The organism is Bacterioplanoides sp. SCSIO 12839 (assembly GCF_024397975.1).
Taxonomy (GTDB): domain Bacteria; phylum Pseudomonadota; class Gammaproteobacteria; order Pseudomonadales; family Oceanobacteraceae; genus Bacterioplanoides.
In genome coordinates this window covers 57,672-115,342 of record NZ_CP073745.1, presented here as the reverse complement: position 1 = coordinate 115,342, position 57,671 = coordinate 57,672, and the positions used below count along the sequence as shown (strand labels likewise).

The 57,671-nt window shown below is 48.6% G+C and carries 58 protein-coding genes and 1 riboswitch (2 of these 59 cut by a window edge); of the genes, 29 read left to right on the top strand and 29 right to left on the bottom strand.

From position 1 onward, the window contains the following. Positions 1-1,111, bottom strand: the 5' portion of a protein-coding gene (gene ftsY / locus KFF03_RS00540) for a signal recognition particle-docking protein FtsY (protein ID WP_255858344.1). 185 nt of this gene lie to the left of the window's left edge; 1,111 of the gene's 1,296 nt are visible here — the first part of the coding sequence; its start codon is at positions 1,109-1,111; its stop codon lies off the left edge, out of view. Between the two features lie 108 nt (positions 1,112-1,219). On the opposite strand from ftsY, the gene KFF03_RS00535 reads away from it, so the two are divergent. After that, positions 1,220-1,948, top strand: a complete 729-nt coding sequence (locus tag KFF03_RS00535; RefSeq protein WP_255858343.1) for a hypothetical protein — start codon at positions 1,220-1,222, stop codon at positions 1,946-1,948. Between the two features lie 50 nt (positions 1,949-1,998). Then, positions 1,999-2,550, top strand: a complete 552-nt coding sequence (gene rsmD / locus KFF03_RS00530) for a 16S rRNA (guanine(966)-N(2))-methyltransferase RsmD (protein WP_255858342.1) — start codon at positions 1,999-2,001, stop codon at positions 2,548-2,550. Here rsmD and KFF03_RS00525 read toward each other — a convergent pair. After that, entirely contained in the window at positions 2,547-3,377 is an 831-nt protein-coding gene (locus tag KFF03_RS00525; protein ID WP_255858341.1) for an alpha/beta fold hydrolase, read from the bottom strand. The two genes, rsmD and KFF03_RS00525, sit on opposite strands and share 4 nt — an antisense overlap. Positions 3,378-3,458: 81 nt before the next feature. Next, the gene (parC, locus tag KFF03_RS00520; protein ID WP_255858340.1) at positions 3,459-5,723 is read right to left on the bottom strand and encodes a DNA topoisomerase IV subunit A; all 2,265 of its coding nucleotides are present in this window, start codon (positions 5,721-5,723) and stop codon (positions 3,459-3,461) included. 247 nt (positions 5,724-5,970) lie between these two features. Here parC and KFF03_RS00515 point away from each other — a divergent pair, with 247 nt between their 5' ends. Beyond that, on the top strand, positions 5,971-6,411 hold the full coding sequence (locus KFF03_RS00515; RefSeq protein WP_255858339.1) for a hypothetical protein: 441 nt from the start codon (positions 5,971-5,973) through the stop codon (positions 6,409-6,411). Positions 6,412-6,434: 23 nt separating this feature from the next. Here KFF03_RS00515 and KFF03_RS00510 read toward each other — a convergent pair whose 3' ends face one another. The 7 genes from KFF03_RS00510 to KFF03_RS00480 all read right to left on the bottom strand — a co-directional run bounded on the left by KFF03_RS00510 (position 6,435) and on the right by KFF03_RS00480 (position 15,778). Then, the gene (locus KFF03_RS00510) at positions 6,435-8,324 is read right to left on the bottom strand and encodes a bifunctional diguanylate cyclase/phosphodiesterase (protein ID WP_255858338.1); all 1,890 of its coding nucleotides are present in this window, start codon (positions 8,322-8,324) and stop codon (positions 6,435-6,437) included. Positions 8,325-8,389: 65 nt separating this feature from the next. Then, positions 8,390-10,282, bottom strand: coding sequence for a DNA topoisomerase IV subunit B (parE, locus tag KFF03_RS00505; protein ID WP_255858337.1), 1,893 nt, complete (start codon positions 10,280-10,282; stop codon positions 8,390-8,392). A gap of 55 nt (positions 10,283-10,337) precedes the next feature. Then, positions 10,338-12,866 carry an EAL domain-containing protein gene (locus tag KFF03_RS00500; RefSeq protein ID WP_255858336.1) on the bottom strand — a complete coding sequence of 843 codons (2,529 nt, stop codon included), beginning with the start codon at positions 12,864-12,866 and terminating at the stop codon, positions 10,338-10,340. 105 nt (positions 12,867-12,971) lie between these two features. Then, a complete protein-coding gene (locus KFF03_RS00495) occupies positions 12,972-13,562 on the bottom strand; it encodes a YqiA/YcfP family alpha/beta fold hydrolase (RefSeq protein WP_255858335.1) in 591 nt (196 codons plus the stop codon). A 25-nt stretch (positions 13,563-13,587) separates the two neighbouring features. After that, a complete protein-coding gene (cpdA, locus tag KFF03_RS00490) occupies positions 13,588-14,394 on the bottom strand; it encodes a 3',5'-cyclic-AMP phosphodiesterase (protein ID WP_255858334.1) in 807 nt (268 codons plus the stop codon). Between the two features lie 165 nt (positions 14,395-14,559). Next, entirely contained in the window at positions 14,560-15,021 is a 462-nt protein-coding gene (locus KFF03_RS00485) for a DUF1249 domain-containing protein (protein WP_255858333.1), read from the bottom strand. A 109-nt stretch (positions 15,022-15,130) separates the two neighbouring features. After that, the gene (locus KFF03_RS00480; protein ID WP_255858332.1) at positions 15,131-15,778 is read right to left on the bottom strand and encodes an NUDIX domain-containing protein; all 648 of its coding nucleotides are present in this window, start codon (positions 15,776-15,778) and stop codon (positions 15,131-15,133) included. A 171-nt stretch (positions 15,779-15,949) separates the two neighbouring features. Between KFF03_RS00480 and KFF03_RS00475 the strand changes: the two genes are divergently transcribed. Continuing rightward, the gene (locus KFF03_RS00475) at positions 15,950-17,365 is read left to right on the top strand and encodes a TolC family outer membrane protein (protein ID WP_255858331.1); all 1,416 of its coding nucleotides are present in this window, start codon (positions 15,950-15,952) and stop codon (positions 17,363-17,365) included. A gap of 111 nt (positions 17,366-17,476) precedes the next feature. Here the strand turns inward: KFF03_RS00475 and KFF03_RS00470 are convergent, their stop codons facing one another. Beyond that, complete coding sequence (locus KFF03_RS00470) at positions 17,477-17,734, bottom strand: DUF1145 domain-containing protein (protein WP_255858330.1); 258 nt, start codon at positions 17,732-17,734, stop codon at positions 17,477-17,479. A gap of 162 nt (positions 17,735-17,896) precedes the next feature. On the opposite strand from KFF03_RS00470, the gene ubiE reads away from it, so the two are divergent. From ubiE to tatC, 10 genes are all read left to right on the top strand, one after another. After that, positions 17,897-18,643: a bifunctional demethylmenaquinone methyltransferase/2-methoxy-6-polyprenyl-1,4-benzoquinol methylase UbiE gene (gene ubiE, locus KFF03_RS00465; RefSeq protein ID WP_255858329.1), complete on the top strand. Its 747-nt coding sequence runs from the start codon at positions 17,897-17,899 to the stop codon at positions 18,641-18,643. A 14-nt stretch (positions 18,644-18,657) separates the two neighbouring features. Next, positions 18,658-19,299, top strand: coding sequence for an SCP2 domain-containing protein (locus KFF03_RS00460; RefSeq protein ID WP_255858328.1), 642 nt, complete (start codon positions 18,658-18,660; stop codon positions 19,297-19,299). A gap of 19 nt (positions 19,300-19,318) precedes the next feature. Continuing rightward, positions 19,319-20,971, top strand: a complete 1,653-nt coding sequence (ubiB, locus tag KFF03_RS00455; RefSeq protein WP_255858327.1) for a ubiquinone biosynthesis regulatory protein kinase UbiB — start codon at positions 19,319-19,321, stop codon at positions 20,969-20,971. Positions 20,972-21,227: 256 nt separating this feature from the next. Further along, positions 21,228-21,953, top strand: a complete 726-nt coding sequence (locus KFF03_RS00450) for a spondin domain-containing protein (protein ID WP_255858326.1) — start codon at positions 21,228-21,230, stop codon at positions 21,951-21,953. 23 nt (positions 21,954-21,976) lie between these two features. After that, a complete protein-coding gene (locus KFF03_RS00445) occupies positions 21,977-22,765 on the top strand; it encodes a spondin domain-containing protein (protein WP_255858325.1) in 789 nt (262 codons plus the stop codon). Between the two features lie 162 nt (positions 22,766-22,927). Beyond that, positions 22,928-23,308, top strand: a complete 381-nt coding sequence (gene hisI, locus KFF03_RS00440; RefSeq protein ID WP_255858324.1) for a phosphoribosyl-AMP cyclohydrolase — start codon at positions 22,928-22,930, stop codon at positions 23,306-23,308. A 40-nt stretch (positions 23,309-23,348) separates the two neighbouring features. Beyond that, positions 23,349-23,684 (top strand): phosphoribosyl-ATP diphosphatase, encoded by a 336-nt coding sequence (locus KFF03_RS00435; RefSeq protein ID WP_255858323.1) that lies wholly within the window; start codon positions 23,349-23,351, stop codon positions 23,682-23,684. Between the two features lie 52 nt (positions 23,685-23,736). Further along, complete coding sequence (tatA, locus tag KFF03_RS00430; protein WP_255858322.1) at positions 23,737-24,015, top strand: Sec-independent protein translocase subunit TatA; 279 nt, start codon at positions 23,737-23,739, stop codon at positions 24,013-24,015. An 11-nt stretch (positions 24,016-24,026) separates the two neighbouring features. Further along, complete coding sequence (tatB, locus tag KFF03_RS00425; RefSeq protein WP_255858321.1) at positions 24,027-24,404, top strand: Sec-independent protein translocase protein TatB; 378 nt, start codon at positions 24,027-24,029, stop codon at positions 24,402-24,404. Then, positions 24,401-25,159, top strand: a complete 759-nt coding sequence (gene tatC, locus KFF03_RS00420; RefSeq protein WP_255858320.1) for a twin-arginine translocase subunit TatC — start codon at positions 24,401-24,403, stop codon at positions 25,157-25,159. The genes tatB and tatC overlap by 4 nt, the downstream gene beginning before the upstream one ends. A gap of 89 nt (positions 25,160-25,248) precedes the next feature. Here the strand turns inward: tatC and KFF03_RS00415 are convergent, their stop codons facing one another. The 3 genes from KFF03_RS00415 to KFF03_RS00405 form a co-directional block, all read right to left on the bottom strand. Then, complete coding sequence (locus KFF03_RS00415) at positions 25,249-26,049, bottom strand: hypothetical protein (protein ID WP_255858319.1); 801 nt, start codon at positions 26,047-26,049, stop codon at positions 25,249-25,251. A gap of 3 nt (positions 26,050-26,052) precedes the next feature. Next, positions 26,053-26,367 (bottom strand): hypothetical protein, encoded by a 315-nt coding sequence (locus KFF03_RS00410; RefSeq protein WP_255858318.1) that lies wholly within the window; start codon positions 26,365-26,367, stop codon positions 26,053-26,055. A gap of 65 nt (positions 26,368-26,432) precedes the next feature. Further along, on the bottom strand, positions 26,433-27,806 hold the full coding sequence (locus KFF03_RS00405) for a serine protease (RefSeq protein ID WP_255858317.1): 1,374 nt from the start codon (positions 27,804-27,806) through the stop codon (positions 26,433-26,435). Positions 27,807-27,932: 126 nt separating this feature from the next. Here KFF03_RS00405 and KFF03_RS00400 point away from each other — a divergent pair, with 126 nt between their 5' ends. Further along, positions 27,933-28,781 carry a DUF6502 family protein gene (locus KFF03_RS00400; protein ID WP_255858316.1) on the top strand — a complete coding sequence of 283 codons (849 nt, stop codon included), beginning with the start codon at positions 27,933-27,935 and terminating at the stop codon, positions 28,779-28,781. Then, entirely contained in the window at positions 28,765-29,949 is a 1,185-nt protein-coding gene (locus tag KFF03_RS00395) for a DUF5666 domain-containing protein (RefSeq protein ID WP_255858315.1), read from the top strand. Before KFF03_RS00400 ends, KFF03_RS00395 begins: the two co-directional genes overlap by 17 nt. A 44-nt stretch (positions 29,950-29,993) precedes the next feature. On the opposite strand, the gene KFF03_RS00390 is transcribed toward KFF03_RS00395, so the two are convergent. The 3 genes from KFF03_RS00390 to KFF03_RS00380 form a co-directional block, all read right to left on the bottom strand. After that, the gene (locus KFF03_RS00390; RefSeq protein WP_255858314.1) at positions 29,994-30,503 is read right to left on the bottom strand and encodes a hypothetical protein; all 510 of its coding nucleotides are present in this window, start codon (positions 30,501-30,503) and stop codon (positions 29,994-29,996) included. 154 nt (positions 30,504-30,657) lie between these two features. Next, entirely contained in the window at positions 30,658-32,424 is a 1,767-nt protein-coding gene (locus tag KFF03_RS00385; RefSeq protein WP_370647421.1) for a GspE/PulE family protein, read from the bottom strand. Positions 32,425-32,452: 28 nt separating this feature from the next. Next, positions 32,453-33,916, bottom strand: a complete 1,464-nt coding sequence (locus KFF03_RS00380; RefSeq protein ID WP_255858313.1) for an inorganic triphosphatase — start codon at positions 33,914-33,916, stop codon at positions 32,453-32,455. Between the two features lie 222 nt (positions 33,917-34,138). On the opposite strand from KFF03_RS00380, the gene argE reads away from it, so the two are divergent. From argE to KFF03_RS00345, 7 genes are all read left to right on the top strand, one after another. Then, positions 34,139-35,332 (top strand): acetylornithine deacetylase, encoded by a 1,194-nt coding sequence (argE, locus tag KFF03_RS00375; RefSeq protein WP_255858312.1) that lies wholly within the window; start codon positions 34,139-34,141, stop codon positions 35,330-35,332. A gap of 76 nt (positions 35,333-35,408) precedes the next feature. Further along, positions 35,409-36,743, top strand: coding sequence for an amino-acid N-acetyltransferase (argA, locus tag KFF03_RS00370; protein ID WP_255858311.1), 1,335 nt, complete (start codon positions 35,409-35,411; stop codon positions 36,741-36,743). Beyond that, the gene (locus tag KFF03_RS00365) at positions 36,740-37,528 is read left to right on the top strand and encodes a spermidine synthase (protein WP_255858310.1); all 789 of its coding nucleotides are present in this window, start codon (positions 36,740-36,742) and stop codon (positions 37,526-37,528) included. The genes argA and KFF03_RS00365 overlap by 4 nt, the downstream gene beginning before the upstream one ends. A 76-nt stretch (positions 37,529-37,604) precedes the next feature. After that, positions 37,605-38,480 (top strand): bile acid:sodium symporter family protein, encoded by an 876-nt coding sequence (locus KFF03_RS00360; RefSeq protein ID WP_255858309.1) that lies wholly within the window; start codon positions 37,605-37,607, stop codon positions 38,478-38,480. A 129-nt stretch (positions 38,481-38,609) separates the two neighbouring features. Beyond that, a complete protein-coding gene (locus tag KFF03_RS00355) occupies positions 38,610-39,776 on the top strand; it encodes a porin (RefSeq protein ID WP_255858308.1) in 1,167 nt (388 codons plus the stop codon). Positions 39,777-39,796: 20 nt separating this feature from the next. Further along, positions 39,797-40,219, top strand: a complete 423-nt coding sequence (locus KFF03_RS00350) for a phosphate ABC transporter substrate-binding protein (protein ID WP_255858307.1) — start codon at positions 39,797-39,799, stop codon at positions 40,217-40,219. A gap of 11 nt (positions 40,220-40,230) precedes the next feature. Beyond that, positions 40,231-41,781, top strand: a complete 1,551-nt coding sequence (locus KFF03_RS00345) for a TonB family protein (RefSeq protein WP_255858306.1) — start codon at positions 40,231-40,233, stop codon at positions 41,779-41,781. Between the two features lie 41 nt (positions 41,782-41,822). Here KFF03_RS00345 and KFF03_RS00340 read toward each other — a convergent pair whose 3' ends face one another. From KFF03_RS00340 to KFF03_RS00300, 9 genes are all read right to left on the bottom strand, one after another. After that, a complete protein-coding gene (locus tag KFF03_RS00340; protein ID WP_255858305.1) occupies positions 41,823-42,029 on the bottom strand; it encodes a hypothetical protein in 207 nt (68 codons plus the stop codon). A gap of 140 nt (positions 42,030-42,169) precedes the next feature. Next, the gene (locus tag KFF03_RS00335; RefSeq protein WP_255858304.1) at positions 42,170-43,255 is read right to left on the bottom strand and encodes a patatin-like phospholipase family protein; all 1,086 of its coding nucleotides are present in this window, start codon (positions 43,253-43,255) and stop codon (positions 42,170-42,172) included. A gap of 70 nt (positions 43,256-43,325) precedes the next feature. Beyond that, a complete protein-coding gene (locus KFF03_RS00330; RefSeq protein WP_255858303.1) occupies positions 43,326-44,252 on the bottom strand; it encodes a phosphotransferase in 927 nt (308 codons plus the stop codon). Next, positions 44,203-44,814 (bottom strand): nicotinamide riboside transporter PnuC, encoded by a 612-nt coding sequence (gene pnuC, locus KFF03_RS00325; RefSeq protein ID WP_255858302.1) that lies wholly within the window; start codon positions 44,812-44,814, stop codon positions 44,203-44,205. The genes KFF03_RS00330 and pnuC overlap by 50 nt, the downstream gene beginning before the upstream one ends. A 36-nt stretch (positions 44,815-44,850) precedes the next feature. Beyond that, entirely contained in the window at positions 44,851-45,117 is a 267-nt protein-coding gene (locus KFF03_RS00320; protein ID WP_255858301.1) for a hypothetical protein, read from the bottom strand. Between the two features lie 139 nt (positions 45,118-45,256). Then, the gene (locus tag KFF03_RS00315; protein ID WP_255858300.1) at positions 45,257-47,410 is read right to left on the bottom strand and encodes a TonB-dependent receptor; all 2,154 of its coding nucleotides are present in this window, start codon (positions 47,408-47,410) and stop codon (positions 45,257-45,259) included. A 56-nt stretch (positions 47,411-47,466) separates the two neighbouring features. Then, positions 47,467-47,604, bottom strand: a riboswitch (TPP riboswitch). An 84-nt stretch (positions 47,605-47,688) separates the two neighbouring features. Further along, positions 47,689-47,997 (bottom strand): S24 family peptidase, encoded by a 309-nt coding sequence (locus KFF03_RS00310; protein ID WP_255858299.1) that lies wholly within the window; start codon positions 47,995-47,997, stop codon positions 47,689-47,691. Between the two features lie 8 nt (positions 47,998-48,005). After that, positions 48,006-48,506, bottom strand: a complete 501-nt coding sequence (sodN, locus tag KFF03_RS00305) for a superoxide dismutase, Ni (protein WP_255858298.1) — start codon at positions 48,504-48,506, stop codon at positions 48,006-48,008. Further along, a complete protein-coding gene (locus tag KFF03_RS00300) occupies positions 48,506-48,724 on the bottom strand; it encodes a hypothetical protein (RefSeq protein ID WP_255858297.1) in 219 nt (72 codons plus the stop codon). Before KFF03_RS00300 ends, sodN begins: the two co-directional genes overlap by 1 nt. 248 nt (positions 48,725-48,972) lie before the next feature. Between KFF03_RS00300 and htpX the strand changes: the two genes are divergently transcribed. The 4 genes from htpX (at position 48,973) to KFF03_RS00280 (ending at position 51,637) form a co-directional block, all read left to right on the top strand. Continuing rightward, the gene (gene htpX, locus KFF03_RS00295; protein WP_255858296.1) at positions 48,973-49,869 is read left to right on the top strand and encodes a protease HtpX; all 897 of its coding nucleotides are present in this window, start codon (positions 48,973-48,975) and stop codon (positions 49,867-49,869) included. A gap of 160 nt (positions 49,870-50,029) precedes the next feature. After that, positions 50,030-50,560, top strand: coding sequence for a helix-turn-helix transcriptional regulator (locus KFF03_RS00290; RefSeq protein ID WP_255858295.1), 531 nt, complete (start codon positions 50,030-50,032; stop codon positions 50,558-50,560). Then, entirely contained in the window at positions 50,557-51,276 is a 720-nt protein-coding gene (locus KFF03_RS00285) for an AzlC family ABC transporter permease (RefSeq protein ID WP_255858294.1), read from the top strand. The genes KFF03_RS00290 and KFF03_RS00285 overlap by 4 nt, the downstream gene beginning before the upstream one ends. Position 51,277: 1 nt before the next feature. After that, the gene (locus tag KFF03_RS00280; RefSeq protein ID WP_255858293.1) at positions 51,278-51,637 is read left to right on the top strand and encodes an AzlD domain-containing protein; all 360 of its coding nucleotides are present in this window, start codon (positions 51,278-51,280) and stop codon (positions 51,635-51,637) included. Between the two features lie 4 nt (positions 51,638-51,641). Here KFF03_RS00280 and KFF03_RS00275 read toward each other — a convergent pair whose 3' ends face one another. Beyond that, the gene (locus KFF03_RS00275; RefSeq protein WP_255858292.1) at positions 51,642-53,720 is read right to left on the bottom strand and encodes a bifunctional diguanylate cyclase/phosphodiesterase; all 2,079 of its coding nucleotides are present in this window, start codon (positions 53,718-53,720) and stop codon (positions 51,642-51,644) included. 242 nt (positions 53,721-53,962) lie between these two features. Between KFF03_RS00275 and KFF03_RS00270 the strand changes: the two genes are divergently transcribed. Then, the gene (locus tag KFF03_RS00270; protein WP_255858291.1) at positions 53,963-55,153 is read left to right on the top strand and encodes a hypothetical protein; all 1,191 of its coding nucleotides are present in this window, start codon (positions 53,963-53,965) and stop codon (positions 55,151-55,153) included. Further along, positions 55,141-55,605, top strand: a complete 465-nt coding sequence (locus KFF03_RS00265) for a hypothetical protein (protein ID WP_255858290.1) — start codon at positions 55,141-55,143, stop codon at positions 55,603-55,605. Before KFF03_RS00270 ends, KFF03_RS00265 begins: the two co-directional genes overlap by 13 nt. A 54-nt stretch (positions 55,606-55,659) precedes the next feature. Here the strand turns inward: KFF03_RS00265 and glmU are convergent, their stop codons facing one another. Continuing rightward, a complete protein-coding gene (glmU, locus tag KFF03_RS00260; RefSeq protein ID WP_255858289.1) occupies positions 55,660-57,024 on the bottom strand; it encodes a bifunctional UDP-N-acetylglucosamine diphosphorylase/glucosamine-1-phosphate N-acetyltransferase GlmU in 1,365 nt (454 codons plus the stop codon). Between the two features lie 115 nt (positions 57,025-57,139). Next, positions 57,140-57,671: the 3' portion of an HDOD domain-containing protein gene (locus KFF03_RS00255; RefSeq protein WP_255858288.1), read on the bottom strand. The gene runs 317 nt beyond the window's last position; only the last 532 of its 849 coding nucleotides appear in the window; its start codon lies beyond the right edge, outside the window; its stop codon occupies positions 57,140-57,142.

Genomic DNA, 57,671 nt, shown 5'->3' with positions numbered 1-57,671 from the left:
GCAAGAACTGCTTACATTGGTTAATGGCGTTTTGGCCGGTACCGGCATCCAATACCAACATCACCTCATGCGGTGCCGTGTCGTCGAGTTTTTTCATCACTCGTACGACTTTTTCCAGCTCCTGCATCAGGTTGTCTTTGGTGTGTAAACGGCCAGCGGTATCGGCAATCAGAATATCCACATTACGAGACTTAGCGGCTTCCACGGCATCAAAAATCACCGAAGCAGAATCTGCGCCGGTATGCTGAGCAACCACCGGAACATCGTTACGTTCACCCCAGACCTGCAACTGCTCAACCGCCGCTGCCCGGAAGGTATCACCGGCAGCCAGCATCACACTTTTGCCACGGTTCTGGAATTGTTTTGCCAGCTTGCCAATGGTGGTGGTTTTACCCACACCGTTAATGCCTACCATCAGAATCACGTACGGTGTTTTTTCACTGTCGACCACCAGCGGTTGCTGTGCCACATCCAGCATCGTTCGCAGCTCTTCAATTAAGGCTTCAAACAACGCATCGGAGTCGCTCAGTTCTTTACGGGTAATGCGGCCGGTCAGACGCTCCATGATTTCCTGAGTGGCTTCCATCCCCACATCTGCCATGATCAGCTGAGTTTCCAGATCTTCCAGCAGATCGTCATCAATTTCTTTTTTACCCAGCAGTAAATCCGCTAAGCCATCCGCCAGACCACTGCGGGTTTTACTCAGGCCATCACGAATACGACCAAAGAAACCTTTTTTCTTTTCTTCTTTTGGCGCTTGTTGTTCTGCGGCTTCTTCAAAGAAGGTCAGATCGTCACTGGCTTCTTCTGTCACTGACTCTGAGGCAGACTCCACCACTTTCGTTTCAGGCTCTCTTTCGGACTGAGTTTCGAGCTGTGGCTCTGGTTGTTCTGATTCGGGGTGCTGCAAGGCCTGCTCTTCCGCCACTACCTCTTCAGCTGCCTGCACTGCCGTTTCCATACCAGCGGCATGATCAACAGTCGCTTCCTCAGTTGGCTCAACAGCAAGGGTTTCTGTTGCTTCCAATTCTTGCTGTGTTTCTACGACCTGCTCAGCTGCAGGTTTTTGTTCTTCTGGCGCTTTCTTTTTACGCTTAAAAAAATCAAACATCGGTTGCTCGCACTCATCGGATGTTATCCGGCCAGCACATCGGCTAACCGTGAATAATCAAAGTCCGCTATCCTACCACTAAACCCTATTGTGAATAAGGATGCGGACGTGAGATTCAGCCGCCGAACTCTGAATATCATCATCATTGTATGTTTAGCCGTGGTCAGCTGGATTCATCTGGGTCAATCCGACCCGGAAATGGAACCCTTAGAAGCCCTGAACTTACCCATACTGCACGATAGCGACTGGCAGACCTGGATGTCTCAGGAAGGTGTCGTCGTGAAGTGGCAGCCAGTCAGCCAACCACAAGGCATCGCACGGATCGTATTCACCAACCAAACCCAGCTCGATATTCCGTTGGACGCCCAGCAATGGAGCGCTGAACTCAAAGCGTTAGCCGTAAAAAAAGCGTCACACGACACCCTGGTGATTCTGCTGCAAGGCCCCTGGACCAAAACAGAAATGCAGGGCATGGCTGCCTTTTTGATTCAACGCTGGCAGCTGCAACCTCACACACTACCAATACCGTCGGCCATTACTCACTGTGAACAACACTTTGCGGCGGGGTCATTGTGGTTTCGTAACCATTGGATCCATAGCGGACCAATTGATCTGGAAAAGCCGCTCCCCAATCGCCAGCAATGGCAGGATTTCCGCTTGCAGCAAACCCGGGAACTTCGACAACAATGGCTCTCACCCGCTGGGCAACTCGACATTCAAACCGACATTGCCTACCATCGCCCGCCTTCGGATTATTATCAGTCGCTTTACCAAGCACTGGGGGATAGCCAGAAGTTTGCAGCCAACGACTATCTCAATTGCCTGACAACGCTTTAAAACCTCAACACCTGAAACCTCAACACCTTAAACCTTAATAGGAACGCAACGTGAGCAAATCCACTCCCACTCAACAGCTTCGGATTATCGGCGGCCAATGGCGTTCGCGACGATTACGTTTCCCGGCGGTGGATGGATTACGCCCCACCATGGATCGGGTGCGCGAAACTGTTTTTAACTGGCTGCAATTTGATGTCGAAGGCGCGCGTGTTTTAGATACTTTTGCCGGCAGTGGCGCATTAGGGTTTGAAGCGCTTTCGCGTGGCGCCAAAGAAGTGATTTTTCTGGAGAAAAACGCCAAAGCAGCACTGCAATTAAAAGAGAACCTGCAAACTCTGCAGGCAAAAAACGCGCAGGTGTGGGCCGGTGATGCACTGAACTGGCTGGAGCAAAACCCTGAACCTTACGACTTGGTTTTTCTCGACCCACCCTTTGGTAAAAACCTGCTGCAACCGTCTATCGAGAAACTGCGTTTATTGCCGGGTGCGCTGGTGTATGTCGAACATGAAGCGAACTTAAAGCCAGAATTTCCACAGAACTGGAATGAGAAAAAAAGCAAAACCACCAAAGAATTTTGCTTCCGGTTGTTTGAAGTACTTTAACACTTCAGACTGGTTAAAAACTCATTGATCTGCTGATCCCATTGATCAACATGGCGCGCTTGATTCGCCAGGTGAATTTCGCTGTTGGGTAACAGTTCGCGCAATTTTTTGGCCGTCGACACCGGGTGACTTACGTCTTCGGTCCAACCCAGAATTAATGTTGGTACATCAATTTTTTTCAGTTCCTCTTCGTCCGGCAAGTCCGACTGTGCCGACCCCATCAACATAGGGTGGTACGCTTCTTTTTTATGGCTACTCATATAATGTTGCAGTGAAATTTCACAATACGGCATGGACTTATTCAGGAACCCGGCAATCACTTTATTTTTGGTGAGTGTTGGCAATAAAGACGGGATTAATTTCAGCTTATTCAGCAGTGCTAATAATTTGTATTTTCGTGCCTGAGCAGGGCGGGTTTTCCACGATGTCGGCGGGATCACTAACACCAACCCAGCTAATTTTTCTTTCTCGCCAGAATGAATCAGATCCAGTGCCGCCGTCAAACTGGTGCCACATCCCATCGACGCGCCACCCAGAACAACACGTTTTGCGCCAGTCTGTTCGGCAACCGCTAACATATCTTTAGCCAGACCTGCCCACTGATAATCTTCAGCCAGAGGCGTGACTTCCGACTCGCCATGACCTCGGGCATCATAACGAACCAGTCGGTGGTTCTGTTCGGTGTACTTCCAGGCAAATAACCCAGATTCCACATCGGACGCGCTACAAAACATCAAACCATGCGCCCAGATGAAAGCATGTTGGTGATCGTCAGGGCGATTATCCGTTAGATTCAGCGCTATATTATTAATGGTTTGCAGAGCCATAAGTTATTTACCGGCATAAAAAAACGGCGACCATTCTAAAAGAAAAGTCGCCGCGATACTCAGCAATGCATCACAGTGCTGTTACCCGTCTTCTTTGCGCACTACTTCCATCGCATCGACATTCTGGAAGCCACGCGGCAGTTTATTACCACGACGACCACGCTCACCCTGATAATGTTCCAGGTCGGAAAATTTCAGTTTCATATGTCGCTTACCAGCATAAACAAGAATCGTATCGTCTTCACTGAAGGCCACACAGGCAACCATTAATTCTTCCCGGGCAGCGGCCTTAGCTGAATTAATATTAATCATCTTGTTGCCTTTACCACGCGCCATCACCGGTACATCGGCGGCTGGGAATACCAACATACGACCTTCGTTACTGACCGCGGCGATCCAGCTTTTCTCTGGGTTGATAATTTTTGCAGGAATTAATACCCGAGCGTTATCCGGTACTGTCAGCAGGTTTTTACCCGCTTTATTTTTACTCTGCATATCGCCGAGGTTGGCAATAAAGCCGTAACCCGCATCGGTTGCCATCAGGTACTGATCGGAATCAGGCCCCATTACCAGTCCAAGGAATTGCGCACCCGCCGGCATGGTTAAACGGCCACTTAATGGTTCACCCTGACCCCGAGCTGACGGCAAGGTGTGTGCAGGCAAGGCATAAGAACGACCGGTGCTGTCGATAAAGACAGCATTCTGATTGCTCTTACCAGGGGCCGATAATAAATATTGGTCGCCGGATTTATAATTCAGGTTTTCGGCATCGATATCATGGCCTTTGGCGGCACGTACCCAGCCTTTTTCAGACAGAACAACGGTGATGGCTTCCGCAGAAACCAGCTCGGTTTCAGAAAAGGCTTTCGCTTCACCACGAACGACAACAGGCGAACGACGATCATCGCCGTATTTTTCTGCGTCTGCGGTTAATTCTTTTTTGATCAGCGTTTTTAAACGACGCTCAGAACCCAAGGTTTTTTCTAACGAGTCGCGTTCTTTTTCTAACTCGTCCTGCTCACCACGGATTTTCATTTCTTCCAGTTTGGCGAGGTGACGTAATTTTAATTCGAGGATGGCTTCGGCCTGAATATCCGACACACCAAAGCGCTGCATCAATACCGCTTTGGGTTCGTCTTCGGTACGGATAATTTCAATCACTTCGTCGATATTCAGGAAGGCCACCAGCATACCTTCAAGAATATGCAGACGCGCCAACACTTTATCCAAACGATGTTGCAAACGACGACGGACGGTACCGGTACGATACTCCAGCCATTCCGTTAACATCATTTGCAGGTTTTTTACCTGCGGGCGGCCATCCAAACCAATCACGTTCATATTCACGCGATAGTTCTTTTCCAAATCCGTGGTGGCAAATAAATGTGCCATCACCGCGTCGGTATCGACGCGATTGGATTTAGGTACGATCACTAATCGGGTTGGGTTTTCATGATCCGACTCGTCGCGTAGATCCGTAACCAATGGCAGCTTTTTCGCCGTCATTTGTGCCGCAATTTGTTCCAGAATTTTTGCGCCTGAAACCTGATGCGGTAATGCCGTTACCACAATATCGCCGTCTTCTACCGAATACACGGCGCGCATTTTTACGCTGCCTTTACCCGTGCGATATAACTTACGCAGGTCATCTTTTGGCGTAATGATTTCGGCATCGGTTGGGAAGTCGGGGGCCTGAACGTGCTCACATAAGGCATCGATGTCGGCTTTGGGATTATCCAGCAAGTGAATGCAGGCGCTGGCCACTTCACGAATATTGTGCGGCGGGATATCGGTGGCCATACCCACCGCAATACCCGTGGTGCCGTTTAACAGGATATTTGGCAATCGCGCTGGCAGTGTGCAGGGTTCATCCATGGTGCCGTCAAAGTTTGGCTGCCACTCCACCGTGCCCTGACCTAACTCGCTGAGTAACACCTCGGCGTAGTTGGCTAATTTGGCTTCGGTATAACGCATGGCGGCGAACGATTTTGGATCGTCCGGTGCCCCCCAGTTACCCTGACCGTCCACTAATGGGTAGCGGTAAGAGAATGGCTGAGCCATCAGCACCATGGCTTCGTAACAAGCACTGTCGCCGTGCGGGTGGTATTTACCTAAGACGTCACCCACGGTACGGGCTGACTTCTTGTATTTAGCGGTGTGTTTTAAACCCAGTTCACTCATCGCATAGGTAATACGACGTTGTACCGGCTTCAGGCCATCACCTACGTGAGGTAACGCACGGTCGAGAATCACGTACATGGAATAGTTGAGGTACGCGTTTTCGGTATATTGTTTCAGCGACTGACGTTCTACGCCGTCGTCTGTGTAACTGATCTGATCTGTCATAAGACTCGCAATCAATAGTGTTCATCAAACATCGTTGCTGCCGATTGTGACCCAGTCGCCGATATTGAGCAATGCCAGGCTTGAGCAATAGCGACTTCGGTTAATCGGTACACAAGGCATAGATCTGTCAGAGTCACTGACTTATTCAAACACTTGGCCTGTATCAATCTGCACCATGGCAACGGCTGTTAGTTTATACTGAGCCTCATCACAAAATAGTGATTACGTACTGACATAAGGAATTTCCATGTTGCGTTTTTATAAGTTCGGAGCTGCGTACCTGTTCTCCGGTCTGTTCCACATTATTGCCATCACCCTGATTATCTCCTCTTTTCAGATTTTTATCGGAGGCCTGGCGGATAACGACGTCGATATGGTCACGCTGGTGATTAAGTCGATTAACACACTGGTGATTGCACTGGCGATGTATGAGCTGGGATTGGGAGTTGGCAAGGAATACACCGCCGAAGAAAACGGCGGCAATATCTTTCAGACCATGCGCCGTACCATCACACGGTTTGTGGGCACGGTTTGTATCGCCCTGGTGCTGGAAGCACTGATTATGATCATCAAATACAGTCAGCTGGAGTTAGCCGGCAACCTGTATTATCCGGTCGCGATTCTGATCGCTTGCGCGATGTTATTGCTGGCTTTGGGTGGCTTTTTATCACTGACCCGTAAGGATTAATCCAAATCAAAAACGCGCTACCGCTATTGGCAGTAGCGCCGGAAAAAGCGTGACGCATCCATCGGCGCCGAATAATAAAACCCCTGCACCCATTCGCAGCCCAGGCGTTTCAGGGTTTGCTCTTGTTCACGGTTTTCGACGCCTTCAGCAATCACCGTCAGTCCCAGGCTTTTGGCCATCAGCACAATAGCCCGGGCAATTTCATAATCATTCACATCGTCGTTGATATCACGCACAAACGATTGGTCTATTTTTAATACGTTCAGTGGTAACGCTTTAATTTTGCTGAGGCTGGAATAACCGGTGCCAAAATCATCAATGGCGAACTCAATCCCTATTTCATGTAAACGTTGTAGCTGCTGTGACACCTCGGTGGTCACCGACATCATTAACGACTCGGTGACTTCCAATTCCAGCCATTGCGGGTCGAACTCCAATCGCTGTAATAACGTAATAATCTGATCGGCAAACTGGGCACTGAACTGCATCGCGGACACATTCACCGCGATCCGATCCAATGGCACACCTTGCTTTTTCCAGCTCAGGAACTGCAGGCAGGCAGTTTCAATTATCCACAAGCCCAGTTCACTCATTAACCCACTGGTTTCAGCAATCGGAATAAAATCATGGGGAGAAATGCCGCCGCGATACGGATGTGACCAGCGCACTAAGGCTTCAACGCGACGAGGGTGGGTTTCGCCCAAACGAAACTGCGGCTGATACACCAACGAAAATTCGCCGCGATCCAGTGCCATACGCATGTCCTGCTCCAGGCTGCGATACGAATGCTGCGTCTGGCTTAGTTCTTCGTGGAACACATAATAGCGGTTACGCCCTTCTCCTTTGGCCGCCTGCAGCGCGGCGTCGGCATCACGAAGCAGCTGATCGGTGGTGGACGCATGATCAGGAAAATAACTGATGCCAGCACTGGTGAATACCGACACCTGATGATTCTGAAGCTGATACGGTTGCGCAACGGCCTCCAGCAGCTGCTGGCACTTATTCTCAATTTCCACCCGGGAGTTCATCTGTGTCAGCACCACCACAAATTCATCGCCGCCTAAGCGTGCACAAATATCCGAGTCCCGCACATTATCACGCAGACGCTGAGCCACATCCTTTAACAGAATATCGCCAATGGCATGGCCCAGGGTGTCGTTAATATGTTTAAAGCGATCCAGGTCGAGAAAAATAACCGCCAATAGTTCACTGTCGCGCTTACTAAGCTGTAAGGCATAGTCCAGACGTTCGGCCAACCGTAAGCGATTCGGCAGATTTGTCAGCGGATCGTGATAAGCAATGTGCTGAAGGTTTTCTTCACTCTGGCGCTGCAGAGTGATGTCGCGACAATAACCCAATATACCGATGCACTCTCCGTTATGATCATAGAGTGGGCATTTATGGGTTTCCAACAAACGGTGATTGCCATCTCCTCCTTCAACCCATTCTTCATTGATTTTTGGGCGACCGGCATCGATCGCTTCACGGTCCATCTGGCGGAAAAATCGCGATGTTTCGTGGTCAAATATTTCAAAGTCATTTTTGCCGATCAGATCATCAACCCGAGATCCCATAAAGTCTGAAAAACGCGTATTACCATGCTGGTAAATGCCGTTTTTGTCTTTATAAAAAATAATCTCCGGCAGAGCATTTAACATACTGCGGATCAGTTCAGTTTTAGAATCCACTAACAGCTCTGACGCTTTACGACGTTGAACCTGTTTCCCGGCCCAGAAAAAAAGTCCACTAAACAGCAACAAAAGTAAAACAGATGAAAGCAGACACAGCCAATGCTGAGAAAAGACGAGTGGCTGGTAAGCCGAGAGATTGATTTCAATCGCCTGTGTAAGCGGCGATAGCAGCAACAAGCCAATAAATAAAAAAGCGTTAATTCGCCAGCGCGGTCGTCGCATTGCTTGGTCCTTCCGTGTCACTCAGTTCAGGTGCCGCCGCAGCGGCACCTTGTCATTGGATACGGTCAGGCAATCTCGACTTCATTACCTCGTGTTTCTAACCAGCTCTTGCGGTCAGAAGCGCGTTTTTTCGCCAGCAACATATCCATTAATTCATTGGTACCATCTCCCGGCTCAAGAGACAATTGCACCAGGCGACGAGTATTCGGGTCCATAGTGGTTTCACGCAATTGCATCGGGTTCATTTCACCCAGACCTTTAAAGCGCTGCACGTTAACCTTGCCGCGTTTTTTCTCAGCCTTAATGCGCTCCAGCACACCGGATTTTTCCGCTTCGTCTAATGCATAATAGACGTCTTTACCCACATCGATGCGGTACAGCGGCGGCATCGCCACAAACACGTGACCTTCTGCTACCAGCTTACGGAAATGACGAACAAATAATGCACACAACAAAGTGGCAATATGTAGTCCATCCGAGTCGGCATCAGCCAGAATGCAAATCTTTCCATAACGTAACCCATCAAGGTTATCGGTCGCCGGATCAATTCCTAAAGCCACAGCAATGTTATGAACTTCTTCTGACGCCAGAATCTCACCCGAATCCACTTCCCAGGTATTCAGGATTTTGCCTCGCAGCGGCATGATGGCCTGGAATTCACGATCACGGGCCTGCTTCGCCGAACCACCCGCCGAGTCACCTTCCACCAAGAACAGTTCGGTGCGTTCGCTGTCCTGACCGGTACAGTCGGCCAACTTGCCGGGCAATGCCGGGCCTTGAGTGATCTTTTTACGCGCGACTTTTTTCGACTTCCGTAAACGGCTCTGAGCGCTGGAGATCGCCATCTCGGCCAGCAATTCTGCTTCTGCCGTGTGTTCGTTTAACCACAATGCAAAAGAATCTTTCACCACGCCGGAAATAAACGATGATGCTTCACGGGATGACAAACGCTCTTTGGTTTGCCCAGCAAATTGTGGATCGGCCAGTTTTGCCGATAATACAAACGAGCAGCGCTCCCACAAATCATCCGGTGTTAACTTAACACCACGCGGTAATAAATTACGGAATTCACAGAACTCGCGTAAAGCATCCAACAAACCGGAACGGAAGCCGTTCACATGGGTACCGCCTTGCGCCGTAGGAATCAGGTTGACGTAACTTTCCTGGCATAACTCGCCACCTTCCGGCAGCCACTGCACTGCCCAATCGACTCCTTCGGTTTCACCCGTCATGGTGCCGGTGAACGGATCGGCGGGGAGTGTTTCGTAACCGGTGGAGCTGACTTTTAAATAGTCTTTCAGGCCGTCTTCGTAATACCACTCGGCGCTGTCTTCGGCATTTGGGGCATTAAATTTAATGCGCAGGCCCGGACATAAAACAGCTTTGGCACGCAGCACATGTTTTAACCGCGGCACCGAAAACTTAGACGAATCAAAATATTGCGCATCCGGCAGGAAACGAACACTGGTACCGGTGCGTTTTTTACCGCAGCTATCAACTACTTGCAGATCGAGCGCTTTATCACCGTTCTGGAAGCCAATGCGTTGTACCTGGCCATCACGCCAGATCGTCACTTCCAGCACTTTGGATAAGGCATTTACCACAGAAACACCCACACCGTGCAAACCACCCGAGAACTGATAGTTATCGTTGGAGAACTTACCCCCCGCATGTAACTGGGTCAGGATCAGCTCGACACCAGAAACGCCATGCTCCGGGTGAATATCCGTTGGCATACCACGGCCATCATCCAACACCGTCATCGAGCCATCACCATGCAATGTCACTTCGATGGTACTGGCATGTCCGGCTAACGCCTCATCCACTGAGTTATCAATGACTTCCTGAGCCAGGTGATTCGGGCGGGTGGTATCGGTGTACATACCGGGACGTTTACGAACCGGATCAAGGCCACTGAGGACTTCGATCGATTGGGCTGTATATTGTTTATTCGCCATAAGGGGTTTGGTTTCTTGCTAGCTGAATCTGAAATGCCGCTCAGTATAACCGTGATTATGACTGTTTTATAAGCCACTGCAGATACTGATCAAAAGGAATCGGCTTCTGGTAATAAAAGCCCTGAGCGATGTGGCAGTCATACTCTCGCAAAAGCGCCTCAATGGCGACGGACTCAATGCCTTCGGCGACCACTTTTAAGCCCATGCTTTTGGCCATCTCAACAGTGGTTTTCACAATGGTGCGATGACGCTCTGAAGTATCCAGGTCGGAGACAAAACTTTTGTCTATTTTCAGTTCCGTAAAGGGCAACTCAGCAATATAAAACAACGAAGAATACCCCGTACCATAATCGTCAATTGCAATCTGAACCCCGATCTCCGCCAGCGCCTCAAGCGTCTCTGTCAGCAGGTGAAAATCTCGCACCGTCGCCGATTCCGTCAACTCAAACGTCAGACTGTTCAGCGGAAACGAATATTGACTGAGAATACGCCGCACATTTGTGAGAAAGCTCGGTTCAGCAATGTCTTTGCCACTGATATTGACCGAGACATTGTGCTGTAAATAGCCACGCGCTTTCAGTATTTCCAGATCCTGGCAGGCGCGCTCAATCACCCACAGGGTAATTTCATTCACGATGCCGGTATCTTCTGCCAACGGAATAAATTCATTCGGCGGCACATAACCCAGCTCGTGATGATGCCAGCGTAATAAGGCTTCGGAACCATCAACCCGCCCCGTTTGCAGATTAATCTGTGGCTGATAGTATAACTCCAGTTCATGGTTGCGCAGCGCAGCCTGCAAACTGGCCGCCAGCGACAAACGTTGAGCAAAGTTGTAGGCCTGATCAGCGCGATAAAATTCAATACCGGATGACGTGTATTTGGCTTGTTCCAGTGCTTGTTGTGCTTGTTTTAAAACATCCAGCGATTGTTCATCGTGGTGATAATCAAAATCTGAAGCGCCAAAGTTCACCGCCAGCGCAATGTACAACTCGCCAATCTGAGCACCGGAATCGAGGTGCTGGCGAATGGTATCAAACAGTTCGGAGTTAGTTTCTGCGGCTTCCGTCAGCACCACAGCAAGCAATCCGTCTTTCAGTTGGGCCAGCTTGTGGTCCTGATGCTCACCTTCTTCCAATATCGGAAATTGCGGCTGGAACATTAATTCACGGTTCACCACCCGCGAGATCATAATCATCAGGTCGTTGGTATCTGTTGAGCTGATATAGGGTTGCAGAGATGAGAAATCAGCAACTTCGATCAGGCAAATGGCAAAACGCTGCTGGTTTTTGATAAGTTCTTTGGTGTGCCTTTCAAGCAACGCCGCGTTGGGTAATTGTGTCCCCGGATAATGAACGGCATCAAACAGCGCCTGTTCTTTTTTATATTGCATCCGTCTGGCAAGCCCCATCGCCATCAGCACCACTTCAATTGACACACCAATCATCATGGCATGCAGGGTCAAAAAGGTTCCTTCGATGGTGCCAATCAAACTCATTGGCTGAATCGCCCCTCCCGCAATCAAGGGAATCCAGGACAGCATGTAATAACGAGCCCAGCGCTGCTTGAGTTTGAATTGCTGGAACAGAAAAAGCCCAATCAGCGGATACAAAAACGCCAGTGCAGCAAAGAAAATCGGTGCCGCCAGATATTCCGGAACAAACAGAAAAATAACCGCCAGAGCGATCAGTAATTGGGCATAACGGATACACCATCGGGTAACCCGGCTTTTTTTCCCGGAAGCATCAAAAAATAACAAGGCAAACGAAAGAGTAAAAATCACCACCGACAAATTGATGGGCACAATATGAAGGCGCAACCAACGCATCGCTGCTTCCGGAAAGATATAGTGACCAAACCCCATCACCACACCCAGCATCATCAATACCGACACGATATAACCGACATAAACCAGATAGACGCCATCTTTTAATCCGGCAAACAACACCAGATTAAATAACGACATCACCACCAACACTCCTACAAAACTCCCCCACAACAGAAAAGTCATTTGTGTCAGCGTATTGAAGTCTTCGCTGGAGTAGAGATGAACCGGAGTTTTGGCAATACCAGCCGTTGCAATGCGCACGACAAGATGAGTCTCAGAATGTGCTCGCAGATAAATGTCGTAAGTCGGGAATGCTCGCTGTTTCACCGACAAATCAACCGACTGCCAACCCAGTGCCGTTTTTCGCCAGGAAGCTTTCGCCGTATCGAGGCGAGAATCAGACTGATAAACCGTCAGCTGTTCAATCATCGGATTGGAAAAATAAGCAACCAATGACTGATCGGTGGTACTGGTGTTACGAACCTTCAGGCGCAACCAATACGCCTGCTGACCAAAACGCCAGGGCACCTGCTCAAGAGAGCGATCCGCAATAAAGGCTGGGGCTTGAAGTACGTCAGGCAAGGCTAATAAATGATCCGGATCGACCAGGTAACCTTCGGTTATATGAATTGCCTCATGATCGTTTGTTATTTCAGCGGCGGTTGGGTCTGCAATCACCACAACGTAGTGATGAATCAGCATGCCAAGCAGCAGCAATAACATCGCTGCAAATATGCGTTTTAGATTGCTTGCCATTTGCACACAACTGCCCAATAACTCCGTTATTCAAGGCTAGCACAGCCACAAAATATAATGGTCAAACTAAAGTACGAGATAATCTGGTAATAACAGAATGATTGATCACACATCGTAATGCTGGCGAATAAACTCCAGCACGGTTGGCATACGTTCAATAAATTGCTCAAAGCTGTGATTGCCCCCGCCTTCCGTCCAGGAAGGACAAGCCCGATACAGCTGAGCAGCCTGACGATAGTCCAGTGTTTCATCACCGGTTTGTAATAACAGCAGCAAATTTTGTGGCTGCTGAATCGGATCAATATTCAGTGCCTGCAGCTGGGCGATGTGTGTCATCGTCAGTTCATGAACTTCGCCAGTATAAAAGTGGGTATTCGGACCGAGGTAATCGGCGAATAATTCAAATGGCCTCACCGCCGGGTTCACCAGAACAGCTGGCAACTGATATTTTTCAGCCAGGAACGTGGCATAAAAACCGCCCAGAGAACTGCCAATCAGGTACACCTGGCTATGGCGTTGTTGCAGTTGCGTTAAGGTGTCTTCGGCCAACTGTATGGCCGTCTCAGGTTCAAAAGGTAATGCCGGGATAACCAGCTCATCAGAAGGACGATGTTGCTGATAATAAGACATCAGCTGTTGTGCTTTCTGAGAGTGTGGCGAGCTCAGGAAGCCGTGCAAATAAAGACAAGCGCTCAAGGGGATTCCTCAGGTATGCAACCGTTTAGTAGCCTTTAACGGAATAATCCACGTCAAACTCAATATCATCAACACGACTGACGGTGGTATCAATACTGCCATCCGCATTGAGTGTTAACTGGCGATAACCCGGCGCCCGACGATCAACAGAAAAGTCCTGAGTATGCGGCTCAAACTGAACACAGGTTGACGGTGTTGATAGCAGTCTGACATTGCCACGCATACGATCACTGCTTTGATGTACATGCCCCCAAAGTACCGCACGAACGTTGTCATGACGATCGATGACTTGCCAGAAATCATCGGCATTTCTGATACCAATGCCATCGATCCAATCGCACTCCATGTCCACCGGATGATGGTGAAAACACACCAGCGTATGTAATTGTGGTTGCTCCGAGAGTGCGGAGTCTAATAGCTTAAGCTGCTGCTCATCCAGGCGACCATACACCTTACCCACAACCTGTGAGTTGAGCATGATAATTTGCCAGTGGCGTGTACGAATAACACGCTCAAGGTGATGATTGCCAGCATCTGCTTCAGCCAGATTGGTCGGATTATCATGGTTGCCTTCTAACCAGAAGGAAGGACAGGAAAAATCGCTGAGTGCTTTCTGTAAGTGGCGATAGGACTGCATTGAGCCGTCTTGTGACAAGTCACCTGTCACCAATAAGGCATCAATATGATTTTGCTCCATGCGCACGCGATCCAGCACACAATGCAGGCTATGCAATGTTTGCATCCCCAACAGGTGGCCATCTTCCGGTTCATTCAGATGTGTATCGGTAATCTGAACCAGATGAACTGAATCATTCGCTTCCAGTGAGAACACGTCTGTACCCACTCCCTCTTATTATTCGCACATTCCACTTTAGCTAAGCCAGAGCTCCGGCAACTGAGACCTGGTTCACACTTTTGTGGTGCTGCCGACGTTTTTTTACCGCGTTTTACAAACTACCCGGAAATCTGGCTGTTATCAGCATGCTGACCGCCAGATTCATGACAGATCAGGGGTAAACGCAAACGGCGTATCCACATGACCATAGTGTAGGCAATGATCCAGCCAATCCGCCAGAAATCGGTTTAACTGTAATTTTTCATCGGGTAAGCGCATCGTTGGGTTCGGGTACTGATAACGTCCTTCAAAGCGTTTCTGATTCTGGTAACTCAATACTTCAGCCATGTTGGCATCATGATACAAACGTACCTGCATTCTTGGCGGCTGAATCCACTCCGGGCTCAACCCCTGTTGAATAATTTCTAACATGGTGGTGTAGGGGTGCACTTCTTCGACACGGATAATGATCCGTGCTTCATGCTCACCCGAACCACGAATTATAAAGGTGCGCTCACTGCCTGCTTCCATCTGCGGGAACAGTTTAAAAAAGCGCAGGTAGTTTTTTTCGGCCAGCGATGACAACTCCTGCAGGTCAGGCACATAACGTTTTTTACGCAGCAATCAGAACTCCAAACCCATCGTTAAAACAGCACGCAGACTAACCAATGTTATTAGCAACGGCCATGGGAAATAATAAAAGCAACTAAGCAAAGCGTTTTCTATTCACCCGCTAACGCTTGCAATATTGGCCATGATGAATCTTCAACCATTGCAGCGCCATAATGGTAGCAGCATTGTTAATCACCCCGGTTTCAATCGCACCATAAGCCTGTTCGAAGTGCAGAGTGTGCAGTCGAATGTCTTCATTCTCCTGCTCCAGCCCATGAATTCCTCCTACACCGGCACTGTCGATCAGACCACAATACAATTGCACCCGTTCACTGGTTCCGCCGGGTGATACCCAATAATTACAAATGGGTATGAGCTGGTAAAAGTCACAACCGGCTTCTTCCTGGGTTTCACGCTCAGCCACCTCCACATACGACTCGCCCGGCTCCACCATGCCAGCCACCAGCTCAAGTAACCACGGTGAACGTTCATCGTTTAAAGCACCAATACGGAACTGCTCGGCTAACACCACACAATCGCGGTCAGGGTCATACAACAAAACACACACGGCTTCACCGCGCTCAAACAATTCACGGGTGAATTCCTCCGTCCAGCCCTGTTCGAAGCGTTTGTGTTTCAGCGTCACCGTATCAATCGCAAAAAATCCATTAAAACTGCGTTCTTGCTGAACGACTTCAACGTCTGATGCACTGAATTCGGCCCGGCGTAAAACCGCAGAAGACAATGGGGTTTCCGATCTTGCAGTCATGCTTTACTCTCTCGTTGTTGACTCTTATTGTTGAAAAGATTACTTCTGCAGAGTGCCCTGGTCACTGCACAGTCTGTCTTTAAATTTGGAACAATAAAGGCATTTTGAGCCCTATTTATTCTGTTAGAATCAGCCCACTTTATTTTACATGGATGCCAAAGGCCCGACCTTATGAAAAAAATCCTGACTCTGAGTGCTGCCATTATCGCCAGCAACTTGTCGCAAGCTGCCGACCTTAGCACCATTTACCAATATGCGGTCAGCAATGACGCAGAAATTGCGGTGGCTCGCGCCAACCGTGAAGCCAACAGTTATAACGTCGGCACTGCTCGTGGTGGCTTATTACCTCAGGCCAGCCTGAACTACAGTGTCACTCAGATTGATGTGGAGTCTGATGTTTCTGGAGTCGGCAGCGTACCCGAACGAAACTACGACCAAAATCAATTGCAACTGCAGGCATCGCAGGCACTGTTTAACCTGAACAGCTGGTATACCTATCAGTCTGCCGTTGCCGGTGATGATGTGGCGGAATATCAGCTGCAATTATCAGAGCAACAACTGCTGTTACGCAGTGCACAAACCTACTTCAATGTCTTGCGCTCACAAGACAATCTATCGGCTGCTCAAGCAGAAGAAAAAGCGGTTAAACGCTCTCTGGAGCAAACCCAACAACGTTTTGATGTGGGTTTGATTGCCATCACCGAAGTACACGAAGCACAAGCCGGTTATGACTTAAGTTACGTGAACCTGCTGGGCCAGGAAGCCAATGTGGATATCAGCTATGAAGCACTGGAGCGCTTAACCGGTAATTACTTTGATACCGTGACACCACTACGAGCCGATGTGGCGATGGAGATGCCTCAGCCTGCCGTCGCCGATGAATGGCTGGCGTCTGGCATGGCCAAATACGCGGGGTTACGTCTGGCAGAAGCCAATAAAGAAGCGGTTCGCTTGCAACGTAACGCCACACGCTCCAACCACTTACCATCGGTTAATCTGATTGCTTCTTACACCGACGGTGATCAGCCATCATTCACTGGTGACGATACTTACAATCAGGAAACCACCGCCATTGGTGTGCAGTTATCGGTACCATTGCTGGCTGGTGGCTCGTTATACAGTCAAAGCAAACAATCGGCTAAGCAGTTTGCAGCGTCGGAATATCAGCTGGAAAATGAACGCCGTACGGTCAAACAAAACATCCGTAGTTTATTCCGCCTGGTGAAAACCGATGTGCTGAATGTGAAAGCCCGTAAGCAGGCCATTGTTTCCGCAGAAAGTGCTTTAGAAGCCACTGAAACCGGTTATGAAGTGGGTACCCGTAATATTGTGGAAGTGCTGGATGCCCAGCGTAATCTGTTCCGTGCGCAGAGTGATTACGCCAATGCCCGTTACGACTACATTGAAAACCTGCTGAATCTGAAGTTTTATGCGGGCACGCTGAACCCTAAAGACATTGAGATGTTGAATGGTTGGTTGGCTCAACCTGCTCCGGCACCACAAGCAACACCGTCGGCCACTCAAGACCCGTCAGCAACGCAAAGTCCAGCAGCCGCACCAGCAAGTCAGCCAACAACACAAAGCTAACGGTTTTATTTCTGTTCCAAGAAGTCGTTGCTGACATAAAAAAACCGAAGTTGAGTACCCTCAGCTTCGGTTTTTTTTATGTCCAGAGTCTTCTGCTTCTAACCGAATCGATCAGTTTTCACTTTCAGCCTTAATAAAACGCTGCATATGGAAAATACCGTGAATTAATATCTGCAGCGCATCCAGAACCGGTTTATCACTGCGCTTTTTCAGCGCAAACCAGAAATACGCCACTTCCAGTACGTGAATACCCGCCACCGCAAGCGCAATGGTAGGCAACAGGCCTAACCAGTCCTGCCACCCTTGTTGCCAGGCAATAACAGCCAGCAACCAGAAAACAAGCATGGCGATTTTATTCATGATGATCATACACAGAGCCTTTTGTTGTTCTTTTAAGTATTTTTACCGCTAAGCCTACCGTCAGCGCCTGACTCAGCACAAGACATTCTCCTGGTGGCTGGGTAAAATGCCTGCAACGTTATTTCCTGACCCGTATAAACACGAGTCTCAGGCCCGAACAAGAAGGTCATCATGTCAGACAATAAAACACACTTTGGTTATCAGACCGTTGATTCCGAAAAAAAGCAGGCCATGGTGGCCGATGTTTTTCACTCGGTGGCGGCAAAATACGATGTGATGAATGACCTGATGTCATTCGGTGTTCATCGTTTGTGGAAACGTTTCACCATTGATATGAGTGGTGTACGCCCGGGCGATAAAGTATTGGACCTGGCCGGTGGTACCGGTGACCTGACCAAAAAGTTCTCTAAAATTGTTGGACCAACCGGCGGTGTGGTGCTGGCTGACATTAACTCGTCGATGCTGAATGTCGGCCGTGATCGCCTTACAGATCAGGGTTATGTCGGTAATATCGAATACGTTCAGGCCAATGCCGAATGCCTGCCGTTTGCAGACGATACTTTTGATGTCATCACCATTGCCTTTGGCCTGCGTAATGTCACCGACAAAGACAAAGCCTTGCGCTCGATGGCTCGGGTATTAAAGCCCGGCGGCCGTTTACTGGTACTGGAATTCTCCAAACCAACCAACCCGCTGATGAGCAAAGCCTATGACCTGTATTCCTTCACCGCGTTGCCGTTTATGGGCAAGGTCGTGGCTAATGACTCTGAGAGTTATAAATACCTGGCGGAATCCATCCGTATGCACCCGGATCAGGAAACCCTGAAAGGTATGATGGAAGACGCCGGTCTGGTGCGCTGTACTTATCACAATATGACCAGCGGTGTTGTCGCACTGCACCGGGGCATTAAACCCTGAGGAACTGACCTGAAATGGGCGCACTCACCAGTTTGATCACACGCTTGGGGAATAATCCCACACTGCTGCAAGGCGTTCTGGTGCCACTTGAGGCATCAATCAATCAACTGCTGCAACAAGACCCGGCAACACTGCAGGTGTTTGCTGACCATGCCGGGCGTTTGTTGTGTGTTCAGATTGATGGTTTCAGCGCCGTGTATCTGCGTCTCTCCGATCATGGGGTCAGTCTCAGCCTGCACAATGAAGCGCAGCCGGATGTCACTATGTCGGGCCGTCTCAGCGATTTTATTGCGCTGGCCAAAGCCGATGACAAAGCCAATCAGTTGATCAACAGCGCCATTGATATGGACGGCGATACCGAGTTATCCATCACCCTCACCAAGGTACTGCAACAACTGGATATTGATTGGGAAGCCCTGATCCAGCCACTGACCGGCAGCTTGCTGGCTCACCAGTTGGGCAAAGGATTGCGTGGCCTGATGAAATGGGGACGCTCAACCAGCACGACCTATACCGTTGCGGCCAAAGAATATCTCGAAGACGAAGCTCAGGTGGTGACTCCAGAACCGCAACTCAGTGAATTTGCCAGCCAGGTCGATGAACTGCGCTTAGCCACCGATCGCCTTCAGGCCCGTATCACTTTCTTAGAATCTTAATTACTTCAGGACTTCCCGTATGGCCAACCTCTGGCGACTGTGGAAAATTCTTTTTATCTTCACCAAATACCGCCTCGACAGTCTGGTACCGGTTGAACAGCTGCCATTGTCACTGCGAATTGCTCTGTGGTTAGCACCATGGCGATTAAATCCGGTACCCAGCAAGCTTAATCGTGGTGCCCGTTTGCGTTTGGCACTCGAAGCGCTTGGACCGATCTTTGTAAAATTCGGCCAGATTTTATCGACTCGCCCGGATCTGATCCCCGACGATATTGTTAAAGAGTTACGCCGCTTACAGGATGATGTACCGCCGTTCGACAGTGATTTGGCCATTGCCTTAATCGAAGATCAGCTGGGTCAGAAAATTGAGCAATTGTTTTCAGAATTCTCACCACAGCCATTAGCCTCGGCTTCCATTGCTCAGGTACATACCGCTCGCTTACCTCAAGACAGTGAATACGGCGATCAGGAAGTGGTGGTTAAGGTCGTTCGTCCGGGTATTGAAAACACCATTGAGCGTGACCTGCAATTACTGGAGTTTATGGCAAAACTGCTGGTGAAATATTCCGCCGATGGCCGCCGTCTGAAGCCATTGGAAGTGGTTGAAGATTATCGCCACACGATTTACGGCGAACTCAACCTGCAAATTGAAGCCTCGAACGCCACCCAACTTAAACGTAACTTTGCCGATTCAGACAGCCTCTACCTGCCCGAAGTTTTCTGGGAATATTGCCGCAGCAAAGTGATGGTGAGCGAGCGCATTTATGGTATTCCTGTCGCAGACATCGAACAGCTGAATACACAAAACACCAATATGAAAGTGCTGGCTGAACGCGGTGTGGAAATCTTTTTTACCCAGGTGTTTCGCGACAGCTTCTTTCATGCCGATATGCACCCCGGCAATATCTTTGTCTCACGCAATAATCCATCGTCACCACAATACATTGCGATTGATTGTGGCATCGTAGGTACGCTGACCGAAGAAGATCAGCATTATCTGGCCATGAACCTGCTGGCCTTTTTTAATCAGGATTATCATCAGGTCGCACAATTACACATTGATTCCGGCTGGGTACCGCCCAGTACCAAAGTGCACGAATTTGCCGCAGCGATTCGCAGTGTTTGTGAGCCCATTTTTGATAAACCACTGGCTGAAATTTCCTTTGGCCAGGTGCTGATTCAGTTATTCAGCACCGCCCGCCGCTTTAATATGGAAGTTCAACCACAGCTGGTGCTACTGCAAAAAACCCTCCTGAACATTGAAGGCCTCGGTCGCCAGCTTTATCCGCAACTGGATTTATGGAGCACGGCCAAACCGTATCTGGAACGCTGGATGCGCGACCGCTTTGGCCCGAAAGCGGCCTACCAGGAATTAAAACGTCAGCTGCCCGGCTGGATCGAAAAAGCACCTCAGATTCCCGGCCTGGTTCATGGTGCATTATCTCGCCTGAACCATATGGATGAGAATCAGCAATCGTTGCAGCAAGAAATTGTGCAGCTGCATCAGGCACTGCAACAACAACAAATTCAGAAGCGTCACCAGACCTTAGGTACCTTAACCACAATGGCTGGTTTGTTCAGTTGGTGGCAGGCCTTTACGCTGGGCATTCCTGAAATTGCCGGTTTATCGTTAACCGGACTTGGCATTGTCTGGTTATTATTAAAGGCCTGAGCAACAATTCAGAGCTGATAAACAGCATTATTTATTGTTATTTAAACAAAGCGGAAGTAGTCGTCTACTTCCGCTTTTTTGTGTTTAGTTCCATTAATTTTCTTTAATGGATTTGTTTTTCAGCGGGACTACAAATTCCTGAAAAATATCCCAAAAAATAATTTTTTTATTTTTTGAACTCCTGCCGCTGAGCCTGCCTCTTACCCGATGTGCGCACAATAACAACATTATTTTCGGACAGGATAGGAATCACACCATGATCAAGAAATTAGCCACAGCAGTGGGTTTAATCGCTGCAGCCAGCGCCGCACAAGCCGCTGAGTTAGAAATCACACTCACGAATGCAACTCAGGGCGTTTATTTCACTCCGGTATTTGCTGCCGCGCACGATGACAACATCAGCATTTTTCAAACCGGCAGTGCCGCCAGCGCCGCGCTGGAACTGATGGCCGAGGGCGGTGCAATTGGTGACCTGGTTACCGCAGCAACCAACGCATCAGCCAATGTTTCTGATGGTGGAAACAGCGCAGCACCTGGCGCTTCTAATGGCCCGGTTGCCCCCGGCGCCAAAGTAACGTTTAACATCAGCACCGACGACGGCAACGACTACCTGTCGCTGGCTGCCATGTTGCTGCCTACCAACGATGGTTTTGTTGGTTTAAGCAACTGGAAAATTCCATCTGAAGCCGGTACCTACACCATCAACCTGAACGCTTACGATGCCGGTACCGAATACAACGATGAATTGGCTTCGTCACAACCTAACCCACCTTTCCTGACGACGTTTGGTAACCCGGGTGGCAATGGTGTTGTGACTTCTGGCGGTACGGGTGTTGGCCCAACCGGTGATGAAAACGGTGTGGTTCATATTCACCGTGGCAACCTGGGTGATCTCGATGCTAATGGCGGTGCTTCGGATATCAACAGTGCGGTTCACCGCTGGTTAAACCCGGTTGCTCGCTTAACCGTTGTTGTTCAATAAGCCGTTAAGTAAGGAGAACCACAATGGGTTTACGTACTTTAAAACAAATCGCGGTATTACCGCTGATCAGCGCCATGCTGGTCGCTTGTGGCGGTGATGATGACGATGACGACACACCTCGTATTACCGCACCGGACCCGGTTGTTGAGCCGCAACCGCAACCACAGCCAGAGCCTCAACCGCAGCCAAGCCAGGTTCAGTTACAGATTTCGCTGACTAACCTGACAGCAGGCCAACCTCAAACACCTGCCGCCGTGATTGTTCACCGCAGTGGTTACCTGGCCTTTGACGAAGGTGAAGCAGCGTCGGTTGAGCTGGAAGATCTGGCAGAGAGTGGCTCACCACAAGCACTGTTAACGGCTGCCGGTACAAATGATGCGGTATTAAAAACGTATGCGGGTCCGGCGGTTGTTGCTCCAGGTGGTAATCGTACCTTCACGATGACCATCGATGGTGTTTCATCCACCGAAGGTTTATACCTGACTGGCCTGACGATGCTGGCGAATACCAACGATGCCTTCACCGGTGTGAATAATGTCTCACTGGGCAATATGGCCGTAGGTGACAGCATGCGCTGGAACGGCCCGGTTTGGGATGCTGGTACCGAAGCGAATACCGAAACCGCAGCCACCATGCCGGGGCCTGCGGCTGGCGGTGAGGGCACCAATGCTGCTCGTGATGACATTCTGAACAAGGTTACCTTCCATCAGGGTGTGATTACTAGTGATCAGGGTCTGGCGACCTCAGCACTGAATAACTCACACCGCTTTGATCAACCAGCGGTTGCCATTCGTGTAACCCGCCTTCAGTAATTGCTGATGCAACCGCAGGAAAGGTCGTCAAATAATGTCGGCCTTTCCTGCTTTCTGACAGCAGCAACTTTCACATACTTCTCCCTTACGGTATCCTCCATCGCTTGAATTCAGCTTGTTTATCCGCCATACGGTGCAAGCGCATACGATGTAGAGAACACCATGAACAACTGGTTAGACGCGGTAAAGTGGGACAACGACGGCCTGGTTCCGGCGATTGCCCAGGACCACCAAACAGGTCGTATCCTGATGATGGCCTGGATGAACCGGGAAGCACTGGAGCTGACCGCCAAAGAAAACCGCGCCATTTATTACTCACGTTCGCGTCAGAAGCTTTGGCGCAAAGGTGAAGAATCCGGTCATGTACAACAGCTACACGAACTGCGCCTGGACTGTGATGCCGACGTGATCGTCATGCAGGTTGAACAGATCGGCGGGATTGCCTGTCATACAGGCCGTGAAAGCTGCTTTTATCAGGTATTCCAAGATGGCGAATGGGTCGCAGTTGACCCGGTATTAAAAGACCCGAAAGACATCTACTGAGTCATTCGGTCACATCAATCTTAATGAAAATGAAACAGCTATGAGCGATATTCTCTCGGCTTTGGGCGACATTCTGGAAGAACGCAAAGGGGCTTCCAAAGATTCTTCTTACGTTGCCAGCCTGTATCACAAAGGCCTGAACAAAATTTTGGAAAAGGTCGGCGAAGAAGCCACCGAAACCATTCTGGCAGCCAAAGATGCCGAAACCAGCGGTGATAACCAAGACGTTATCTACGAAACCGCCGATTTATGGTTTCATAGCCTGGTGGCACTGGCACAACTGGGCGAACGCCCGGAAGCCGTGATCAATGAACTGGCTCGACGTTTTGATATGTCCGGGCTGGAAGAAAAAGCATCCCGCACACCAAAAGATTAAATATTTATAAATAAGCACTCTCACCAGAAGTGCAACAAGAAGAGGAAATCTCATGCTTAGTGGTATCAGCATCTGGCAATTATTAATTGTACTGGCCATTGTCATTATGATTTTTGGCACCAAAAAACTGCGTTCTCTGGGCGGTGACTTAGGCGGCGCTGTGAAAGGCTTCAAAAAAGCCATGAACGAAGACCCCGCTGAGAAAAAAGACGAAGAAGCAAAAAATCTGACTCACGAAAAAGCCGATGAGTTAGAAAAAGACGCGGATTTTGCTGAAACCAAAACCGCTCAAAAAAGCGCAGAGCCATCTGCTGACAAAAAAGACCAATAAGATAGCCACTGATGTTTGATATCGGCTTTCTTGAATTAATGGTCGTTGCCATTCTGGGCCTGCTGGTGCTGGGCCCGGAACGACTTCCCAAGGCTGCCCGCAGCCTGGGCCTGCTGATTGGCAAAGTACGTCGTACCATGAGCAATATTCAGGACGACCTTGAGCGTCATGCCCGTACGGAGGAGTTGAGAGAAAAGCTCAAAGATCCGTACGCCACCTTTATGGATGACGACCAAAAGCAGAATACGGCGACCAGTGCCCCATCGTCAGTTGTTGACTCTGACACGCCTGCTGATCAAACAGCAGCACATCAGACAACTACACCTAAGACAGCTACACCCCAGACAGCTTCGCCATCACCTTCTTCAGACGACCATAAAACTTCATGAGTACAGATCAGGAACAACCGCTCGTTTCGCATCTGATCGAGCTGCGCAATCGTTTATTAAAGTCGGTACTGTTGGTGCTGGCGTTGTTTTTAAGCATGTTTTATTTCGCCAATGATCTTTACCTGATCATGGTTGAGCCGCTCTCAAATCTGCTACCCAATACCGGCGATATGATTGCGACTGGTGTTGCCTCACCTTTTTTAGTGCCGTTTAAAATGACCATGGTGCTGGCGATTTTATTAGCCATTCCATTTATTCTGTTTCAGATTTGGTCGTTTATTGCTCCGGGGCTGTATCAACATGAAAAGAAGTTTGGCATCCCGCTGTTAATCTCCAGCATTATTTTATTTTATGCCGGTATCGCTTTTGCCTACTTTGTGGTGCTACCACTGGTGTTTGGTTTCTTTACCGCTACCGGTCCGGATGGCGTATCGTTTTTACCCGACATTGCCAACATCCTGAATTTTATTCTCAAAATCTTTTTTGCTTTTGGTATCGCTTTTGAAATTCCGATTGCCACCTTTCTGATGGTATTAACAGGCGTGACAACGGTGCAGTCATTAAGCGAAAAGCGCCCATATATCTTCCTGGGGTGTTTTGTGGTTGGCATGCTGGTAACACCACCGGATGTGATTTCACAAACCGTACTGGCATTGCCGATGTATTCGTTATTTGAAATTGGTGTGTTGTTCTCGCGTATGATTAAACCGCGCGAAAACGACGACGATTCTGGTGAAAACTCAATTGCCGGGTAACTAATTCACCATCAAAAAAGCCCGGGGGATTGTTTATCAACAGTACCCCGGGCTTTTTTATATCCGTCGATTAACGTTCTGTTAACAGACTACAACCGCCATCGGTGTGACAAGTTAAGACCAAACACCTGATCAGACACCACATCGCTGAATCCTTTGCCGACTGAGCCAGACAATGACCAGTCGCGGTTAATCCGCCAGTAACCGTTTAAAGAACCGGAGCGTACGTCATCCACCGAGCCGGTTGAGGCTTGTTTGGCATAAAAAGAAGCGCCAATGCCAATACGCCGTTCGGGGAAAAACATGGTCGATAAGCGGATATAATTTCGCGCATTATTGGCCGCATCCTGTTTATGGGTGCGCCAATGCCTACCCAATGTCATGCTCAGCGACAGCTGGTCAAACCGTTGGCTGCGCTGTATTGCTGCAAACCATTCATGGCGGCCATTCGAAAAGCCATTTTCATCATCCGCCAGTGGAATTTTCCAACGCCCGGAAGCGCGCCACAAACCGCCACTCTGGCGATAATAAGAGGTTTGTTTTGGCCATTGATAACTGAATTTAATATTGGGGTCACCCAGGCCACGGCGCTCCTCATTACGCTCAATAAATTCGCGGATTAAAAAGCCATCTTCATCCACGTATTCATCAATCAGCAATGTACGAGGGCCGGTTTGCGATAAATACGCCTGACTGAAACCCAACTGCCATTGAGGGCGTTGATAGTTAACCGATAGCTGGTTAACCAGTGTTTCTGTTTCAATGCCCGTCACACGGCCATAATCACCAGTAAAGTGATAAGTCGACCAGTTAAGCTTCAGTTGTTCGCGAGCCTCTGCCCAAGTGTTCATCAACAACAGTAAACACAGCACACGAACAAACAGCATCATAACTCAGGGCTTCTCCTTAACGGGGTTTTCGAGGGTAACAAATTGGCCAGGAATGCGTTTGGTTTCAAAATTCAACGTCGTTACAAACGGCATCCGGCGACACCGGTCAGGGGTGTCTCGTTGTAACAATAGCAGGTCTTCTTTCCAGACCAGAGAAAAATCCTCCGTCGTAGTACAACCATGACTGGTAACCTCAACGAACAGCAGGTTCCCCTGCCAGCGATAGCCAAAAATAGTTTCAGCAGGTTCCTGACTTTTCCCCGATGTGCTGCAAGCCGATAACAGCACCAGCACGGATAGCAGTAAGCTAAGTTTCATTTTTAACCCCTTGCAGCCGGGCATTCCCGGCTGATTTTGATGTTGATATTTTCATTTATCACGTTTTAACGGCGACGACTGACAACGGGCAACAACAGTAGTCCCAACAGCATCCATGGGTTTAATGCCCCCAATAATTTATTGTCGTCATCATCATCGTCTTCTTTTGGCTTGTTATCCGATGCGCTGTTGTCTGACGGCTTATTAGAAGCATCACAGTCACCGGATTCGATGCCTAACTGTTGCATCAAAGAGCAATTCATCTCGGCATCAAATTCATTGCCATTAATGACATATAGCTCAACGTTAATTTCACCATGCTGAGCATGATTGGTTTTAACGGATAACTGACCTTCTGCCGTATCGGTTCCCTGTGAGGCCTGGTATTGGAGGGTAATATCACAACCTTTACCCGCCTCAATAGCCTGGTTATCACAACCATTCTGCTTCAGGCTGAAACCATCGCCAGTGACCGCCACCTCATTCACCATCAGGTTTTCTTTGGCATCTTGTGGGTTTGTGAGAGTCACTGTCGCCGCAACGCTGGTGTCATTTTTTTTCACAAACATGTCCAGATAAGCTGGCAGGCCTAACACCGACTCCATAATGGTTTCACCACCAGAGCCTCCACCTTGATGAGCCGGAACTTCACCGTTTTGAGCTTTGGTGATCCAGTCCCGATACGCGGCAACACGCGTGTAGACTCCGGGGAATTTAGCCACAGCACAACCTTCACCAAAACTGGTGACACCCAGCTGTACCATGCTGCCGCCTGACTCAACGAACAGCGGGCCACCACTATCACCCTGACAGGAGTCTTTACCACCCGCATCCAGGCCCGCACAAACCATATTGTTGGTAATATCAATTTTCAGCGGCGCATAGTTTGTTTTACAACTCGCTTGCGCAAACAAAGGTACTTTTACCTGCTGCAATATGTTGGGCAAGCTGCCATCGTCGCCGTCTCGGGTTAACCCCCAGCCAATCGTTGTCAGTTCTGTACCGTCAGCCAGGTTCGCCATAAAGTTAGCATCCGCTAAAGCAACCGGTGTTTTGTCCGACACTGCCGTTAGTTTTAACAGTGCGATGTCATGATCATCACCATATTGTTGATGAATATAAATATCGCTGACATCTCGCAATTGTTCTCCACTATCATTTTTGCTCAGGTCGTGATCAGCAATCGAGACCTGAATACCACTGGCCACTTCACTCTCCACACAATGCGCTGCCGTTAACACCCACTGGCTGGCAATAAGGCTGGCACCACAAAAGTGTTCCGCTCCCGGCTTGCTTTGTACCGAGACCATCCAGGGGTAAACCGATGTCGGAGCATTCTCACCACCGATAATACGATGAGACCGTTGCGACTCGATTGTTTGAGCACCGGTATTGACCGCCAACAATCCCAAAGCAGTGAATGCTATTAATTTCTTCATAATGACAACCTTTTTTGCGTGGAAAATTTTCCCTCTACGCAATTAAAATTACGTGGGAATTTTTCCCTTGTCAAAGAAAAATCAAACAAAGTGGGAAAAAGTCCCTCACTGAAGTATGCTTGGAATATGAAAAACCGCGACCTATCCAATAGCCAAAGCCCGGCTCCCAACGCCCTCAACCAGGCAGTACAGCGCCTATTAAAGCCGTTGGTGAAACTCTTATTGTCGTTTCAAATCACTTACCCGGTGATTCAGGAGTGGCTGAAAAAAGCCATGGTGGAGGTGGCTGAGCGTGACTTCCCACTGGCGGATAAGCCTCAGACGGATACCCGCTTAAGCCTGTTAACCGGCATCCACCGTAAAGACATCAAACGTTTACGGGCACCGGTTGATGACGCACAAACGCCTCCAGAATCGGTCAGCCTCGGAGTGCAGATTGCCGCTTATTGGATGGCACACTATGGCGATGCAGCACACCAACCCATGCCTTTGCCTTTTAAGCGGCAGAGCGATTCCCCCAGCTTTGAGAGCCTGGTTGAGCAGGTCGCCAAAAAAGACATTCGTGCGCGGGTGGTATTGGATGAATGGTTGCGCCTTGGTATTGCCGAGACCTTCGAGCAAAACAATGAGCTTTTTTTGCGCTTGTCAGACAGCGCATTTGTGCCGCAACAGGGAATCGAAGAGAAAGCCTTTTTTCTGGGTATGAACCTGTCTGACCATATTGCCACCATCAGTCATAACCTGTCAGAACAGCCACCTAAATTTGAACGTTGTTTGTATTACGATGGCTTATCGGAAGCATCTGTCGCCGAGTTAAAACAGTTGGCCGCCGATGAAGGCATGGCAATGCTCACGCGTTTAAATCAGCGCGCTCTGGAGCTGAAGCAGCAAGATGCCGCAGAAAATCATCAACAGCGAATCAACATTGGCATCTATGTGTTCGACGAGGAGCAGGACAATGCGCCGAGTCACTAGATTCGCCAGCGGACTACTATGCTGCCTGCTGATTGCCTGCAGTACATCATCACCGCCTAACTGGCGCTCACTGGAATCCTCTCGCTCGGCAAACATTGAATACCGCGGCGCCCTTGAATACCTCAACTCAACGCCAGAAAATGGCCTGGGCGGCACCGGCAAACCTGTTTTTTCTCATCCAGAAAATGGTCTCGGTGGTTCCGGCAAACACGCGCGTAATGGTTTGGGCGGTACTGGCAGCCCGGTGAATCAGCAACGTAGCCAACCGCTTGAAAATGGCCTGGGTGGCACCGGACAAAAACCCAAACACACCACCATCGTTGGCAGCGTCAGCGCTTTTGGCAGTATTTGGGTGAATGATCGCCACATCCTGCTACCGGACGAGACGCGTTACTTCCGTGACGGTGAACACAGCCAACGCGGTGATATTCGCCTGGGTCAGGTCGTTGCAGTATTGGCTGACGAATACGGTGACGACTATCAGGCGCTGGAAGTGCATTCGGTTAATAATGTCACGGGGCCGCTGACATCGATTCAGCGCATCAGTAGCGATAAAACCGAGCTGCAGATTTTGGGTCAGCGCATTATTGTCGATAAACAAACGCGCATTCTGAATCAGCAAACACTGTTAGCACCAGAACAGCTGCAAGTTGATCAATGGTTAGTGATCAGTGGGTTACGCGCACCCGATCAAAGCATTCGCGCCAGCCTGATCCGCACCACAGAACAACGTACGGCTCTGCTCGCCGGGCCAATATCGGCGTTGGAAGGCAGCTATGTATTAGGGGACCAGGCGCTTACATTCCCTGATTCCACACCCGACCTGAACCAGCCAATCAGCATGCAAGGTGAGCTACTGGACGATCAGTTTATCGTTAACGACTGGCAACCCATGCCTCTCTCCCGCCTGCTGGAATTAGCGGATGAGTTCTGGCTGGAAGGTTTCCCGATGGAGGATGCGGAGTTTTATCTGGAAGGTTTCGAAGTCGATTTGCCCGACCTCCTGGATGATATGGAGTTCGACGACAGTATTCACATTGGCTTTGATGATGAAGGTGAATTCTGGCTCGATGATTTTGAGCACGACGAACTGGACGTTGAAGGCTTATACGAACTGGAATATGAAGGTGATTATTTTCCGGATACGGATTATCCGGAAGACTACTGAAAGCATCGTACGTCGCGCCGATGCTTTCGCAATATTTTAAGTGCTTATGACTGAGTCACTCGTAAAAACGTTTCCTGTAAGACTTTCACATCATTGGCGGCCCGATGGCGGCCAACATTTAATTCATCCCAGAGGTGTTGCTTGGTGTCATGCCAGGCTTCCATTTGCGCTTCGTTAAGCAGCTTATTCACCGTTTCGATGCGGAAGCGCTGAATAAGTTCTGCTTCATCAAATAAACGGCCAATCCACGAAGAGTCAAAACTCCAGGCATCCGAATACAGGGTTTTGCCAGCCAGCAGCTCATTCATTTTGAGTGCAATTTCACGCGGGTTTAAACCATGCTCCTGCAATTGCGCACGTGAGATGCCATGAATTTTCTCAGCTTCTTCACTCCAGTGGGTCCAGCTCTGGGCAGGACGAATCAGAAAGCTGTGCACCTGACGATCTTCCAGTGCAAAGCCCACTTCGATTGGATAACTGCCGCGACCAAAACCGGATGCTTCCAGATCAATAATCGCTGGCGGCTGTGCCGCGTCTTCCTGTGTTTTATCCACCTTGAGTACCAAGTGCCTCGTTATTCAGAAATTATTGTTGTAATACCAGAGGAAGTTTAGCTGGTGTTTGCTTGCGAAACGATGAACAAACGCCAATTTTGTTAATTTTTTAACTCGATTTAACGCTTTGCTCCGTTCTACTTCGTTGATCTGCCTACATTTTTGACAGCGGCGCGACTCTTAAAACTTCCGATATTGTCGTTAACCCTGCCGCCACTTTATGCGCGCCACTCAAACGTAAACTGTGCATGCCTTCTTTCATTGCGGCTTGGCGCAACTTGCCGTGGTCGGTGGTGTCGTCAATCAGGTTTTCTAATGTGGAGGTCATGGGCATCACTTCGTAAATGCCCATTCGTCCTAAAAACCCAGTGCCGCGACATTCTAAACAGCCATTGGCGCGATAGATTTTTTCTGGCGTTTTCACCAACCAAGGCGCGGTGAGCTGTTTCCAGTCTTTTTCATCCACCGCGTGTGGTTCTTTGCAGTGTGGGCATAAGGTACGCACCAGGCGTTGGGCCATCACCCCTAACACCGACGATTTAATCAGGTACGCGGGCAAGCCCAGTTCCTGCAACCGGGTGAATGCCGATGGTGCATCATTGGTGTGCAAGGTCGATAACACCAGGTGGCCGGTCAAGGCGGCTTGCACCGCAATTTCGGCGGTTTCCAGATCCCGCACCTCACCCACCATAATGATATCCGGGTCTTGCCGTAACAGCGCCTTAACACCATCCGCAAAGGCCAGATCAATCGCCGGATTCACCTGCATCTGGTTAAACGAGCCTTCGACCATTTCGATTGGGTCTTCGATGGTAGAGACGTTCACTTCCGGCGTCGCCAGCGTTTTTAAGGTGGTGTATAGGGTGGTGGTTTTGCCCGACCCGGTTGGTCCTGTCACAAACACAATGCCGTGGTTGTTGGTGGTCATCTGATCCCAGCGGCGTTTGTCTTCTTTGCTGAAGCCAAGGTCGGAAAAGCTGCGCACCAATACCGATGGGTCAAATACCCGCATCACCATCTTTTCACCAAAGGCGGTAGGCAAGGTGGATAAACGTAATTCCACTTCTTCGCCGGCGGGGGTTTTGGTTTTTAAGCGACTGTCTTGTGGGCGGCGCTTTTCGGCGATGTTCATTCGCCCTAACGATTTAATCCGCGCCACCACCGCTTGGGAAACCTGAGCCGGAAATTCGTACACATTGTGCAGCACGCCATCAATGCGAAAACGCACATGGCCGACTTCACGGCGTGGTTCAATATGAATATCACTGGCGCGCTGATCAAATGCGTATTGCAGCAGCCAATCCACAATATTGATGATGTGTTCGTCATTGGCTTCCGGTGCCTGAGCTTTGCCCAGTTCCAGCATCGACTCCAGATTTTGTACCGAGCTGATGCCGCCGTGGGCCTGTCCAGCGCGGTTCACGGAGTTGGCGAGCTGATAAAACTCCACCCTAAAGCGTTCAATATCAGCCGGCGATGTCAGTACACGCTTCACCAAACGCCGAGTGGTGTGTTCCAGATCCTGAATCCAACCTGTTATAAACGGCTCAGCCGTCGCAACCGTGACTTCATCTTTGCTGACTTTTACCGCCAGAATTTTATGCCGCTCAGAAAAGGCGTACGACATCTGCGCCGTAACGGAACCGACATCAATTTCCAGCGGGTCAATGTTGTAGCTTTCCAGATTATTCTGGGCCGCCAGCCATTGAATCAAAGCGTCTTCGGTTAACGCTTTGCCGGTTTTGGCGTTAGTGAAATTCTGACGGGCAATCAGAGTGAGCGGATGTAAGTTTTCCTCACCCTGATTGCGGCGGATACTGAGGCCACTCTGATACTCGTCATCAGACAACACCTCATCCCGACGTAACTCTTCCAGCAAGGTCGTTAAAGCCAGGTGGCGTTCAGCCTGTGACTGCATCATATATAGGTTCCTCAGTGATCAAAGTGGTTTAACGTACCGCGTTGCTGAATTCCAGCCAACGACCCCACAGTTCGTAAGGCAGTTCTTCGTGCAGTTGCAACTGCTGCTCGTCGCTCAGTGTTTCAGCCGCGTTTTGCACCAGAGTCTGACCATTCACAATATCAGATAACAGGCGGCGCTCGCGTTGGTGTTGGTGCTGATGCGCCGAATCAACCACGTCACCCACTAACACATGGCGCAGCAGATGCAGATGTTGCAGGCGCGCTACCTGAGATTGCAGATCGGCCCATTGGTTCAGATGCCAGCTCTCGTGAGGCGCTGCGAGTGTTTGCTGCGCTTCTTTCCAGCTGCGATGGAAGTAGTGGCTTAAGGTTTCACCGCTGACTCCGGCTTTAACACCCACATGCGCCTCATCACCTGCACCCGCTTCGCCTGCCATTTGCTGCAAGCGTGGTAATTGGTCGTAACTCCAGTGAGCAATCGCCAGCAGCGCCTGAGCTAACTCAGCACTGTCACGCAGTTGTTGAGCGCACTCCAGCCAGCGCGAGCGCAGTCCTGCATCATTAAAGAAGCGTTGGGCAGTGGTTAACGCCGACAAGGTTTCTAAACCGGGCTGTAACTGATCCAGTGCCTGACGCAGTTCTTTGGTGTCTTTGCGCTTGATGATTTTGCCGCACCACTGCGGCAGGTGGCGCAGTGCTAACCAATGCTGCCAGCATTCCAGCGATGCTTGAGAGTCGTCCTCCCACAAAGCTTTTTCCAGCGTACGTTTAAACAACACCAAATGATGTTGCAGCCATAATGGAACGGCCTGAGCTAACGGCATGGTTTCATTGAAAGAAGCGCTGTTATCGGCCCAGCGAACACCAATACCGGAAAGGCCATAACCACGCTCGGCTTTGCTGATATCACTGATCCATAACGGCGTGTGTGGCAGTAGTTGTTGTGCCATCGCCCATAAGCCTGTCGCATCACCGTCCAGCAGTTCTAACTCCAGTTCACACAATGGCTGGGTTTTATCACCGCTGCGAATCTCGCCCTGATCAATCACCACCTCTGCCGTGGTGGTTTTACCATCAGTCTCCAGCGTCCAGCGCCAGGCCCGACGTTGAAAGTGAGTCGCAAACACGGGTTGCAGTTGCTCAATATTGAGGTTTTGCGGCCAGTGCTGTTGTACTTCGTCATCAGCCAGTACGTCGGCATTCAGGGCATTGCTTTCCAGTGGCCAGTTCCACTCGCGGCGCTGATGTAGGCCGCCGTTGGAAGAACCCGCAGTTTTCAGCGTTTGCTCAAAATGATCTCCTTTCTGGCGAATACGTAGCGCGGCTTTGGCGCTGGCTAATGCCGCATCATCACTGTCGTAATAGTGATTTTGCAGCAACTTTTCACCGTCAGGCTCAGCGTACTGGTTAAGGAAATTCACCAGAGCATGGCTCGGGTCATTAAGATTCTGCGGGCTGAGCCGCAGTTTTAGTTCGATTTCTGTAGTCATGGCGGTATTGTTATAGGCGATAGCAAGATTCGCAAGAAAGTATTGTCGAGATTTTTAAGTAAGCCTGATATTCAGGTGGCAAGTTCGGCTCAGGAGATGTTTTTCAATAGCAGCGACAGGACGTCGCGGTAGCCCGGCAGGCACATGGATGTGCCTTCGGGGCGGCGGCTGAAAAATTTCCCCTGAGTTGAACTCGGTTTCAGAACATAAAGGAAATAAATCGTGGCAGCACAATTCCGTCTTCCCGGAACGGTTGAAAAATTCAGTACCCTGATTGGCCATAACAGCATCAGTTCGGTCTTGCCGGAGTACGATCAGAGCAATATGGCGGTGATTAATAGCTTAGCCACCTGGCTGGAAGATCTGGATTTTCGGGTACAAATCCTGCCGGTAGAAAACCAACCAGGCAAAGCCAATCTGGTGGCGACACTGGGCGAAGACAACGGCCAGGGCGGTGGCCTGGTATTAAGCGGCCATACCGATACCGTGCCTTGCAACCCAGAGAAGTGGCAATCTGACCCTTTCACCCTAACCGAGCGTGATAACCGCTTTTATGGGTTAGGCACCTGCGATATGAAAGGTTTTTTTGCGCTGGTGCTGGATGCCGTCGAACAATTCCGTGATGCCGAGTTTAAACAACCGCTGATTGTGCTGGCGACCGCGGATGAAGAAAGCTCGATGTCGGGCGCAAGAGCCTTAGCACAGCAGAACGCCCTGAAGATGGGAAAAGCGGCGGGCACCAAAAAACGCTACGCCGTAGTGGGCGAACCCACCAGCTTACGCCCGATTCGTATGCACAAAGGCATTATGATGGAGAATGTGCGCGTGACCGGTCGAGCTGGCCATTCCTCCAATCCGGCTTTGGGCATCAGCGCCATGGATGCCATGCACTCGGTAATGGGCGAACTGATGACTATCCGCAAAGACCTGGCCGCTAATTTTCAGAATGCTCACTTTGCCGTACAAAGCCCCACCATGAATTTGGGCTGTATTCATGGCGGCGATAACCCCAATCGTATTTGTGGCAACTGCGAACTGGCGTTTGATTTACGCGCGTTACCGGGTATGAGCAACGACGACTTACGCGAAGAAATTCGCACCCGCTTAACTCCGATCGCCCAAGCACACGAAGTGGAGTTAGAAGTCGAACCGCTATTCCCCGGTGTTAGTCCATTTGAAACAGCAGAGTCGAGCGCCATTGTGCAAGCCTGCGAACGCTTAACATCTGCAAAAAGTGAAGCCGTCGCCTTTGCCACCGAAGCGCCATTTTTACAGGAACTCGGGATTGAAACTCTGGTACTGGGGCCAGGTAATATTGATCAGGCTCATCAGGTAGACGAATACCTGGCGCACGATCAGATTGAGCCTTGCGTGAATTTAATTGCCCAGTTAATTAACGAGTTTTGTTTAAGCTAAGACCTTTGAATAATAAAGCGCCTTTAAATAATTCAGTGATAAACTGCCTATAACCGATATTATTGAAATCATTATCATGAACGACGAACACAACGAACCATCGACAACGCCATTAAATAACAGCGACTACGTTAAGTGGTTTCGCCATTCGTCGCCCTATATTAATGCGCACCGTGGAAAAACCTTCGTCATCATGTTTGAAGGCGATGCCATCGCCCACGAAAACTTCACCAATGTGATTCAGGATATCGCTCTGCTTAACAGCCTGGGTGTGCAACTGGTGTTGGTGCATGGTGCACGGCCACAAATTGATTCGGTTTTAAAAACTCTGTCGATTAAAAGCGATTTCCATCAGGGGTTTCGCATTACCGATGGCGCAGCGTTAAATGCAGTTAAAGCAGCGGTCGGTATGGTGAAAGCAGATATTGAATCGTTATTATCAGTCGGCGTTCCTGGCTCACCGATGCATGGCTCACGCATCCGTGTGGTGAGTGGTAATTTTGTGACCGCTAAACCCAAAGGTGTGATCGACGGCGTCGATTTTCAGCACACCGGCGAAGTGCGCCGGGTTGAACATCAGGCAATCCGCGAATTATTACAGCAGCATAATATTGTGCTGTTATCCTGCGCCGGTTATTCCCCCAGTGGTGAAATGTTTAACCTCGCGGTTGAAGATGTGGCGCAACAAGCAGCCATCAGTTTGCGCGCCGATAAATTATTAATTCTGGGTAACGACAGTGGCCTGATCAACGAACAAGGTCAGATTATTCAGCAATTAACCAGTACACAATTACAGCAATATTTGCCCGAGTTATCCGGTGAAGCACACAGCCATGCGGCGGCGGCGCTTAACGCGGTGAAGCAAGGTGTACCACGGGCGCAGTTATTAAGTTACGCCGAAGATGGCGCTTTGCTGCAGGAATTATTTACCCGCGAAGGCAATGGCACCCTGATCAGTCAGGAAGCCTACGATCAACTTCGGGCGGCTAATATCGACGACGTGGCGGGCATTCTGGGGTTATTAAAACCGTTGGAAGATCAGGGTGTATTAGTCCGTCGCTCACGGGAATTATTAGAAACCGAAATTCATCGTTTTTATGTTATCGAGCGCGATGGCTTAATCACCGCTTGTGCTGCACTTTACCCCTATTCCGATAAACAAGCTGAACTGGCGTGTGTTGCGGTGCACAGTGATTATCGTGGCAGCAATCGAGGCCAGCGTTTATTGGAACAGATTGAACAGCAGGCACGTCAGCGTCATTACCAGCAATTGTTTGTGCTCACCACCCGCACCGCACACTGGTTTGTTGAGCAAGGTTTTGTTGCCGGTGAAGTCAGCGCACTGCCGCAGGAAAAACAACAGGCGTATAACCTGCAACGCAACTCTAAAGTTTTCTTTAAATCCTTGTGAGCAAGCAGAATTTATTAAGTGCCAATCCGTTATTGGGCCAGGAGATTCATCGTCGTTTTGATGAGTTTGGCCCAATTCAGGTATTTGACGACGGTAATAAACGCTACCTGAGTTTTGGCACCACGGATGAACAAAGCTGCCAACTGAAAAGCCAGCCTTTTCAGTTACAGCACGATTATCTGCGTTGTATGCTGGCGGTATTAAGCCAATACCCACAACCACTAGCCATCACCTCTGCAACGGTACTGGGATTAGGTGGCGGTTCACTGAGCGCCGCACTTTGGCAACAACTTCCACAAGCTCATATTCATGCTATTGAATTACGTGCCGCCGTCGCTCAGATTGCGTATCAGTTTTTTCAGTTACCACGCGATAAACGTTTAACCGTACATACAAACGATGCGGTTGATTTTGTCTCGACTCAGGTTAAACAACAACATAAGACCCAGTTATTATTTTCTGATTTATACCTAGCGGATGGTTTAAACCAGGTGCAACAGCAAACGGATTTTTTAGAAAAATGCGGAGAGTATTTAACTCCGGATGGCTGGCTGGTGCTGAATTTATGGAAAGAACATCGAAGTGACGCCCAGTTACTCAGCACCATCAAAAAGTTATTCGCAACCGTGCTACAAACCACCACCCATGATGGTAACTGGGTTATCTGGGCTTCCCGACAAAAACCGGCGGACAAAAAACAAGCGCGGATAAACTGCAAAGTATTACAGCCGGAGTTTGGTTTTAACCCCTGGGGATTTTGCAAAATGTTTTATCGCTTCTTCTAGTGCCTCGCTTGCTGACCTCTCACCGCTGAGGTAACGTGGCGGGCTTGTTCCTGTTCATCTGACATAAGAGGCAATCATGTACGACGTTTTGATTAAAATCGGACTTCCTATCGCCATTATCCTGATCATGGCTGGCGTCGGCATGAGCTTAACAACCGCAGACTTTCGCCGTGTTGCTCAGCAACCCAAAGGGTTTTTGGTAGGTGCATTTGCTCAACTGGTGCTGCTACCACTGGTCGCCATTATTATTATCGCCGCCTTTGGTCTCAGCGGTGAGCTGGCGATTGGTTTGTTTATTTTGTCATTATGCCCAGGAGGAGCCACCTCAAATTTATATTCATACCTTGCCAAAGGCGATGTTGGTTTATCCATTTCATTAACGGCCGTCATTGGTTTGATAACGCCGTTCACGATTCCCTTACTAGCCGCATGGGCAATTTCTTATTATTCCGACAGCCAACATTTATTAGAACTACCCATCATTAAAACCTGGATCCAACTGATGGTACTGACGGTAATTCCGGTTGCGATTGGTATGTTTATTCGCTCCCGCTGGACTCCATTTGCGATCAAAGCAGAACCTTATATCAGTAAGTTTTCCGTGCTCACTCTGGCTGCCGTGACGTTAAGCATCGTGATTAATATTGGCGCTAAAGTCGTCGATTATGCCATTGCATCTGGCCCGGCCACCCTGGCACTGAACCTGATGACGATGGTGTTAGGTTATGCTTTGGGTAAGTGGCTTCTTCATAATGAAGCACAAGCACGAACCATCTGCTTAGAAGTTGGCCTGCAAAACGGAACATTGGCGATCCTGATTACCACCACACTACTCAGCAGTGCTGAAATGGCCATTGCACCAACCATTTATAGTTTGCTGATGTTTGCGACGGCAGCGCTCTTTACCTACGTAGTACTAAAGAATGAAAAAACAAAACAAACTGTCAATTAAATGCCGAAAGTACAGCTAGAAATGATTAACCATGCCTCATTTCGGCTTAAATTGTTACTTTTCTGGCAGTTTCGATACGACAAAAGAACCATTTAAGATACACTCGCATTTCTGTTTTTGGAGGTAGAAATGCGAATCATTAAAGAAAGGCGCCATCTCTTAGCCGTTGCGATAACAACGCTTGTTACAGCAGACGCACTGGCATCGGACGACAACGATTTCAGCGTTTATGGGTTTGTGAACCTGGGCGTGAATTATATGGATCATGACTACGTCACCTACTCATCTTACGAAAGTGGTGATCCAACCTTTTTTGAACAAGATACCAACATGGGCTTGCAGATCAGCAAACCATTAACTGAACGAACACAAGCGACCGTTCAGGCCATGGCCCGTGCTGAAAATGATTATGCCGTCGAAACAACATTGGCATTTCTGTCTCACTCACTAAGCGACAGTACCGAGCTTCGGGCCGGGCGTTTACGTGTACCATTCTTTTATTATTCAGAATTCCTAGACGTCGGTTACGCCTACAATTGGGTAAGCCCGCCAACGGACGTTTATGCCATCCCCTTTGATGATTACGATGGTATCGATATCACTCATCGTTTTGCAATTGGCAACAACGACGCCCAAGTACAAATCAATAGCGGCCGCCGTCATAAAGACCTTAATCTTTTTGGTGAAAGCTACGAAGCGGAACTGGATAAAATTCAGGGAATGTCCTTCACACTCTACAGTGGTGACTTCACTCATCGTGCCGGTTATCAACAAACCAGCCTGAATATTGAGCTGAATACAGAAGGGGATTTGCGTCGTATTGACCTGGCACAACTTGCCGCCCGCGCGGTTGGTACCAGCAATGGGATCTCTGAAGATGTGATTGATGATTTTAATTTTGAAGACAAGCTCACACGCTATTTTAACTTAGCCAGTACCTACGATAACGGTGACTATAGCTTTGTTGTTGAAGGCACCTACCTCGATTATGAATCCGGGCTATTAATCGATAACTTTGCCTGGTTAGCCAGTGCAGCAAAGCGTTTTGGTGATTTAACACTGCATGCAACTTACTCCACATCACGTGACCGTGTCGATGGCGGTGAAAAAGGTGAACTTCAGAAATTACTGAACCTCCAGGGCGAAGACGACAGCGTCACTCTCGGTATGCGTTATGACCTGGATGCTGCAACGGCATTAAAATTCGAGATGACACACCACGATGAAGAAACCAACCGAGGCCAACCTGGCCGTTCCGCTAATTTGTACCGCTTAGCGTTACAGCTGGTGTTTTAAACAGGCTTGGAGTAGTAACGATGAAATTTATTAACACTTTATGCCTGCTTTGCCTGCTCAGTTTCAGTAGTGCAGCAGAAATCGTGGTGATTGTTGGCGTCAATAATTCCAATACCTATACAGGCTTGGAACAAGATGAAATTAAGCGTATTTTCCTAGGAAAAACATCGCAGTTTCCGGATGGCACAACCGCGGTTGCCTATTCACTACCGAAAGGTAACAAAACACGAGCAGAATTTGCTAAACGCTACTTGGGAAAAACCGAATCTCAACTGAATAGCTATTGGTCACGACGTATTTTTGCTGGTAAACAAAAACCACCAAAAGCAACGGACAACCCACAAGAGATGAAACAAAAAGTAGCAGCAAACGAAAAAGCTATTGGTTACATCGATAGTAAGGATCTCGATTCAACGGTTGTTGTGATTCACCGCTTTAAGTAATGGAATGACACATGCTTCGCTATCTGTTTTCTTTCTTTTTATTGACCAGCTTGCTGACCCATACAGAGAATCAGGCGCAGGCAGCGAATCTTGTATTGAACGGAAGTGCTAACTACACACACCTCACTCGCGACTATTACTCAGCCGCCCTTTATCTGGAACAACACGAGCAATCGATTACGGCGATTAAAAGCAGCCAGTCAGATAAAAGTATGCGGCTGATTGTCATTAACCGCTGGACCCCAAGAAAATGGAAATCTCACTGGCAGGGGAATATTTCCATCAATAATGACACCTTGCCGAGCAATCGCCAGCAAAGTGAAGCGCTAATGGCATTCATCAATCTGCCACAGAATAATCTGGAGCCCGGCGATGATATTCGTATTCAGACGTCTGCAAGCAGCACGCAGGTTTACCTCAATGACGAGTTAGCTATCAGCGCACCGGGGCAAACACTGTTTTTGTATTTACTGAATACCTGGGTCGGTAAATTTCCTCCTTCCAGGGAATTTCGTGACCAGATTCTGGGAATCAAACTTAATCCAGAAACCCGTGAGCAGATTGAAAACCACTCAATTCCTACAGCCCGACTTGGCTTATTGACAAGCTGGAAGGCTGAACAGCAATTACAACGGCGTAACAAGCAACAAGCGAGACTTAAACAAGAACAGATTAAGCAGCAAAGAGAAGCAGAAGAGCGCAGACAAAGGCGTCTTGAAGAACAACGCAAACTTGAAGAACAGCAGGCAAGAATTGCTGAGCAACAGCGTTTAGACAAGCTTGCTGCTGCAGAACATGCCAGGAAAATAAAGCACAAGAAGCAAGCGGAACAAAGGCAATCACAGAGATTGCAGGAGAAAAAAAATAATCAGCAAGCCGAGCTAAAACGCCAACAAGATAACGACGAGCAACGTTTTTATAAGGAACATTATCACTGGCAATTGCAACGCGCATTAAATAATGAAATCCGCTACCCACCGTGGGCCCGGCAATTTAATCAAGAAGGTGATATTCAGATATTATTGACCGTTAATCAGGCTGGAGAAGTGGTTGAACAGCAGCTGATTACAACGGAGCAACCTGAGTTATTATTTGAGGAATTTCAGCGGGCATTGGGAGTTATTACAAGCCAGGTTAAGCCCCATGAAGACCTGAAGGGTAGCCCTTGGAAACTCAAGTTGAGTCACTTGTTTTCTTTGACGAGTGAAAATTCGGTACCAGCCCCTGAACCAGAGCAACCCGAAAGCCTCAAAAACAAAGCTGAAAAAATTGAGTCAACCGCTCAACAGATCAGCTATCAACAACGAGTCAAAGAGCAAATAACTCAATCTTTGGTGTACCCTAAAGCAGCACAAATACTGAAAAAAGAAGGTGAGATTATTGTTGAAATTGAACTGGGTGCTGATGGTAGTATTCTTGCCATTACTGATACACAATTGACACGCCATCGGGAGTTAAATCGGGCATTCAAAAAAGCCATTCAGGACTCCGAACCGTTTGATCCGGTTCCGGGAGAAAAACCGATCCGAATTATTATGAGCTATCAATTCCGTTTGAAGTGAGTGTTACAGGCCAGAGCAGCCTGTAACGACAACATAGAGCATCAGTCTTTAGTCGCTGACTCATAGCCTTTTTTTAGTTTTTCAGCACAACGCTCACGTGCCATTTCTTCGGTCATGGTACGCTGATATTCTTTCATGCAAGTTTCATAAACCGGGCTGGCATGTTCTTTAGTCACTGACACGACTTTGTCCTGATGGGCACATGCAGCTAAAGATACTGCGGCAGCAATAACGAATAATTTTTTCATGATCTTATCTCCTGAAGACACTTTCTGTGAAAGTACACCAGTATATTGACCTGGCGGAAATAAGATATTCAATATCCGCAAAGTTAACCGGATTTTACAACTTTTGTGTTTACCATGGCAGAGGCTGCCTCAATTCACTCCTACCACGGCAGTGGCTCCGCCACTGAGTCCCAGTGGTTATTCTGATCCAGTTCAGCCAAGGCATCGCCTAATGCTTCACATTGTTGCGCCACTTGATCCCAGCGGCTACGGCGCTGCGGATATTCAAAATCATAAAAGTCCTGTAAATCAGGTACGTGCCCACCGGGTAAGGTAGCGGCAAATTCCCAACTTGGGGCAATGATAATGGTGCGCTTGTAATGTTCACGCGACGCAGTACGCCAGCGCAGTTTTTTATCAAACCAGCCCCCTTTAGGCGCTTGCGCAAAATAATGCGGATACAACACAAAACCATCATCGGGGAAGATTGGCAGGTCGAACTGGTAATCACTCACTCCACCATCACGATAGGTACCTTTAGGTGCTCCTGGAATATGACGAACCCCAGAAATCGCCAGTGGAATAGCCCCCGTTGCCAGCAATGCTTGCTTCAGATTCTGTTCGGTTAACGTGACCTGAGCAGCAGGCAAATGTGGAAAGTGTGTAATCGGCGGTTTATTTGGGTGATGCATCAGCGTGCGTTCAATAAAAGGGCGCATCGCTGGCCGAGCAATCAGGTTAGCGACTAAGGCAGCCCCCATTCCCAATGCCTGAATTGGCTTTTGCTCACTGGCTCCCAGGCCACGACAGCGGGTAATGATAGTGTGATAACGCACTACCGGATTGTGAATAATCTCTGCGGCACCCTGCTCGCCCAACAATTGCTCCATTATATAAACACACCCGTCTGCGACTTCTTGTGCGCTGGGTTTGTCAGAATAATTCTGCGCCATATACGCTTCTTGCAAACGGGCGTGGGCTGCCAAAGGATTTTGTTGCGCATAACACGCCATGCGCCAGGCACCGGCGGAGGTGCCTAACACATGCAAAGGCTGTTGACGGTCAGCAAACCATTCGCTCAACAAATACCGATCAATCGCCGCCAGTGATAACCATTTGGGGCCACCGGATGCACCCAACATCATGGTGATATCACTGGCACACAGACCCTTCTCACGAATGTGTTGCAGGGCTTCGCTGCCAGCAAAAATTTTCAGTGGAAAAGAGCGAACGGAAGGAGTAGCCAAAATCATATCCTCGTATCAGATAAGCGCAGTGTAAAAAATTAACGCCAAAAAGACAGAGGGAAATGTGTCGTTACTCAGGACAATCGACTATTTGAATCAAGGTTGATTCCAGCGTCTTTATATCCCAGATCTGTTGTGCACCGTACCAGAGAGCAGCCAATGCGGATATTTGCTGTTTCGCCAATTGCCAGTGACGCAGATTCCACGTTTCATTTGAATAATACTGTTGCAACATTTTATGTTGCTGCTGTTCATTTAACTGACCATCAATACTGACGGTAGCCAAATCCCATAACGGGTGACCAAGCCCAGCATATTCCCAGTCAATTAATCGCAATCCTTGCGATGCCATAATCCAGTTGTTTAACGTGGCATCCATATGACACAAACACTGTGTTTGGTCCGGCGCTTCTGCCAGTATCAAAAGCAGCTTATTTAAGACTCCATCCAATGCATCCGATACATCTCTTAATTGACGAATAATTTCAATATATTGCTGCGCTTTATCGACCAAGGAAATAGTCGGCAGTGGATGAGCAGGTTGGATTTGATGCAATGTTTTTAGCACAGTCACAATTTGATTGAGATGTGTGTCATTGGGGTGTATATCATTGATGATGAGTTCATTCTTGAGAACTTCAGTCGATAACGACTTACCCTGAATATATTCACGAATCCAGTATCGCGGAGTATTTGTATGCCGGTAAATCACCGGATTCACTAATCCAGCTTCAGCAGCCATCTGATGAATGCGATATTCAGCATTGCGATCAATATCCAACTCGGCACTGTTTTTTGCATCAAACCGAATCACATAACGTTCAGCATCAAGATGAAGAAGGTAATTCTGATTGGTCATACCACCAGATATTTTCTCCAACTGACTATCGTTTGGTCGGCAGGAGGTAATTTGCCACAGCGGCCAGTCGTCTAAAATTTTAAGTGGATCAATTGAGTTGCTGCTCATAGTCTTTTTTCCACTTAAACCAGCCGACAACAGCAAGTCCTAAATAAATCGCCATTTGCAGAGCAATCAGATACAGCTCTGCCTGCCAATACAGGAAGATTGCGCAACTATTAAATAGCTGCCAATACAGCCAGTTCTCTAATACTTTTCGGGTCACCATCCAGGTGGTAATCACAGCTCCCCAGGTGGTAAAGGAATCGAGAAACGGAACCGCGGCCTCCGTATTGGCTGCGAGCAATGATCCTGAGATCAGTGTCAGGCCAACAATGGTAACCGCGGCAATCAGATGCTGTGGTAAGCGCCATCGCTGGATGGGTAAATCCTGCGTGGCTTCAGAATTACCATGCCGCCAGGCCCACCAGCCATAAATAGCAATTAATAAATAATAAACATTCAGTGCTGACTCCATCACCAGGCTGGCATCCCAGAATAACCAGGCCAAAATGCCGGTATTGATAAACCCCGCATACCAACACAGTGGGTTTTGTCTGATAGCCAATAACAGGTAAGCAATGCCAAAAGCAAACGCAATGACTTCCCATACACTGGTTGCCTGCGCGGCACTGATAATTGCGCTGAGTGTTTCGTTCATAATAATGTCCGTTTAGCCGTGTGACCTAACTCTGTCTTAGCCGTGCGGCTTCAGGGCTGGATCTAAATTGGTGCCGATAAATTTACAGACAAAAATCGCTTTTCCGAACTGTTCAAAAGAGCGTTTTATTTCGACATTAAGTGTGTTCATCACCAGATCATAATCCCCAAACACTTGAGTACTCATGGTGTTACACACAACCGACAGGTCTTCGATTGACTGCAAACGCTCAATAAAATCTTTAATGGCGGGAATATAGTCGTCGGCTAATGGGTATTTGCTGATTTCGACAGAGAGCTGCATGGTTTTTCCCTCATAATAAAAGGAAGTAAAGCCTGAGGTATTGTTACCGCAACCGTCTGCCGCAGGGATGCGGCAGCCGAGCCTACAGGGATGTATTTACGGCGTGTTGCGGAGTAATACATCAGGCTTTATTTCTGGTTCAAAACGAGTATTTACCTTCGATACCAACTAAACGAGGCTCTCCCAGTTGAACATACCGATCATCTGCATATCCATTTCGAGGATCGTTACCAAAGCCACCAAAACCGCGCACTTCTTGATCCTGATCTGTCAGGTTACGACCATATAAAGAAGCTTCAAATGGGCCTTGTGCAAACACCAGTCTTGCATGCCATAACACATAGGATGTTGATTTTTCATCATGGCTATCCGAGAAATAAAACTCGTCTTTTGCCTCATTTTCAACAACCACTGAGAACTGATCTGTTAATCGATAATTAACAGCTGCAGCCAGAGAGTATTCCGGTGCGTGAGCCTGAGCGCGACCATCTTTGTTGAATTCACCATCATCGGTTTCAAAACTATAATCGACAAACTCGGTTTCCAGGTAACCGGCACTTAATTGAGCCGCCAGTTTATCAGTTGCCTGCCAGTTAGCTTCTAGCTCCAGACCGTAATTTTTACCTTCAGCCGCATTGGCAAGGTAATCCTGGAAAGTGATTGAATTATCATCGTTTTGAACGGCATAAGAGCTTTTAACCTGTTGATCCTTACGCTGAATATAAAAAGTTGCAACCCGGGTTTGTAGCTTGTCGTCTAACAATGATGATTTAAGACCCAACTCCACTGTATTGTTGTATTCAGTATCAAATGTTCGGTTAGATTCTGAAATATCCGGGTCAGTGTTAACACCACCAGCTTTATAGCCTCTTGCTAAAGAGCCATATACCAGGTTGGCCGAATCAAGCAAATATTCCAGCGTAGCCTTACCGCCCCACAATGTTTCCGTTTCATCCGATTCAATTGCATTGGTATCATCAAAGTCGTTGTTCCACTGCTCTGCTCGTAAGCCATAAATCAGGTTTAAACGATCATTTAATTGAGTATTTAACTCGCCGTAAAGCGATAATGAACTGACCACCAGATCACTGCGGTATTGGCCATCAGCAAAGGTGTAATTGCGTTTCAGTGATTCGTCCCGGTTAAAGTAATAAATACCGGCAACCCAGTCGGTGGTGTCAGCAAAAATACGTCCGTTTTCGCCCGACAACAGACGCAGGTCCAGACTATCACGCTGGTAGTCACGCAGATATTGGTCAAATGAGCTATAACCATCGAAGTCAGCTAAACATGGACCTTGAGTTGTGTCACAAGGGTCTGCCTGGTATTCCGGCTCATCTGGCAAAAAGGTGTACTGCCCAAAAGCCCAGTCTTCATCGTAGCTGTATTCAACATCCGCTTTAGTCGTGGCAATGGATGTTTCAAATGAAACAGCATCAGACAATTTAGAATTTAATTCCAATGCAAACGAGTGGCTTTCCTGAGCATCAATACCTGGGTTATCCGAATAAGTAATTCGGTTGTTATCCAGAGAAAAGGCATCATAGCCGTTATCAATATCGGTATAAAAATAGGTGAAGTTAAGGTCAGTTTTATCCGACAACTGTGCCGCTAATTTTCCGCGCAACACCACCTCGTCAATATTGTTGGTGTTATCTTTATCCAGAAAATCATTTTCCATATAACCGTCAGTTTTGAAGCTGGAAACTGCCAGACGTCCCTGCACGTTATCGGTTAGCCCACCGGAGATAGCGCCACTTTGTCCGTGTGTACCATAGTTACCGGCTTTGGCGGCAACAAACCCTTCTGTTTCTTTGGTGGGCGCTTTGGATTGAATATTAATCATGCCCGCCAGAGCGTTAGCACCAAAGCGGGTGCCTTGTGGGCCGCGTAAAATTTCCACCTGCTCAATATCCAGCAAGGTTGCTGCGCCACCCAGACCGGTCATATCGATGCCATCAATCATTAAACCCACCGACGGGTTTACCGGATCAATAAACTGGCTACGCTCACCAATACCACGGATCTGAAAATAACGGCCACGGGAACTGCCCGATGAAAAATTCACATTGGGCGCAAAGCTTAAAATCTGCTCCAGATGCTCAGCACTGCGCTGTTCAATTTGTGTATCAGTGACGACCGTAACGGCTTCGGGAATACTTTGCACATCAGTCTGACGAAAATCTGCGCTCACGGTTACCGTATCAAGATCAACCGTTTCAGCTTGAGCTGATAGTGACATTGCCAGCGCCAAAGGTGATAAAAGAAAAGCAGGCTTTAAAAAATAATTCATCAGGTCTTCCTGTTGATTAAAACGAAAGACCCGGTCATAGAGCGTAAAGAAAACGTGGCCGTTAAGCTCCCCATTCCTACGCCGGTATTAACCGGATCAGGTTCAAGGGGTTCGCGATTTACCGTGGGTAAATATTCACGTCTCAGGCCATTACAGTTCAGGTCATCAGACCCTGGCCACCCCCTGGGAACAATTCATATCATACTGTTATTGTCGGCAAGGCAGAAAGCGTAATATTACTTACCGGCGGTTGATCGGTGCATGAGAGCAGCCAATCGTCAGATTCGGGCAGAAGATTGATTGGGTGCTTTAATATGCCAGCGCACTTTGCCCAGAATACAGTTTTGAGAGAGCCAGCCCATCGCCGCACTGTTAGTGCTCATTGGGTTATCACCCTGCAACCAAAACTCGTAATCGGTACTGATCGCTGCGATACGCTTAATGATGACACCGAGCACTGGGTGTTTCACCACCACAACATCGCCGATCTGATAACGACGCATAAAATTGCGGCGACAAATAACAAAGTCGCCATCAAGATAAGAAGGGGACATGCTTTGCCCCCTGACTTTATGAACCCTCAGCATCAGGCGAATTAGCCCAGCTTCGGATAAACCACCTGTTCTTCTGGTGGATACGGGCAAGTTGCAGTAAAGGTATCCACACCTTTGGTTGCCCAGAAGCTGGCAGCAAACTCGTTCACCAGAGTCAGTAGCTTTTCAGCTGGCTCACGAGTGATGTGCTGTTTACACGCCGAACCGGCCAGCATGATGCTGTGCACCAGTTCATTGGTGTTCGGGTATTTTTCAAATTGAGGCTGCTTAAAGTAGTCACCCCAAATGGTGCGTACTTCGTCTTTTACTTTGGCTGCGTGAATTTCTTTTTCACGTACCAGACGAGACAGCTGTGCCTGATCGGCAACCGTCAGTTCGTCTTTGGCGGCGATTTCCTGAATCAGATCAACAAAACGAATAACACTCAATGCTGCGACCTGAGCGATCTGAGGATCGTAAATTTTGCATGGAATATCACAGTGTGCATCGGCACGCTCAAAGCCCATCAGGGTATCCAGCATAGAAAAAACGGTATGCAACATTATTCCTGATCTCCATGTTGTTCTTGTTTGGCGGTTTTGTTTTTCTTCACAGCAAAAAAAACAGTGGCAACACCAGCAAAAGCAATAGCGCCGTAAAACAGGGCATGCATTAACGGGCTTTCCCAGCTGCTGTGGTCATGGCCGACATGAGCCGATGCAACAGAAGTGGTCAGTAACAGCACGGTAGCTGAAAGCATTTGCTTAGCAAATTGAAGCATAGGGATCCCTCTGGTTTGAATATCTGATTGAATATCGTAGCGCTACTAGACTATTGCAAACGATTATCAATTACAACCAAGAAAAAGGTCTACCGGGGAGAGATCGCTCCTTGCTGGATTTGCCAATCTCCAGGCATGACCCTTCCTGACAGATTCACTCGGGTTATCCCTTGAAAATGTCACAAAAAACGCCATCTTTGTGCATATAACAACCGTATAAATTTCAACCTTGATGAGGGACTTCGCAGATGATGCGTATCTTATTATTTCTGGGTACCAACCTGGCCATTATGCTGGTGCTGGGTGTCGTACTGAGTGTTCTTGGTGTAGGTAACTACATGCAGGCCGGTGGCGGTATTAACCTGACATCGCTGCTGATCTTCTGTGGTGTGTTCGGCATGGGCGGCTCACTGATCTCCTTGATGCTGTCAAAATGGATGGCGAAAAAGTCCATGGGTGTGCAAATCATCGATCAACCACAAAATGCAGGCGAACAGTGGATTGTGTCCACGGTGAAAGAACTGGCCGATAAAGCGGGTATTGGCATGCCGGAAGTCGGTATTTTCCACTCCGATGCCCCCAACGCATTTGCCACCGGAGCGAGCAAAAATAACGCACTGGTTGCTGTTTCCACCGGCTTATTACAACGCATGGATAAAGAACAAGTAAAAGCCGTGCTAGGCCACGAGATTGGTCATATTGCCAATGGCGATATGGTCACACTGGCTCTGATGCAGGGTGTACTGAATACTTTTGTGATGTTCTTTGCCCGTATTATTGTATCGGTGATTGATTCCTTTACCCGCGATGAAAATGGCGAAGGTGGCCTGGGCTTCCTGGCACGTATGGGCATCACGATTGTCATGGATATGTTACTGGGTATTCTGGCATCCATGATGGTGGCGTGGTTCAGCCGTCGTCGTGAATATCGTGCTGACCAAGCCGGTGCTGAGCTGGTAAGCCCGGCAGCGATGGCTGGTGCCCTGGCTGCGTTGAAACAAACCTACGACCAGCCAAGCGACTTACAAGGTGAACTGGTCGCCTTTGGTATTCGTGGTGAAGGGGGAGGCCTGTCTGCTCTGATGGCCAGCCATCCACCACTGGATGACCGTATCAATGCGCTGAAACAGCGTTACGGTAACTGATCTTCAGGTTCTGAGAAGCCCTTGCCAGCATCACTGGCAGGGGCTTTTTTGTGCCTGTCATTTATAGCAGACTGCCGCATTTCCTTGACTCGTAAGTGTTTCATATATAGAACGTTTCTTTTATCGAACACCTATTTTATCAAACACCCAGAGTGATGGTATGTCTGAATCGCCGCTGCAAACACTTGGTCAACATCTGCAACAATTACGCCTAGCTCGTGGTATTTCGTTATCACAGCTGGCGGCTGAAGCCGGTATCGCCAAATCCAATTTATCCAAAATCGAACAGGGCAAAAGCAACCCTACACTGGATACTTTGTGGCGTATTGCAGTCCAGTTGAACACGCCATTTGGCAATCTGGTCGCACCAATCGATATGCTGGTAGGTGACGACGATTTTCAGATACGCCTGCTTGATCAGAGCGATGAATCCCCCAAAGTAGATGCTTATTGGATGAACTGTGCCGCCAACAGCCGGCATAACTCTGAGGCTCATCTACCGGGTACTTCTGAGACCATCACGATGATTCGCGGCCAGCTGGAAATTGGTACCGCCAATAGCAGCGTGTTACTGGCAGCCGGACAGAGTTATACCTTCAGCGCTTATCAACCCCATTTTTATCGCAGCCATGAACAGGGGGCGACCTGCCTGATGACGGTAGTGTATAACGACCCGGAGAAAACAGTATGATCGCTCAGAAGCAAATCACTTCGGGGAGTCCATTCTGGGTAGGGGTCCGTGATGCGACACCGCTGCTGGGCGGTTATATCCCAGTGGCTATCTCATTTGGTTTGATTGCAACTCAGGCTGGCTTTTCACAATGGGAAACCATTTTTATCTCCACGCTGATCTACGCTGGTGCCTCCCAGTTTCTTTTTGTTGCGATGTTCGCTTCAGGCGCTCCTTTGTGGTTGATTATCAGTATGACCTTGCTGATTAATGCCCGGCATATTGTGTACGGACCAAATCTGGCACCCCTATTACCCGCAAGTAAGAAGTCCCTCTTTTTGATGCATGGCCTAACCGATCAGATTTTTGCCCTGGCCTTGGCGCGTTTGCCGGCAATACCGTCAGAGCAACGCGAAAGTTGGTTTAGTGGCGCGATGTTACTGGCCTGGTTCAGCTGGGTTGGTGGTACTGCTACCGGAGCCCAAATGGGAGACACCCTGATATCTCAGTGGCCATTTCTTGCGGAAGTAATGCCATTCGCATTGCCAGCTTTATTTCTGGTGTTATTAGCACCGAAGTTTTCATCAACTCAATGGAGCATAACTCTGGTGGCCACGTTAATCGGTGCGCTGGCTTTAAAAGTGATTGGCTGGAGTAACGCCGCTATTCCGATTGCCGCGGCATTGGGGACCTTGCTGTATTACATGATTGATTCATTGAAAGAAAAGCGAAGCTGATATGCACATAACTCTTCTTCAAACCACCGTCATTCAAAATGCGTTATGGCCTGCCTTGTTGCTGATCGCTGCAGGCACCTTTGTCATGCGCGCAGTACCTTTTATCTGGACGCATAAACATTTGGCAAAACATAACGGTACTCGCGCTTTGCCAACCTGGTTGGGGATTCTTGGTTCCTGTACCACGGCAGCATTATTGGGTGTTTCAATGGTGCCAGGGCAACCAAACCTAACAGCCTGGTTGGCAACCGGCATAGGAATTCTGACAACGTTACTGGTATGGCATAAAACCCGATCGATGGGGTTACCAATTCTTGCAGGCGTAATGGCTTTTGGAATGGCATTGATGATACCGGCTTAAATATCTAAGCCGGACAGATGCGTTTTTGCCCTTGCTGCACAAAAGAAACAAAGTCATCAAGCGGCATTGGCTTGGCAAAATAATATCCCTGAATAACCTGGCAGCCATAGCTATTGAGAAAGTTCACTTGCTCTTTTTTCTCAACACCTTCAGCACACAGCGACATACCCAGTCGCTTCGCCATTTCAATGATGGTTAACACCAAGGCATCGTCACGGTGTGACTCACCGATGTTATCAACAAACTGTTTATCAATTTTAATAATATCAATCGGAATTTTGGTGAGATAACTAAGGGAAGAATAACCGGTACCAAAATCATCCAGCGCAACTTTGCAGCCAAGCGCACTGATTTCACTAAAGAATTTATTCGCCACATCCAGATTATCAAGGTACGAATATTCCGTTACTTCAAACTCCACCATACCACGGGGAATGTCGTATTTCAGGAATGCACCTTTAATCACCCCAACCAGGTGATATTTTTTTAAATCAGTGGCCGATAAATTAATCGAAACCGGTAGCTGTATGCCAGCCGGTACAAAAACATCACGGACATCCAGACAAACCTGTTGAATCACCCACTTGGTAATTTCAGTGATCTTGCCGGACTGTTCCGCAATCGGAATAAACTCTGCTGGTGACACAAACCCAAGTGATTCACTGTGCCAGCGAATGAGCGCTTCTGCCCCGACCGGCTGACCGTCCGCTGTTACTTTGGCCTGATAGTTCAGACAGAATTCATCATTCTGTAACGCCGGAACAATGGCATTCGCAATATCCACACGACGCTGGTGTTCCGCCATCATATCGGCATCAAAAATACTGAATCGTGACTTGCCCCGGTGCTTAGCATCGTACATAGCAATGTCGGCATCACGAATTAATTCGCGAATATCCTGATACTGTTCACATCGGCGGGCAATACCAATGCTGGCGGTGATCCTCACTTCCCAGGAACTGACATTAAATTTCTGCGCCAGGCCACTGACAATTCCCGCTGCCAGTGAGTCCAACATTGGTGTACCGTCCACACTCTCAGTGAGAATCAAAAACTCATCACCGCCATGGCGGCACACCAAAGCGTGTTCGGGGGTATAAGTGAGCAAACGTCCGGCAACCCCGGCTAACAATAAGTCTCCGACTTCATGCCCCAATGAATCATTTACTCCTTTAAAACCATCGAGGCCAACAAACATCAGGTCATACGTTTTTCCGGTGGTGGTTGCCTGCTGTAACAATTCCTGAAGACGATTGATAAAGTGCTTACGATTCATCAAACCCGTCAGGCTATCGTAATTAGCCAGATATTCCGTTTCTTTTTTGCCCCGCTCCAGCAAAGCAACATACTCCTGATTCATCTCAGATTCTTTGCGAATCTCTTCCATCATATTATTGATATCGGTTGTCAGGGACGACACTTCATAATGCCCACTAACAGGAATTGTCAGGTTATAGTTTTTACTTTTTTGCACCTGGCGTGCGAACTCCGACAAGCGGGTTAACGGCGATAACCAGCGATTTCCAAACGCAGAAAATGCCAGCATTAATAACAGCATCACCCCCAGCACGGTCGGCAATGTATGCATCATGAGACTATGCGCACTCTCGTCCAATGGCCCCTGAAAATCATTCACAATCACCAGATAGCCAAGTTCAGCCGACGGATCGCCCACCCGTTTGACAACTCGTATCGCACCTTGCTGTCGGTGCAAACCTAACGTTTGCGGACTGTTATTTTTAATCTGGAGACGTTTTTTTTCAGGTAACGCACGCTCGGAAGCACCCAGATAAAAATCCACCAGCTGCCAGTTGGCATCAAACACAGCCGCGCATTTTACGTGCTCGTAGGGATCTAACCGGAGTAATAAGGTTTTCAGCTGAAAGAACTGATCCGGCTGACCAAGAATAGCGACCAGATCAGAAGCCATATTGTCACTCAGCGCATCCAGATCGCCTTCAACATAGCTGGCGTAAAGCTCGCGGTGTTCTTTCAGAGCAAGCGTCAGTACCGACCAGACAAGCACCCCCATAAAGAACAGACTGAGCAGTACAATCGCGGTTCTGATGCTTTTAATCAGCATAATTCTCCCGGAGGAAGTGATCCGATGATGAGGTACAGGACAGACGGTCAAAATTCATTATTATCAGGCTAGTCTATAAAGCGGTGTCAGAGGGTTAAAAATACAATAATTACGATACTGACCTATAATTTGTGTTACATAAAGTAATCACCACAAAAAATATGAATAAGGATATCTTGATGGCAGGGGCTTCAAGGGCAATTCACAACCAAGCATCACGCCTCCTCTTGTTGACATCTTTGATGGTAACACCCGTATTCGCCACGGCCGTAGAAATCAGCGACCAGCTGGATGTTTCAGGGTTTGCCCGTATTATTGGTGGTTATCTCGACAGCGATGCCGACAGCCTGAATGGTTATGAAGATGAGCTGACGTTCCGCGAACAGTCTCTGGTTGCCATTCAACCCAGCTATACTTTTTCCGATCAGCTTTCAGTTACTGGCCAGTTTTTAGCGCACAGCAATCCGGAGCGAGAGTCTGGTACGGAATGGTTATATGTGTCGTACCAACCCAACAGCCATTGGCAGTTTCGTGCCGGTAAGATGCGCATTCCACGCTACGCGTACAGCGACAGTATTGATGTTGGTTATTCCTACCACTGGATCACACCGCCATTACAGGTTTATAACAATTATTTAGTACCAACTTTTAACGGGGTCAGTGCCAACTACAATTATGCGGGTGAAGATTTCGCCTTATACCTCGAAGGTTTCTACGGCTATTTTAACGGTGAAATTTTTCAGGCCGGCAACCGGGTTGATGTTAAAGCCGATGTAGAAGACCTGCGCGGTATAGCCGCAACCCTATCAAGCCATAATATTTCTCTGCGTTTATCCTATAACACCGGTACTAATAAAACCGATGTTCCACAGCTTGTTCCATTACAGAATGCCCTTGAACTAACAGGCTTCAACAACAGCGCACATTCTCTGGACGGTGATGGCCGTGCCCATTTTTACGAAATAGCGCTCAGTTACGACAACTTTGATCATTTCATCAAAGCAGAATGGACACGCGCTGAAACCGAACTGGATCTTGCCCCCTCAGTTGAAGGATATTATCTGACGGCCGGGCATCTGATGAATGACTGGACGCTACATTTCACCTATGCCGCCAGCGCCTATGCGAATGTCAAAGCGCAGCAAGAGCTGCAGCCCTTCCGGAACCAGCCAGGCCACCCATTAGCTGAACTCAGCAATGGTTACTACCAGATTTTTGATTCGGTGCCTAACGGTAGCCTGGACAGTTATACACTCGGTGCCCGCTGGGATTTCCGGTTAAACATGGCCCTCAAAGCGGAAGCCAGCTATTTACATGAAACTCAACCACGCAGCGGATTTTTTGGCACTCGTTTCACAACCGGAGTGCCAGAAGATTTAGATAAAAAGCTGAATGCCACTTTGCTGCAGGTTGGTTGGGAATGGGTATTCTGATGCGCTGGCTGCGAATCGTCGTTTCGGTTTTTGCCCTGCTGTTATTGCCGCTGGAATTAATCGCAGCGGAACTGGTGGTGATTACCCAACGCCAAGCGAGTGACTCCACTCTGGATGATCATAAGCCCGCATTGGCACTGAATCGTGAGCAGGTGCGTAATTTATATATGGGGGCTTCACTGAGTTATAAACTCAAACCCATTGCACTGAAACCCGGAAACCGGACACGCTCATTATTTAACGCCAAAGTAATCGGCTTATCGGAATCGCGTATTCAGTCTTATTGGGCACAGATGAAATTTACCGGGCGGATGAAAGCGCCCAAAACATTGGCCAGCGAAAACGCTGTACTGGAATATTTACTGCAAAATCCGGGCAGCGTGGGTTATGTTGCGGCTGACACCGAGTTACCCACATCGATACAGGTGATTTTCCGCACCGGGGATCAATAGTCATAACATGTTGGCAGATACCAGTATGATATGACTATTTTCCAGAAACTGTTATTAGTTTTTCTTCGGACGTTCCCAGCCGGAAATATTACGTTGCTTTCCACGAGCAACCGCTAACTCACCGTCAGCAACTTCTTTAGTAATCACAGAACCGGCGGCAACCGTTGCAGCAGCGCCAACTTTAACCGGTGCCACCAACGACGAATTCGAGCCAATAAACGCATCATCGCCAATTTCGGTTTTAAACTTGTTCACACCATCGTAATTACAAGTGATGGTGCCTGCACCAATATTGGCGTTTGTACCAATTTCGGCATCACCAATATACGTCAGATGATTCACCTTAGAGCCTTTGCCAATCACAGACTTTTTCACTTCGCAGAAGTTACCGACCTTCGCACCATCCGCCAGGTCAGCACCAGGACGCAAGCGCGCAAATGGGCCAACGCTACAATCCGCAGCCACGGTTGCCTGATCAATCAGAGAATGAGATTCAACCTGAGTGCCCGCACCCAACACCGCATTTTTAATCACGCAGTAAGGGCCAATGTGTACACCATTGGCCAGTGTCACATCACCTTCAAACACACAACCAACATCAATGCGAACATCTGAGCCGACGGTGACAGAACCACGGATATCAATGCGCGCCGGATCAGCCAGGGATACTCCCTGACGCATCAGCTCATCCGCTTGTTGACGCTGGAAAACACGCTCCAGTTCAGCCAGCTGCAGGCGGTCATTCACACCCTGCACTTCGTATTCATCGCGTGGGTGAATGGCACGTACGGCGACACCGTGATCCACCGCCATGGCAATAATATCGGTCAGGTAATATTCACCCTGCGCGTTATTAGAAGATAATTTCGGCAGCCATTCATTTAATAATCGTGCTGACACCGCCAGAATGCCGGTGTTCACTTCACGAATCTGATGTTGCTCTGGGGTGGCATCTTTATGTTCAACAATCGCCTGAATGTTATCGGCGGCATCGCGTACGATACGGCCGTAACCGGTTGGATCGGCCAGTTCCACTGTTAACAACGCCAGGTTCTGACCCTGATGCGTTTCATCCAGCAGCTTTTGTAGCGTATCCGTTTGGATCAGTGGTACATCACCGTATAACACCAGAACGGTTGCCTCCGGATCAACCTCCGGCATGGCCTGAGCAACGGCATGACCGGTTCCCTTTTGTTCGGTCTGCATTGCCCAGCTAACATCAAATCCGCTGATTTGCTCACGCACTTTCTCTGCGCCATGACCAATCACTACATGCTGTTTGGCATCACCTAATTGCGCCGCGCTACTTAATACATGCGCCAGCATAGGCTGCCCGGCTAACGGGTGCAGCACTTTAGGCAAGTCCGATTTCATACGCGAGCCTTTGCCCGCAGCCAGGGTAACAACAGCCAATGTCATGGTAATTCCTGAAATAAAAAAACGAGAAAATAAAAAAGTGGCGGACATTTTAGCCCGCCACTGTTTTCTGTCTACATCGCACTTCGCAGAACGACTGGATTAAACGATCAAAGTATTAGAAGGCCGCGTTCCACTGCTCATCAATGTCTTCCAGCAGATCCAGATAATCATGTTCCATGATGCCAAGGTGCTCAAAACATTTGTCCTTAATATGCACCCAGTCCGTGGTGTCATGACGTCGCTTAAGATTATTAACAATATTGTCAGCGACTTTCAGTGTTGAGTAGACCATCTTGGCATAGGAGTCCTGTTTCTGGTCGAGGAAATCGCGTGAGTGGTGTTGTAATACCACCTGACAGATATCCCGCGGGATGGCCCAGGCCGAGGTAATAAAATATCCAACAATGGCATGGTTACTGGCATAACGCTGGTCTTCTAACTCCACCAGCCGAATATCTTCACGCTGGTTCGCTTCGATCAGAGTATTGCGATAATCCGGATATTTCATACTCATAGCGGCAATACCACAATCGTGGAACAGCCCAGTGGTATAGAGGTTTTCCGGCGGAATTTTATGCTCGATGTTCTTGCCTATGTACACCATGGTATCGGCGACCAGGCTGGCATTATCCCATAGTCGCTCAAAG

Excerpts from the sequence above, each read along its gene's own strand:
- KFF03_RS00525 (WP_255858341.1), bottom strand. The coding sequence starts at position 3,377 with ATGGCTCTGCAAACCATTAATAATATAGCGCTGAATCTAACGGATAAT.
- parC (WP_255858340.1), bottom strand. The coding sequence starts at position 5,723 with ATGACAGATCAGATCAGTTACACAGACGACGGCGTAGAACGTCAGTCG.
- KFF03_RS00515 (WP_255858339.1), top strand. The coding sequence starts at position 5,971 with ATGTTGCGTTTTTATAAGTTCGGAGCTGCGTACCTGTTCTCCGGTCTG.
- KFF03_RS00510 (WP_255858338.1), bottom strand. The coding sequence starts at position 8,324 with ATGCGACGACCGCGCTGGCGAATTAACGCTTTTTTATTTATTGGCTTG.
- parE (WP_255858337.1), bottom strand. The coding sequence starts at position 10,282 with ATGGCGAATAAACAATATACAGCCCAATCGATCGAAGTCCTCAGTGGC.
- KFF03_RS00500 (WP_255858336.1), bottom strand. The coding sequence starts at position 12,866 with ATGGCAAGCAATCTAAAACGCATATTTGCAGCGATGTTATTGCTGCTG.
- KFF03_RS00480 (WP_255858332.1), bottom strand. The coding sequence starts at position 15,778 with ATGACTGCAAGATCGGAAACCCCATTGTCTTCTGCGGTTTTACGCCGG.
- KFF03_RS00475 (WP_255858331.1), top strand. The coding sequence starts at position 15,950 with ATGAAAAAAATCCTGACTCTGAGTGCTGCCATTATCGCCAGCAACTTG.
- KFF03_RS00470 (WP_255858330.1), bottom strand. The coding sequence starts at position 17,734 with ATGATCATCATGAATAAAATCGCCATGCTTGTTTTCTGGTTGCTGGCT.
- ubiE (WP_255858329.1), top strand. The coding sequence starts at position 17,897 with ATGTCAGACAATAAAACACACTTTGGTTATCAGACCGTTGATTCCGAA.
- KFF03_RS00460 (WP_255858328.1), top strand. The coding sequence starts at position 18,658 with ATGGGCGCACTCACCAGTTTGATCACACGCTTGGGGAATAATCCCACA.
- ubiB (WP_255858327.1), top strand. The coding sequence starts at position 19,319 with ATGGCCAACCTCTGGCGACTGTGGAAAATTCTTTTTATCTTCACCAAA.
- KFF03_RS00450 (WP_255858326.1), top strand. The coding sequence starts at position 21,228 with ATGATCAAGAAATTAGCCACAGCAGTGGGTTTAATCGCTGCAGCCAGC.
- KFF03_RS00445 (WP_255858325.1), top strand. The coding sequence starts at position 21,977 with ATGGGTTTACGTACTTTAAAACAAATCGCGGTATTACCGCTGATCAGC.
- hisI (WP_255858324.1), top strand. The coding sequence starts at position 22,928 with ATGAACAACTGGTTAGACGCGGTAAAGTGGGACAACGACGGCCTGGTT.
- KFF03_RS00435 (WP_255858323.1), top strand. The coding sequence starts at position 23,349 with ATGAGCGATATTCTCTCGGCTTTGGGCGACATTCTGGAAGAACGCAAA.
- tatA (WP_255858322.1), top strand. The coding sequence starts at position 23,737 with ATGCTTAGTGGTATCAGCATCTGGCAATTATTAATTGTACTGGCCATT.
- tatB (WP_255858321.1), top strand. The coding sequence starts at position 24,027 with ATGTTTGATATCGGCTTTCTTGAATTAATGGTCGTTGCCATTCTGGGC.
- tatC (WP_255858320.1), top strand. The coding sequence starts at position 24,401 with ATGAGTACAGATCAGGAACAACCGCTCGTTTCGCATCTGATCGAGCTG.
- KFF03_RS00415 (WP_255858319.1), bottom strand. The coding sequence starts at position 26,049 with ATGATGCTGTTTGTTCGTGTGCTGTGTTTACTGTTGTTGATGAACACT.
- KFF03_RS00410 (WP_255858318.1), bottom strand. The coding sequence starts at position 26,367 with ATGAAACTTAGCTTACTGCTATCCGTGCTGGTGCTGTTATCGGCTTGC.
- KFF03_RS00405 (WP_255858317.1), bottom strand. The coding sequence starts at position 27,806 with ATGAAGAAATTAATAGCATTCACTGCTTTGGGATTGTTGGCGGTCAAT.
- KFF03_RS00400 (WP_255858316.1), top strand. The coding sequence starts at position 27,933 with ATGAAAAACCGCGACCTATCCAATAGCCAAAGCCCGGCTCCCAACGCC.
- KFF03_RS00395 (WP_255858315.1), top strand. The coding sequence starts at position 28,765 with ATGCGCCGAGTCACTAGATTCGCCAGCGGACTACTATGCTGCCTGCTG.
- KFF03_RS00385 (WP_370647421.1), bottom strand. The coding sequence starts at position 32,424 with ATGATGCAGTCACAGGCTGAACGCCACCTGGCTTTAACGACCTTGCTG.
- KFF03_RS00380 (WP_255858313.1), bottom strand. The coding sequence starts at position 33,916 with ATGACTACAGAAATCGAACTAAAACTGCGGCTCAGCCCGCAGAATCTT.
- argA (WP_255858311.1), top strand. The coding sequence starts at position 35,409 with ATGAACGACGAACACAACGAACCATCGACAACGCCATTAAATAACAGC.
- KFF03_RS00360 (WP_255858309.1), top strand. The coding sequence starts at position 37,605 with ATGTACGACGTTTTGATTAAAATCGGACTTCCTATCGCCATTATCCTG.
- KFF03_RS00355 (WP_255858308.1), top strand. The coding sequence starts at position 38,610 with ATGCGAATCATTAAAGAAAGGCGCCATCTCTTAGCCGTTGCGATAACA.
- KFF03_RS00350 (WP_255858307.1), top strand. The coding sequence starts at position 39,797 with ATGAAATTTATTAACACTTTATGCCTGCTTTGCCTGCTCAGTTTCAGT.
- KFF03_RS00345 (WP_255858306.1), top strand. The coding sequence starts at position 40,231 with ATGCTTCGCTATCTGTTTTCTTTCTTTTTATTGACCAGCTTGCTGACC.
- KFF03_RS00340 (WP_255858305.1), bottom strand. The coding sequence starts at position 42,029 with ATGAAAAAATTATTCGTTATTGCTGCCGCAGTATCTTTAGCTGCATGT.
- pnuC (WP_255858302.1), bottom strand. The coding sequence starts at position 44,814 with ATGAACGAAACACTCAGCGCAATTATCAGTGCCGCGCAGGCAACCAGT.
- KFF03_RS00320 (WP_255858301.1), bottom strand. The coding sequence starts at position 45,117 with ATGCAGCTCTCTGTCGAAATCAGCAAATACCCATTAGCCGACGACTAT.
- KFF03_RS00315 (WP_255858300.1), bottom strand. The coding sequence starts at position 47,410 with ATGAATTATTTTTTAAAGCCTGCTTTTCTTTTATCACCTTTGGCGCTG.
- KFF03_RS00310 (WP_255858299.1), bottom strand. The coding sequence starts at position 47,997 with ATGCTGAGGGTTCATAAAGTCAGGGGGCAAAGCATGTCCCCTTCTTAT.
- sodN (WP_255858298.1), bottom strand. The coding sequence starts at position 48,506 with ATGTTGCATACCGTTTTTTCTATGCTGGATACCCTGATGGGCTTTGAG.
- KFF03_RS00300 (WP_255858297.1), bottom strand. The coding sequence starts at position 48,724 with ATGCTTCAATTTGCTAAGCAAATGCTTTCAGCTACCGTGCTGTTACTG.
- htpX (WP_255858296.1), top strand. The coding sequence starts at position 48,973 with ATGATGCGTATCTTATTATTTCTGGGTACCAACCTGGCCATTATGCTG.
- KFF03_RS00290 (WP_255858295.1), top strand. The coding sequence starts at position 50,030 with ATGTCTGAATCGCCGCTGCAAACACTTGGTCAACATCTGCAACAATTA.
- KFF03_RS00285 (WP_255858294.1), top strand. The coding sequence starts at position 50,557 with ATGATCGCTCAGAAGCAAATCACTTCGGGGAGTCCATTCTGGGTAGGG.
- KFF03_RS00280 (WP_255858293.1), top strand. The coding sequence starts at position 51,278 with ATGCACATAACTCTTCTTCAAACCACCGTCATTCAAAATGCGTTATGG.
- KFF03_RS00275 (WP_255858292.1), bottom strand. The coding sequence starts at position 53,720 with ATGCTGATTAAAAGCATCAGAACCGCGATTGTACTGCTCAGTCTGTTC.
- KFF03_RS00270 (WP_255858291.1), top strand. The coding sequence starts at position 53,963 with ATGGTAACACCCGTATTCGCCACGGCCGTAGAAATCAGCGACCAGCTG.
- KFF03_RS00265 (WP_255858290.1), top strand. The coding sequence starts at position 55,141 with ATGGGTATTCTGATGCGCTGGCTGCGAATCGTCGTTTCGGTTTTTGCC.
- glmU (WP_255858289.1), bottom strand. The coding sequence starts at position 57,024 with ATGACATTGGCTGTTGTTACCCTGGCTGCGGGCAAAGGCTCGCGTATG.